Below are 42,140 nucleotides of genomic sequence, written 5' to 3'. Positions count from 1 at the left end.
AAAAAGCTGGTGCCGCACTGGGATCGGTTCTTCGATCCCAGGCCCGACGCGCTCGCTGCTGCCACTCGCCTGATCCTGGGTGCTGCGGCGGGTGGTTTGTTCCACGGCCAGGTCACCACCATGCTGGCGGCCGTCGCGGTCGGTGCGTCCGCCCCGGCGCTGCTCGGTCAGATGGGTGCTGTCCGATCGGTGGGAGAATTAGCGGAGTTGGCAGACCAGAAGAAGCCGGAGTGAGCAGCGTGAACCGGTATTGGGCCTCTCTCACTCGGCAGAGCTACCGCCCTGCCGGGACGCCGCGCGGACACGCGGGCTACACGTTCCTGCAACGTTATTGGGCCTCATTGACGCGCTATCGGCTCCCTGAGAGACCAGCGGGATTAGGAGGCCGCGATGACACCGCTACGCCGCCGGTGTACCCGATCCGGACTGCGGATTTCCGCACCCGAATCCCTCCGCGCCAGCGGCTGCGGTTACGGAACATCTTCGGCCGCCAGCTCCGCGATGCTCGGGAGAGGGCCAAACACATAAGCGACCAAACGGACCAACTCCACGCGTTCGCGACCTGGATTCCACCGCGTGAACTGTTCGGATCAACCGTAGTTCCGCAGGTCGCCGATACGGCGGCTGGTGTATTGCTCGCGATCGAGGAGTTGTTCGCGTCGGACTTCTTCGACCTGATGCCCTCAGATATTCAGATGGTGTTCGAAGATTCGGGACTCACCCAGGCCGACGGCCGCGACCGCATCGGCGGCTTCCTCGCCGCTGCCGACGTTCGGCACGGTGCCTGGCATGAAGACATGCTGCGGCGCGCAGTGGAGCTGGATGTATGGAGTATGGAGCTGTGGGATGCGCTGCAACAACTGGACCAGATCCTCAGCGACGTGCGGGGTGTGGACCTGCGTGAGGCGGAGCTGGAGGACACGGATCTCGACGGGGTGCGGTGGTCGACTGCCACTCGATGGCCGACAGGTTGGCATGAGCGGATCGTCGCCATATCGGTCCCGCTCGGGTCCGGAGAGTTCGAGATTGGCGGCACCGATGGGCACGACCGTGCGTCTGCGGGCGTGCCCATCCTACCGCGAGGCTGAGTCTGGTCGCCGCTCCTTGCTACTTGAGTCCGGCGGCGCGGAGGATCGTGTCGGCGGTACCGCAGGCTTTCGGGTCGTCGAGTCGTAGGCCCTGCGCGTGTAGTTGCTCACCGGCCCGCGCCGCCTGTTTCAGGGTCGCGTCGATGCGGTCGACGGCGAGGCCAGCGCGGTACTCGTCGATGACATACCTGGTGTAGTCCAGGCAGTAGACCTGGACGATCCCGGCTGACGGTCCTGTCCGGACCGGAGTGCGTTCGTCATACCACCGCACGACGCTGTGCAAGTAGTTCAGCGATAGCAGCGCCGCCGTCACGAGCGCCATCAACATGAGCACTGCCATCGCGGCTGTCACCATCTGAGCTGCCGAACTCCTCGGTCTGCCCATAACTTGGACAATGAGCGGAACGCCTGCACGAACTCCCATGACGGCACCATCCCCTGAACCGAATCCAATAGCGAGACAAAGCATCCCATCCACGGAGAACCGTCACGAGTTCACTCTGAACTGTCACGGATTGGGGGCCGTGTCGCGCACGGCGGAGTCGGATATGTGATTCATCCGCGTCGAGTCGGAGTTCGTCGCGCGCTGTCCGGTTCAGCGGATCGGGGGCAGGACCATTCTCGAGTTGTGATCTCAACGGCCACCTGGTTGGCCCGATCGAGGTCGTGCAGAAGTTCAGGTGAACAGGGCCTGTAGGGCTCACGGTTGTTGGTCCGGAGGACGGGCGAGGTTCAGTGGTCGGGGATGGCGTGCGCCGTAGGCCAAGCCGTTGGTGAGGGTTCGGTCGAGTTCGGTTCGGGTGAATCCGTGCCGGCCAATGTGGTGGGCGGCGGCGGTTGCTAGCGCGGTTCGCGCGCGGCTCTCTTGGAGTGCTCCCGCTGCGACCAGGCGGCCGAGGTTGAACGCAGCCCGAAACAGTGTCCCGTTTCGCGAATGATGTTGGGCGGCTGCTACTCGCGCCGCCTCGTCGGTGACGATGGCGGCGATGTAGGCCTCAGGGAGCGCCGGCGTTGTGGTCGGGAGGGGCGGCGGTGCAGGGGCGAAGGCATCGATGAGCCAGGTGGGAAGATCGGCGACGGGGAGGTCCTGGACGATTCGATACTCGCCGTGTGGCGTTGCCGAGCCCGCAGTAACGACATAGCCGCCGTCGCCTCGGGTGTCGACATCGTCGGCGAGTAGGCCGACAGTATTTCGCAGCCGGGGAGTGATCGGCGCCGCGTAGTAGAGGTGGCGGCCTCGTGGCGTGGTGATGGTGAACGTGGGTGGGTAAAGGTTCGTATCAACGTCGAGATCGTTTGTGTGGGAGTCGATATCGATGACGTGGAGGTTGCTGGGGCCGGTTGCGACAGCAATGTTGTAGCGGTGGTGTCGCGACCACCAGCGCCGGACCCGGTCGATGTCGGTTGTCGCGTACTGCGGCCAGGTGCGCACGGTTCCATCGTGTCCTCGGATTCTCAAGGTGGCGGGAACTTTGCGACCGGGTTCGAGTGGGAATACGAACCAGCCGCGCTGCGCGGCTGCGAGTGCCGCGTCACGGAATGGATTGGAGTTCATGAGGCTCCTCGGGAGTCAGGCGGTGGCCCGGACGGCGCTCGAGTTCATCGCCCGATCGCTGCGACCGTGCGGAAACCGGGACTTTCGATCGGGCGGGGTGACCGCTGGTACCTGAGTTGGCGGAATCCGCTCAGGTTTGTTTCCGATGGAGCGGCACCGGACCAGAAAGGCCCGGTGCCACCAAGGGGTGAATCAGTTGTCGATCGGGACGGTCGTCGGATCGAGGTCGCCTGCGGCGGCCTGTTCGACGGGCATCAGATGGTGGCCGAGCTCGGCCAGGTAGTGGAGGTATCGGGCGGTGCCGCTATCGCGGTGTCCCCAGGAGTCTGCGCCGATCCTGCTTTCGTAGTAGCCGAAGACCAGGCCGAGCAGGATGACCATGCAGCGAGCGGGTTTGCAGTTCAGGGCGGCCGCTTCGAGTTCGTTGCGCCATCCTTCGATGCCGAGCAGCTTCAAAGCGGTCCTGATGCCTTGGTAGTCGTCCAGCAGGATCGGTTTGCTCGCCGATATCGCTTCGAGAATGAACCTCGCGGCCGAGGGTGGCGCGGTGTTGCGGGTCAGATAGGTTTGAACGAATTCGCACCGTGCGTCGGTCGCGGCATCGGACTGCTTCCTCAGTCCCCGGCGGCGATGTTCGACCTGCTTTGCTTCGCGTTCCGCCTGTTCCCGTGTCGCCTTGGCCTGCTCGGCGGCTCGCCGCGCCTCCTCGGGATCGATTGCGGGAACCGGAGGGGTCGCCCCGGTTGTCTCGGAAGGCTCCGTTTCCGTGTCGATTTCGGTGGGTTCGGTGGGGATCTGATACCCGCCGGCGTCGAACTCGTGGACGGGGAGATAGAAGTATGGCGTCCATTCGTATCCTTGTTCGACCGAATCGGCGTGGTGCAATCCTTCGGCTGGTGCGGCATCGGGATGATGGCGGGTGCTCCAGTCGATCTTTTTGTGGTCGACGTGTTCACCGGTCTTCCGGTCGACCATGTGGGGGAGATCGTTGCGTTCGAGGTAGACCGCCCATCGGGTCGGATCCTGGTGTAGTGCTTCGGAATCGATCTCATGTCCAGCGGCGGTGCGCAGTCCTTCGGCGGGAATGAACTCGCATGGATCGGAGTCGTAGGGTTCGGTGGTGAGAAGCGCGAAACCGTGGGATGCGTAGGTGAGGGCGGTGGCGAACAGTTCGCGTGCGTGGGATCGTTCGTTTGCGATACGCGCGGCCTGATATTTGAAGGATGACCTCGGTGTCGCGAGTAGCCGCTCGATAGCTTCGGCGTCGCCTGCGTTGTCGTATTCGGCGATGACCGCGGCCATACCGAGGTCTAGTTGTTCGCCGTCGAGGAGTCGGCAGGCTGTGGCCGATTGTCCGGCTTTGCCGTAGAGGCGGATCTTGTCGAGGTCGCGTTCCTGTACGGCTTTGGATACGCGGGTCACCGACATGCCGAGGTCGAGCATTTCGGCGATGCCCGCTGCTCGATCGCCGATCGTCAGTGGGATGCAACGGTCGTTCACGTTGATCTGCTCGGTGATTCGCGCGATCCTGCGTTGTTTGGTCGGAGCGTCGGGTGCCGGTTCGATCCACACCGGAACCAGGTCGAGTCCGAGTTCGAGTGCGATCAGAGTACGTATCTGCCCGTTGGTGACGACAATCCGGCCGTCGGCTTCTCGGAACGCGGTGATCGGCGTCTTGACGCCGAGTTCGCGGATGGAATCGCGAACCTCCGGATGGGCGTCGAGGTCGAAGTTCTGGCGAACGTTGGCGTCGATCACGAGATCGGCCGGGTTCATCCGGACTGCCAGAGCTGCGGTGTCGGATGCCACCCGCGGATCGTCTGTGGACGGATTGGTGGTGTCAGTGGTCGGTGTCATCGAAGTGGTGTCCTATCGTGAGGAGGGCGGGCACCGGCCAGGTTCCGACTGGCCGGTGCCCGCCCTTTGGGGGAGTGACGGATTCAGGACGCGGGGACGGTTTGATAGCGGGGCAATCTGCGTCGGCCCGTCAGCAGTTCGTCCACGAGTTGGTCGTAGCCGGCCATCAGATCTGTGAGCGCGGTGTCGAGTTCGGCGGCGACGAACGTGGACGGGGCGATGACCGTGCGCGTGACAGCGAACAGTACGAGCCGGTCGATCACCGCCGCCAGCGACTCGGTGTGCACGACCGCTGCTCGGCGCGCACGATCGGCAACCCGCTCACGGGTGAACCGGTCGATGGACGCCAGCAACTGATGGTGGGTGACGGCCAGCTCCGCTGCCGAACGTGTCTCGTCTTCCCTGGCGTAGTGGTTGCGTTCGGCCAGAGCGGCGAGTTCACGTATAGCCGACAGGATTTCACCGTCCGCACCGGCGACGATGACCTGCGAGCACGCCGCCAGGATCGCCGTCGCGGACGGAAGCCCGACCGCACTGCGGCGCGGCTTCACCACAGCGGCGACCATATCGCGAACACAACCGAATCCGAAGACCCGCGACACCAGCTCCCATTCGTGCGCGGTGAGCTGCCGCGCCGGGCCGGTCACTCGGAATCCTTCGGTCGGGCAGTGACATTGATCGGCCGCAGCGCCAGGAAGACGTCATTGTCGGGATCTATCGGCACGAACGCCCAATAACGGCCACCCCAATCGGGGTACTCGGTGCGCCATCGCTGAACAACCTCGTCGTCGAGCGCGGAGATCGGACCGGCCGAACCCAGATACCGGCGATGGTCATAGTCCGCGCGGGTGAACTTCTCGACCATGAGGACTCCTTCTCTCGATTGGATACCTTGTGGTGCAACAGATTTGGCCGAACACTCATACGAGTGCCATCGCCCGCAGTGCGAGGTCGTCGAGTACTGCGGCTCGGTCCGGATCGGGAACTGTCTGGCTGTAGCTGGTGACAGCGTTGGCAACTCCGGCGGCGGTCAGTTGGCCACCGGCAATGAAGTGCGTGAGTATCCCCGCCCGCTCGGTATCGGTGAACCCGAGACGTGGGGCCAGCGCGGCGAGGGTCTGTTCGGGTTGTGTGACCGGTTGGCCGGCCTGGTGTTCCAGTTCGTCGACGCGTTCGGCGAGGAATTCCGGGGACAGCCATTCGCTGACCCTGTCGCGGGTTTCGGCGGTGATGACGGCCAGTCGCTTGCGGTAGGTGTCCTGTGACCAGCCGATCGCGCCGGCTTCGATGCGTTCGCCGATGTGCTTGCGGCTGTGGGTGAACATCGGCAGCGTCAGCCCGTTGCCACAGACTTGCACGACGAGTTCGGGGGTCAAACACAGTGCGTGGTGGCCGGTTTCGGAATTGCTGAACCGGAATCCGGCGAACACCACCGGTTCCGAACCGGGCGAGTAGCCTCGGCCCTCTCGGTGTGCGATCGGTCGCCAGGCGTCCAATTGGGCGGCGGCCCTGCGTCGTTCGGCCTCCAGTGCCGGGTTGGCGAAGGGATTGCGGTAGCCGGACAGGAAGTTCGGGGCCAGCGCACGAACGCGTGGGGAGTAGACCTTGCAGTGCATGGACGACTCGCTCAGATCACAGGCTCGGACCGTCGCGTCCGCATCGGCCGAGCGGATGCCATCGAGAACCGCGGTCAGTACGTCGAGATTGTCGATGATGCCGTAACGGTCGGAGAGGAACGCCCGCAGCACACCCGGCTGTCCGGGCCGAGTGAACAGTCGCAACAGGAATTGCCGAGTGTCCGGCTCCGAAGGTGCCTCGCGCGGCGCGTGCAGCAAGCCGTTGACATTCGCGTCGTAGAGATCGAGCCGATCGCTGTCGCGCAAGCGGCGAAGATACCGGCCCGGGATGTCGAGTTTCGCCGCGATCTGGCCATCTGCGGCGCAGGTCGGGCTGTAGCGGCCATCGACCGCAGTGACACCACGCTCATCGATGACCGGAGGAACGCCGAGCAGTTCGACATGCCCATCGCGGGAATGGATGGCCGAGGCCGGGGCGACGACATCGACCTTGGCGGCCTGCTGCTCGTTGAGCAGCGCCACGAGATCGCCGAGATCGGCGTGGCGCACGCACACAGGTGAACTCATAGCGGAATCTCCTTAGTTCGAGTTGCTGGGAACGGTTGGCGGACAGCAGAAAAGAGCGCGGCACAGATGGCTGTCCGCGCGGGAAACTGGGAGCGGCCTATCCAGTCAGGTCGCGGCCTGCGAGCCAGTTGAGCCACGCACCATCGATGGATGGGCGAGAACAGCGAGCCGCGACCACCACCGCGAAGGCTCGCCCGAAAACGATCGCATCGCCGGAACCACGCCCGGCGGCGTCGCTGAACCCACGCGCGTATCCGATGGCTTCCCAGCACAATCGGGCCGCCTCGGGACAGGTGGTGATTGCCTGATGCCACTGCTCGAAGGTGGGGACACGGTCGGTCATGTCAGGTGCCCTGTCAAGTCGGTGGCCGGGGCCTGCTCGGCCAGCCATGCCTTCCACGCTTGGGACACAGTGGGATGCGTTGTGCGTCCGCCGGTGAGGACTTCGGCCATGCCGAGGGCATATGCGCGCGCGAAGTCGGCGGCCTGGAAGTCGTCGAGTTGGGCGGGTCCGCCCGCGTCCTGCCAGCCCCACGCATAGCCCTCGGCTCTGGCGAACACTTCCGCCACGCACGAACTGATGTGCGCGGCCCGGTGGAACTGGTCCCACGGTTGTATCGCATCGCTGTTTGGTTCTGCGTTCATCGGACCCTCCTTCTGGATGTCGAACTCGACGGAAAGCTGTTGCAGTACAGTCAAATTGGGACGGGATCAGTTTCGTGCACTGTTGCCCAGCTGGGGGTGAGGTCCGCCGGACATCCAGGTGCCCCGTTGCCGACCGGCCGCAGTCAGGACATCGGCGAGGCAGGTGGCCATATGTGCTCGGCTGGTCCGGATCATCTCGTTGCAGCCCGCCGACGCGGCCGAGGTGACCGGACCGGGCACAGCACACGCCGGTAGCCCGAGCAGGTTCGCCCAGCCGACGGTGTTCCCCGTCCCGCTGCGCAACCCTGCCTCGACCGCGACCACGGTGCGCGACAGCGTGACCGTCAACCGGTTCCGTGCCAGCAGCCGTTGCCGATTCACCGTCGCGCCCGGCGGCAATTCGCTGATCAACAGACCGGTATCGGCGACATCGTCATGCAGTCTCGACAACTGGCTGGGATGACCGCGATCGACACCTCCGGCCAAAACCACGATGGTGGCGCCACCGGCAGCCAGCGCGGCACGGCTGGCGGCCGCATCGATCCCGAAAGCACCGCCGCTCACCACGGTCCAGCCGCCGTCGGCCAGATCCCCCGCGAGGTCCCCGGCGACTCGCTGACCGTATTCGGTCGCTGCGCGAGAACCGATCACGGCCACTGCCCGCTCGGAAGCTCTCCGTAGCGACAAGGACCCGCGAACCCACAATCCGAGAGGCGCCACGCAGGTAGGACTTCTCAAGCCTCGTGGGAGCCGATCGAATATCGAGAACAGCTCGAACGGCCATTCCGGGTCGTCGGGTGTGACGAACTTGCCGCCCGCCCGCGCGATGATCTCCAGATCACGACGGGCATCGGTGTATCGGATGACGCGGGGATCCGGCGCGATCGGGGTATCGCCTGTCAGCACGGATTCCGCGGCCGCCTCGACCCCGACCTTCGCGACCAGCTCGTGCAACTCTCGAGACGGACCACATGCGGCACGGGACAGCACTGCCCACGCGAGCCGCCGAGAATCAGTCGTCATCGCGGCACCACCACGCCACACGGGAGTAGCGTGCGCGAAACATATTCCGGTACAAAGGAATTCATGATGCAGGCTCCTGAAGTCGAAGGGAATATTCGCCCCGAGCCGGGCAGAGAACCGATTCGATCGCGTCGGTGCCGGAAATGCCTGCTTCGGAACAACTTTCGGCAAGCAACTCCGAGTGGAATATCGAATGGTTGTCGGTGGTGCGGCGGGCGGGCTCGAACGACACCGGCGGCCCGCAGGAGCGGGACGAGCCGTGGCTCGGCCCGCGTGCCGCCGGTGTAACGTGCGTCCGGCCGCCGCACCACCGATGCCGATGATGGTGGGTCACAACGTATTTGGATCTGTCCCCGTGGAGGCATCGGATCGCTCGGCGGGCCGCTATTGGTCGTTGGCGTGCATGGGATCGGTGACTTCGATGTGGACGCCGAAGGTTGCGGCGATCTCGGCACCATGGTGGGCGCAGGCAAGCAATTCGCTCGGGTGAACGGCACTGTCCAGGGCGCGAGCGATCTCGAGGGCGAATGGATCGTTCGGAACAGCGTCCAGCGCGATGTCGAGGCTGATGGCAGTGAGGACTCCGTATCCGCGCAGGTACGTGCTGAAGGCCAATAGAGATGCCGGAACCGCCCGGAACGGAGCCGGAAGTGCTCGCGCGAGCAACGCCCACAGTGATTCCGCGGCGCGGGCATTCCGGGTCGCCGCGACCGCCAGCATCGTGTTGAAGACCAAGTCGTCACAAAGGGCGGCGGTGACCATAGCGAGATCATGAAGCGGGATCTCCCCACCCCTGTCGGCGGTCTGGAAACACCCACTGATCCATTCGATGGTTTCCCGGTGGTGATCGTCGGCACGCCCGACAGCGGCGGTCTGGTAGGCCCGTCGGGCACTGGGCAGGAGTTGGGCCATCTGATCGTGGATTTCGGGATCGGGAGCCACCAGCGCGACAAGTTCGTCGCGAGACCGGTGAAGGGGTTGCCCATACAACACCCGTTCCATCGCGATGGCAGAGTCAGTGGGGTCGGGCATCGTGCCGTGCCGCTGTGGCCCCAGCAGGCTCCACCACGGCGCGCCCACGGTGATGGCCTGGCAGTCGAATGCCGCACGAACTGTGATCCGGTGGACTGCGAATTGTGCTTCGACGGCGGCGGCGGTCCGTCGGAACTGCTTATGTCGGTCGGTGAATCGTGGTCCGTCGCCGATGGCAAGACGATCGTCGACGACCACCAGGACGAGTACGCGGGAGCCCGTGGACTCGCAGAACCGGACACGCGATTGCGGCAGCGGATCGGTCGTCGCCGGACCGAGTTCGTCGAGGCCGACGCGCAGAGCCCAGTCCACCTTCAGCATGCCGGGCTGATCCGAGGCAGCCATTCCCGCGAAGATCAGAGACCGGACCGGAGTAAATCCGAAGATGGCAGGCAGTGCGGCGATGAGCGCGCCAGGATCGGTGAGCGTATGAGCCATGGTGTCGAACTCCTTCGATGAGAAGAGATTTCGGCCCACAGCGCAGATGTCCTCGAAATTCACGAAATCGGTCCACGGTTGAACGCTGAACGGACGGAACCGATCTCACTGGAATCCATCAACGAGTGACGTCCGGCCTGTGGGCGGGTGGGCGCGCTCGACCCACGCCGGTGGCGTGCGTGCGGTGTCGAGCCGCACGCTCTTCGCGGCCCGACACCGCAGCCGCCGGCGTAGAGTGCGCTCGCCCACCCGCCCACGGTCGTTGCTGACTCACCCTGGACGAGCCGAATCGGACCGTTCCGTATCGGTGGACGACGTCCTCTCGATTTCCCACATGGGATCTAATAGTTGGAGTCCCATCTGCTGTCGTCTGCCCGAAAATCGGCATATCCTGAAGTCAAGCTTCATCGCTCAAACTTCCCGATAGCCGCCGGATGTGGAATCGGAAGATTCATCCCGAAAAAATGTATGCGTACCCACTCTCAATTGATTAGTTCGGGAGGTGAGATGTATTCAAATTCCGGGCATGTGCCTGAACTCGACCTGGCTTCCCGCAATCCGATCGCGCTCATCGACGGTTTCTTCGGTCAAACCGTACTGGGTATGCAAAAGACATCTATGGAACATTCAGAGCCGGTGAGCGGTCGACTTCCGATTCCGGAATTGAATTTTGATTCTTCAGCGAGAGTGGAGAGATTCCGGTACAGCGTCACATCTATCTGCTGTCATGGCGAACTTTCTGAACGTGCTCCTATGCGACTGCTGGGATGGAATCCGGGACACCAGATCCGACTGGATATCAAACGTCGGGTCATAGCCGCATTCCCAGACGCGGACGGTGCCCACAAGATAGGCAAATCGGGCCGCTTGCGGCTACCAGCGGCTATACGTCATCAATGTGGAATCGAACCCGGTGACAAGCTATTTGTTGCTGTTTCTTCGAAATGCGATGCTGTGATTGTCTATCCTTTAGTCGTCATCGATTTGGCACTCGCCGATCTCCATCGAGCAGCGCGGAGTTGCGTCGAATGACAACTTCAGCCGAGGTCACCGCGGCGCTGCTACTGCTCGAGCGTCTGGGACTCACGCCCGAGCAGCTCATCGACAGCGCCGAGTCGAGACCAATCCCAACCTTCAGCACGTACATTCCAACGGTTATCGAATCGATGGCGCCGACGACGCTGCGGGTCTATGGCCCCTACCTCCGCCGTATTCAGCAGACGTGGCCGGATAACCGGCTGGACGAGCCAACAACATCGCAGTTGCGCTGCTTGGCCGACGAGACCGGAAAGAACGCCATGATCCGCCGGAACTCTCGCGGTGGACGCAGCGCCACCGAGAACCTGATTGCCGCAGCACGATTCATATACCGTCGCGCCGAGGACGACGGGCTAATCCGCCCCGAGAACAATCCGGCCCGACGAGTCGCCAAGCCTCGGCGAGTACCCAGCACTCGACGCGCGCTCGCCAACCACCAACTCGCCGAGATCATTCGTGTAGCGGCCACTACCGGCAATGATCCGCAGCTCGACGCCCTTTTGCTTCGCTTCCACATCGAAACCGCATGTCGCCGCTGCGGAGCGCTCTCCCTGCGTCCCTCCGACCTCGATGTGGAGCAATGCCTCGTCTTCCTGCGAGAAAAGGGCTCGGCTGTGCGCTGGCAACCAGTCTCACCCACACTCATGCGCGCACTTTTGGAGCACATCGCCGAGCGACATCGAAATGCCGCCATCGAATCCGAGCCCCTATTTCGTCGCCGCAGTGGCCGCCCGATCACCCGCCGCCGATACGACTCGCTGTGGAACCGAATCGGGCAACACCTGGAATGGGTCGAACGCCAGCAGATCACCGCGCACTGGCTCCGGCACACAACCCTCACCTGGGTCGAACGCAACTACGGCTACGCCATCGCGCGAGCCTATGCGGGCCACACCGAACCCGACGGCCGCAGCGGACAGACCGCCACATACATCCGCGCCAGCCTCCAGGAAGTCTGCTACGCCCTCGCGGCGATGACTGGTGAACCGCACCCGCTCGCAGCCTGATACCGGTGTTCTCGTATCAGGTGACGAGTGCCAGAGGATGTGGCTCTCCGGTGAGAGTGGCCAGAGCCAAAGCGACTTCGTCGATGTCGGCGCGAACGTAGGTGGGGGTGGCACCGTCGGACTTGCTCTCGGCGTGCCCGGCGTAGGCGCGGGCGACGGCGAATCCGAAGTTGCGTTCCACCCACTTCAGCGTCGTGTGGCGCAGCCAGTGGATGCTGATCTGCTGCTTCTCCACCCATGACAGCTCCAGCCCGATCCGGGTCCACAGACCGTCGTAGCGGCGGCGGGTGATCGGTTTGCCACTGTGGTACCGCAACAACTGGTCTCCCGGTCGTGCGCCGCGTTCGCGGGCGTGGTGGAGCAGGTTCGCCATGAGCGTCGGCGACACCGGTTGCCAGCGGGACTTCTTGCCTTTCTCTCGAAGGAAGATCAGGCAATTGCCTTCGTCCAGATCATCGGGTCGCAAACCCAGTGCCCCGCCGCGACGGCATGCGGTCTCGGCATGCAGCCGGAGCAGCAGGGTGTCCAGGTCCGGGTCGTTGCCGGTGGTCGCGGCCACGCGGGTGATCTCCGCGATCTGCTCGAGTGGTAGGCCTCGTCGGGTAGACGGGGCGCGACGTGGTTTGGCGACTCGTGTGGCCGGGTTGTCGCCGGGGCGGATCAGTCCGTCGTTTTCGGCGTGCCGGTACAGGAACCGCAGCGCGCTGATCATGGCTTCGGCCGCGCCGCGACCGTCGCGGGTGTTGCGGTCGCGTTTGGCGCTTTGGCGTGCCGTGTCGCGCATTGTGGTGATTTCACCCTGGGTAGGTTCGTGGATGCGGCGGGTGCCCCATTCGTGTTCGAGGCGTTTCCAGTGGGTGTTGTAGGTGCGCAGAGTCGCCTGCGAAGCGACTCGGGCCCGCACGACGGGGATGTACTCGGCGAATGTCGGTGCGGCGGGGCGGATGTCGAGCAGGTCGGCGGGTGTGATGCCCATCCGGGCCAACAGGGTTCGGGCGGCGTCGAGTTCGGCGCCGGTGACAGCCGGGTTGATCGTCACTGTTCATCCCCGTCGATGAACCCGCGTATGTCGGTGACGACCCCGTGCAGGACGGATTCGCAGACGACGATCAGCCGGTTCTGGTCGAGATGGGCGGCCAGCAGTACCCGGTGGCCGATCCGCAGGCGGACGCGGCGCCGGATCGCGGCGGGGATCTGGAGTTGGCCGTTGCGGGCAATCATGTGCTCGCCGTTCGGGTTCCCGACGACATCGAGCACGCCCTCGGTCACCGGCCTGATGTCGATCCGCACGCCAGGTGCCCATCCCAGCGAGCCGAGCACGGATCGTTCGGCGATGCGACCGTTGTGGTTGACCAGAACCGAGCCGAGAACCACGCGAACGCGATCGAGTGACGTGGACGGCATCGCCGCCAACCGGCCGCCACGAAGCCGCCGAGGCTCTGTCGACAACGATGTATCGGGATCGGTCGACTCGGGAGGCGCGAGCCGGGGAAACGGAAGATAGCCGCTATCCGGAGCGTGTTCCAGCGCACTAGAGCACGCTGGACGGGAATTCTGACTGTAAGCAGAAAAAGTGTGCGCCATCAGGGACTCGAACCCCGAACCCGCTGGTCTTGGATGAGGGCTCCGGCGGAGGTTTCAAGAATTCCCGAAAGTGCTCGTGAGCTGCACGGAAGTTGAGAATTGGATGCCTGACAATTCCCGGTAGATCGATGCGATTCTCGTTGAATCCGTGTCGTTTACGTGTCGTAGTTCGAGTGGGGCAGGCTGTTGATGCTGGCCCCACTCGAACTACAACGCGGATGGTGGCAACGGCACTGCATCGCCCATCCGGCTGACTAGGCTGTGAAAATCTGTTCCGGTGCTCTCCGCAGGCATAGGGCTGAGTACGTTCGCGCAGCTCTGCTTGGTTCCCTACGTCGACACCTATGGCCTGTGTGCTCGTTGCTGCGAGGCGGCCTGAACGGGGCGCCCGCCAACTCGGTGCTTCGTCGGGCGGCCCGTTGGGTTTGAAACCGCAGATGTTCAGAGGGAGTATCGGAGCGGCGACACGCCGGAACGCAAGCGATTTCAAGACCATGGCAATCGGATAGCAAACCAGTCGTGATGGGACTCGGACTATTTGCTGAGCGGGCCTCTCATTTGACAAAACACGTACGTCGACGGAACTCCCGATCGGCGGCGTCGAGCCCATACGGCTCCGTTACCACACTCGACCGGCCTTGGCCATCGTCAGCTCCCATTCACCGTTGGGATCCTCACCGAGCCTTCCGGCTCGGTGCCACCCGTCAAACCATCGTCAGCGTGGACTACAAGGCCCAAGTTGAGAACCTCACCGAGCCCTCCGGCTCGGTGCCACTGGACCGCGTCACCGTCGTTGGCGGTCACCGTGGTGTTGAGAACCTCACCAAGCGTTCCGGCTCGGTGCCACAGGCCACCAGCACCGATCCGCCGTCGACGAGGTAGTTGAGAACCTCACCGAGCGTTCCGGCTCGGTGCCACCTCACTGACCTGCGTCCTCTTCGAATGCCTCACCGGAGTTGAGAACCTCACCGAGCGTTCCGGCTCGGTGCCACCCGGGCAGCACAGCTTGGCTGACCGCGGTGATTGTGTTGAGAACCTCACCGAGCGTTCCGGCTCGGTGCCACATCGCCCTACGTACACCCTCGGCCACCGCCTCCGCGTTGAGAACCTCACCGAGCGTTCCGGCTCGGTGCCACTAGAGGACCGTTCCGACTGGCTGACCTGGACGCTGTTGAGAACCTCACCGAGCGTTCCGGCTCGGTGCCACCCGCGTCCCGGCACGCCGACCAGCGCCGCCGTCCGTTGAGAACCTCACCGAGCGTTCCGGCTCGGTGCCACACCACGCCCCCGCAGCGGCCCCGTGGTCACGCCCGGGTTGAGAACCTCACCGAGCGTTCCGGCTCGGTGCCACCCTGGATGACCTGCGACTTTTTGGCCAACACAAGACCTTTCGAGCAGGATTGCAGAAGCAATTCCCGGATTTGCCCTGATCGCTGGTTCGGTACCTTCCTGGGAGCGACGTCGCACTTGACGTTCCCAACTTATGCGGCAGTCATGTCGATCGTGGCTGCCCGACTGGTGGTGATGGCCATACTCCAGCTTGTACCAAAGGAATTCGATATCCACGTGAGTCGGGGACAGGCTGCATCACAGGACCAATGGTGTGTCATGTGGTGCTTCGATTGCTGCGCCGAGGTGGTGGGCGGCGCTGAAGGCACCTCGGTCGAGTTGGTAGACGCGGATGCTGTCGCGGGTGTGGTTGATGGTTCGGGTGAGGGCGGCTTCGAGTTGGAGGCGGGTTGTTGGGGTGCAGGTGATTTCGAAGACGGATTTCTGGACTCGGTGTCCGTAGCCTTCGCAGATTTTGGCTACGCGGCGGAGTCGTTGAGCGCCTTCGGGTGTCGTGGTTTCGACGTCGTAGGTGATGAGGAGTTCCATCAGGTCACGGTCCAGGGGATGTAGAGGTCGGTGTCGCCGCGGAGGTGGCGGGCGAGCATGCGGGCCTGTACAAGCGGCAGTAGTGCTGTGGGGATTTCGCGGTCGAGGTAGGCGTGTGGCCAAGGTCTTTCGCGTGCGTTCGACCATTGTTCGAGGAAGAATCTGCGGCCGTCGTCGGTGAGTTGCACTTGGCCGGAGGGCAGTTTCTCGGTGTGCCCCGGTTTGATTTGGTCGCGGTTGAACAGGGTCAGTACGAGCCGGTCGACGAGCAGCGGTCGGAATTCTTCCATGAGATCGAGTGCCAGGGCTGGTTTCGCCGGCCGAATTCCGTGCAGGAATCCGAGATACGGATCGAGCCCGACTTGTTCGATGGCACCGTGGACAGCGGCTCGGAGCATTCCATAGCCGAAAGAGAGTAAACAGTTGATCGGGTCGGTGGGCGGGCGTCTTGCTCTGCCACGGACTGCCGCAGGCGCGATATCCGGCAGTGCCTGGAAGTAGCCGCGCGCGGCACTGCCTTCTATCCCGCGAGCTTGATCCAAGTCCTGTGCATCCTGAAGTGCGGAGAGAGCGTCGGCGTGCTGGTCCGCGATTTCGCGGAGGCCGGCCTGCCGGGCACCGGAAGTATCGCGTGCGCCACGTAGTAGTAGCTGGCGGTAGTTGTGGAGTTTGCCCGCGATCATGGACTTGGCGATCGCCAGGGTTTGGTTTTCGCTGTCGTAGGCGCGCAGTTGAGCGATACGCAGGTGTGGATTGCCGGTGGTAGGTCCGTGGACGCGGGCGAGGAACTTTCCGTTGCGCGTCAGCCATGTGACCGGTCGGCTGTCCGCGGCGCAGCGGTGCAATAGATCATCGGTTACTGTGACGCCGTTGAATACCACAACCTCGTCGATGCGTATGAGCGGCAGTAGGTGACGTCCGGGTCGGTCGGCGTGGTAGACGCGCAGCGCGTCACCGTCGAGGTGCAGGCTTGTGCCCGCAGTTGTGACGTAGAGAGTTTTCAGTAGTTCAGTCATGGTCTCCGACAGGGCGAGGGGCGAACAGGTCGATTCGAGAGTGGCCTGCGATTTCAGGGATGCAACCCGGTTGTAGCGAGCAGCGTTTGCAGCGTGCGTCGTTGACCGGTGGTGGCAGTTGCGGGTCCGCGATCTGCTGTCGGAGCTGTTCCACGCTGTCCGCGACAACGGCTTCGAGTGCGGCGTCGACGGTGACCGTGTAGCGGCGGCGAGTCCGCCCGGCGAACACCTCACCGTGCGGGATCGGCCGACCGAACATCTCACGCAGACAGAGCACTTGGGCCGCCACCTGAAGATCGGCGGGACCGCCGGGCCGGTAGCCACCGGATTTGTGTTCGACCGGGACCGGGCCGTCCGCCGACAGGTGCACGGTATCGCAGATACCGTGCATTCCGAGTCGATCGTTGTGCACCGGCAGCGAACGCCACACCCGTGCGCCAGCCCGGCCGGTGAGCGTGCCACCACGGTCGACGGCCTGATGAGCGATGTCACCCCGGACGGTGTCGGGGTTGGACTGGAAGTAGGACTCCTGCCAGATCAGCATCGCCTGCCGAGGGCAGTAGGCGAAATGTTCGAGCGCCGAGATCGGCACACTCCACCGCTGATCGTCCGAGGACGGCTCGGTCACGAGTTCAGCCGAAAACCCGTGTGTAGGTGACGCCTGCGGGCAGGTCGGCGGTGTCGACCGGTGCGATGGTGTAGTCGGAGAAGCGGCGCGGGCTCCAGTCTCCGGACGCGAGCAGTTGGGGGTCGGTGTTCGCCTCGGCGCGGATCCGTTCGAGGAGGGTGTGGGCGGGTGCGTTGCCGAATGCGTTGTCGTGACTGAAGATATGCAGCCCCCGAGCGGTCATACGTCCGCGGGTGGCGGAGGAGTCGTGGTCGAACATCATGGCCATTACCTGGTAGAGCAGTTCGAGGTCCTTGCCGTCGACACCGGTTTGGATGGCGCGGTTCGCGGAGAAGGTGATCTCGGCGCGGTAGAGGCCATAGGGGACAGTCCATTTGGAGCCCATCTCGGTGGACTCGCCCTGATCGATGTCTTCCTGGCGGGTTTGCGTGACGCGGGTGATGGCGTGCTCGGCGGGGGTTATCGGGTGCACCGAGCGTGCCATGCCAAATTGCAGTGGGCCGCGAATGCTGCCGAGGGCGTTGGTTTCACCGGTGGACAGCACGGCACCGAACAGTCGGATGTCGGCGTAGCGGTCGCACAGCCACGCGCGGGCGGTGGCGGCCTGCTCGGGATCGAGTTTGATCTTCTCCTTGCCGGACTTCCCGCTCTTCGTCTTCGGTGCCTGAATACCGGTGGCGGCGAGGGATTCCTTGAGACGAGTGTTGAGGGCGTGACCGGCTTCCACGAAGATCCCGTAACGCGGGTTGCCCGGCGCGGCCAGGGCGAGGGTGTCGCGGATCTTGCGTTTGAGGCAGACATCGGTCACAAGACCGTGCCCGGAGTCGATGTCGACGCGCGGCTGGTTGCCCGCGTCGGGGTCACCGTTCGGGTTGCCGTCGGTGACGTCGAACAGGAACACTATGTCGTGACGGACGGTCGGATCGAGATGTGTTGTGGTCATCGGTGATTGCTGTCCTTCGACTGGAGGCTAGTTCTGGGCTGCGCTGGGCGCGGAGTTGCGATAGGAGCGCTGGTGGTGGTAGCCGAGGATGAATTGATCCTGTTGGCGCAAGGTATTGCGCGGCGGAATTCCACCGGAGGACTCGATCAGGTCGTACAGGGTGTCGAGCCGTCGTGTGTAGTACGCGCCGAGTCCGGAGCCGTCCCGGCGTCGGATCTTCGTGAGCCAGGATTCGGCTTCCTTGCGGCCTTGGGCCAGCACGGCACGTGGCGTGTCAACTGCTCGACGGAAGAAGCGGTCGCGGAATGTGCTGTTCACTTCGAAGCTCGCGGACTCGGAGGTATCGGCCGTGTCGGTCTCTGGCGTAGTTGTCGCGGGTTCGCTTCTACGGCGGGTTCGGCGATGGGCTACGCGCTGTGTTTCCTCCAACACGGCGAACACGCGTCCGGCGAGATACGCGGCGTCGGTGGAGGTCTCATTGAGCGACATCGGGATCGGGGCTCCGGTTCGTCGGTTCGGGTCGCGGGTGAGCGCGAGGCGGGCAAGGCTGGCGCGTAGGTCGTCGACGCGGCCGTCGTTGCGGATCCGGTGCATCAGATGGGCATTGATCGATGCCGGGAATCGTTCGTTGAGGACCGCGATCCGCAGCAGTTGATGCAACACCTGGTCCGGGCGATCGGCATTCTTGGCGCCGAAAGGCCGATAGCGGCGTGTGGTGTCGTCCCAGCGTCCGAGGCAAGCCGCCAACGCGATCGGGCTGTGAACCCATCGCCCGGCCGGAAGCGCGGTGCCGTCGCCCGATGCCACGAACTGGGGACGTCGCGGAGTGTTCTTGTGGTCCTCGAACCAGGCGAGGATGTTCGCGTCGTGGCTGACCGCGTCGGGATCCGCGCTGGCCAGCGCGATATCGACCCATTCGCGAACCATGATGCGCGCGACATTGCCTCCGACGGCCAACCAACAGAACCTGCCCTGCGCACGCTTGGTCCGCTCCCGACCCGAGAGCATGTCATTGAAGAACCCGTCGATCTCGGCGGGATCCGGATCGAGAACCAGATTCATGTAGTCGCGCTGGTTGGTATCGGTCACCCACCACGCCAGCCGAGTGTCCTGTCCCGCATAGCTTCTCGAGTGCTCGGACGACAACACCGCGACGAGCCCTACCGTGATGTCATCGGCGCACGCCAGACAGATCGGGCTGTGAGTCAACTGTTCGACAAGGTCGTACCCGAAAACACGCTCGTTGATGCTGACCAGAGCCGCGTCATTGCTCGCACCGGGAACCAGCGCGGCAGGAACTTTGCCGGGAATCGTATTGGCCAGTAGCCCATTTCGCTGGCACACCATGCAAATGCCGACCCGGCCACTGGATTTGCGTTGTTGCACCCGTGTCCGCCAGAACTCCGCTGCTGTCGGGCTGCGATAGGCGGGGACTCCGTCGACAGCGAGTAGGACACCGTCTTTCGCGCGAAAATCCGCGGGCTGCACGAGATGCCTGTGCCGCCCAGACATATAGAAGCGCGCCAGAATATGGGGGACCGGGTCCGTGTCCGTCGACACGGCATCCTTCCACTGTCCGATCAAGTCGACGAACTGGTCGTGGCAGTCGGCGGCCCTGGACGTAGCCGTGTTGTCGTCGCTCCAGCCGAGTACGTACTGGATGTCGTCGGCCGCCAGGTTCGGCGCGATCCCAACAGTGCGGGTGGCAGCCGGGACCGTGTGCACCACACCCCGCTGCGGTTTGTCGACGTCGGAAAGCCGCTCCAGGACCGGAACACCTTCGATCTTCCCGTCGCGAGTGAGGATGTCGATCTTCCAACGGAATTCGCGATCACGATGGAACGGCGGCGCACTTCCGCGATGTTCATTGGCGTAGGAAATCAAGCGCTGCAACAACATCTACGCCACCACAGCGGCTTCGCCGGTGATGCCGTAGCGAGGTACGTGTACCACCCCGTTCTCGATCCTGGCCAGGAACCAGCGCGACTGCCGCGGCGTCACGGTGTAATCGATGCTGTGCAGCATCATCCCCAGCTCAGCTGAAACATCGAAAGGATCAGCGTCGTCGGGCACCCCGAAACGGGCCGGAAACTCGCGGGTCCCCAGGAACGGCTGGCTGAAACAACGCCCGGATTCGATACGCCGCCCCACCTGATCGAGATACGCCGCCGCCGGTTTGGTGGCATGCCGCTCCAAATCGATATGAGCATGGATCCGGTACCCGACATCCTTGAGACACACCGCATTTCGCTGCACACGATTCGCTGCGGTATCGACGGTCCTGGTTCCCTTCGCAGCTTCGAGTAGGGGCGCGAGATCGGTGGTCTCATTGCGCCGCAAAGTGAACGTCCGGATCGGTTGAAGCACTTCGATCTTCTCGATTCGGTATCGAATCTCCGGTTTCCAGAAGATCGCCTCCAGCACCCCCACCGCAGCAGAAGGCGTCATCACCGAATACGACAATCGCTCGGCAGTCAGCCCGGGTTGCGTGAACAAGGCACCGTCACCGGCGACTTGAACTACGACAGGCACAACAACTCCTCTCGGAACCGTGATGTTCTTCTTGTCGAGACCCCCAGAGCAACCTCGACCTACCCCTGGCGATCACTGCCGAGGATCATGCACCATGCCACCGACAAGTAACGCCGATCACCATGTCTTCGCAGGTGAACGTGCCCGATGCGACTCTGCCGCACCACCATTCGTCAGAGCGTGTTGGTGTTCGTCGGACATCGTTGCGATCCTCGCCGAGCCACGAGGCTCGTCGTCACCACCACGTGTTCACCTTGAGTGCGCGATCGTTCCTCGTGGAGATCCTCGCCGAGCCTCGCGGCTCGACGCCACGGAGGCCGGAGCCGCCGTCGCTCAAGTATCGGACAGCGTTGAGATCCTCGCCGAGCTTCGCGGCTCGACGCCACGCCGGTTGTATCGCACGCAGGTGCGGATGAAAGCGTTGAGATCCTCGCCGAGCCTCGCGGCTCGACGCCACGGCGGCGAGCCGGTAGGTGTCGAACCACGCCTGCGAGTTGAGATCCTCGCCGAGCCTCGCGGCTCGACGCCACACATCGCCGCGCTGCTGTCGGGCTGCGCACTGCCCGTTGAGATCCTCGCCGAGCCTCGCGGCTCGACGCCACGCCCGCGCCGATTTGCCGTACGAGAACCGGGAACGCGTTGAGATCCTCGCCGAGCCTCGCGGCTCGACGCCACCCGCGCAAACCCGGCGAATCGGCCGACGACTACGCCGTTGAGATCCTCGCCGAGCCTCGCGGCTCGACGCCACTTCAGGAACCCGAGTTCGTAGGCGAATACGGCGGTGGTTGAGATCCTCGCCGAGCCTCGCGGCTCGACGCCACCCTGGTTGACCTGGGGTTTGTCGGATTCCGCTGCCAGTCGAATCGCTGAATTGTGGCACGGTTCCTCCATAATCACTGGTCGATGGTTTGGAACCCTCCTGCATTCGGCGTTGCACTACAGGTTCCGAACCCAGCTACCGATCGGACTCTATCGGCTGGGTCATGTTGGTGTCGGATCCGTTGCCGTTGAATGCAACAGGGACAACCGCTGGAAGACTGGCCGGTCCAAGTTGTCGGAACTGTTCACGCTGATGAGGCGGTGATGTTCCTCAACGCGGCCAAGGTGGGTGAGGACGGGGTTTCCGCCTGTCCGATTTCATTGCAGCTGATCAGCCGGACCGGCCTTGGGGTTCGATCTGCTGCGTTCGAATAGCACGTTAGGTCGACTTCAAGGGCAACAGCTTTCACGGTTCGAAGCTGCTCGGCGAGCATCGGCTATGGGTGCCGAAACCCGTATTCCGCTCCGATGTGGCGTGCAACATGATAACTGTTCTGGAGAGGGTGTGCTCTGCCCTCAGTGTTGCTGCCAAAAGGAAGTCTCGGTCAAATCCAGGGACTGTCGATGCACCTCGGGCGGATCCAGCCGGGCGCGGTTTGGTCCGCTCTGAACTGACCCCATCATTGTGATCCTTGTGGTTGTTGAGCCGCGAGGCCCGGCGTCGCATAGGGCAAGCCCTGCGCGACTACGGACGCTGGGAAGCTGAGACCCTCGCCGAGCCGTAAGGCTCGTCGTCACCCTGGATGGCCTGTCAATCGCCGGATGGAAGTGGCTCTGGCTCACTTTCGATGATCAGTCCGTGTCGATCACGTTGTGAGGCAATGGATTACGGTAGATACTCTGCTCGTGGTTGTTGGTGAGGGGTCGAGTCGGTCTTCCAGTTCTTGTTCCCCATTTGGCGAGTGTGCGGCTCGTCGGTGTGGAATCGAGGGGGCGAACGATCAGTTTCGCGGCGATGACGACGGCTCCGGTGGCGGCGTGCCCGGTGTGCGGAACGTCGTCTGATCGCGTGCACAGTAGATACGAGCGCCGACTGGCCGACCGCGCCGTGGGCGGCCGGGAGGTATCAATTCGCCTGCGGGTCAAGCGGTTTCGATGCATGAACCACGAGTGCGGGCGCAAGATCTTCGCCGAGCCCGCTGTGGGCGTCGCGGCGCGATATCAGCGGCGAAGTCGGGTTCTGACCCGATTGCTGATCTCGATCGGGTTGGCGCTGGGCGGGCGTGCCGGGCACCGGATGACCGGCCATATCGCCGCGCAGGTCTCGCGATCAACGTTGCTGCGACTGGTACGTGAACTACCAGTGCCAGAACCCAGTCGGGTGCCGGTGGTCGGAATCGACGACTTCGCGATCCGCAAAGGGAATGTTTACGGCACCGTCTTCGTCGACATGGCGACAAACAAGCCCGTTGACCTGCTCGAAGACCGGACCTCCGAGACCGTCGCGGAATGGATGCGCCATCACCCGGAGATCCGGGTGGTCTGCCGAGATCGCGGTGGCCCCTAAGCCGAAGGCTCACGCCGGGGCGCACCGGACGCCATCCAGGTCGCCGACCGCTGGCATCTGCTGCACAACCTGACCAAGGCCGTCGACCGAGTGGTCCGTGCACACCACAAGTGTCTGCCCGATCCGCCGCCTCAACCCGAACCAGCTACAGCGATCCCGGAATCGCCGGAGCCGCCCCTCGATGAGGACCTGCCTCGGCAGATCGCCCGGCAGCGCCACAGCGACATACACGCCTCGCGGGCCGCAGGGCTGACCGTCACCGCGATGTCGCGGCAACTGAACCTCGACCGCAAGGCGATCCGCCGCTACGCGCAGGCGACCACGCCCGAGGAACTGTTCCGCCCCGCGCCAAGCACGCCAGCGCACTCGACGAACACGTCCCCTACCTGCTGCGACGGTGGGAAGAAGGATGCGCGAACGCGAACCGGCTACACCAAGAACTTCGAGAACTCTACGGCTACAACGGCAGCCCGCGCACCGTGCGACGGCTTCTGAACACCTGGCGCACCACACCGCTGCCTGCCAGCCATGTGCTGACAATGAGGAAGCCTCCGAAATCGCGCGAGGTCGCCGCCTGGATGATGCGCCCCGCCGCCAAAGTCACCGCAGACGAAAGGGCCCAGCTGAACCAGATTTTGGAGCGATGCGACACCTTGCGCCAGGTCGACCGGCTCGTCAGCGATTTCGCGGGAATGGCCCGCGAACGAGAGGGCCGACACCTCGACACCTGGATCAGCAATGCAAAGGCAAGCGGCATAGCTCAACTCGCGAGCTTCGCCGATGGCCTGCTCAAGGACTACGACGCCGTCCGCAACGGTCTGACCATGGAATGGAGCAGCGGCGCAGTCGAAGGCAACGTCAATCGCATCATTCTGTGGAATCTGAAATGTCAAGTTCATCCTGATTTGCCCTGGTTCACTGAGATGATCGGCAGCAGGGTGGCGGTCGCTGGAGCGCCGATCTCGCGTGGTGTGGCCCCGGCTGGTGTGGGGACATCGGCCAGCCGTTGGAGGAGTTGGTCGAGTGCGGTCTGCCCGTCGTCGACGGCGGCGCGTTCGTCGTCGGTGAGCGGGACGCTGGCCAGCATCCGTTGCAGGTTGTCCTTGGCTTCCAGCAGCTGCCCTTTGCTGGAGTCCTTCGGTGTGTAGAAATCGCAACGGGCGCAAGCCATTCGGTGTGGGCACTGCTCGAAGAAGGTGTAGGTGCAGTATCCGTGTCCGAGGTCGTAGAACTGCCAAGGTTCACCCGCCGCGGTCTGACCGGAGGTCACGGCGTCGCGGTCGACGAGGACTTCGATCGTGCGGACATTGCGCGCGAAATAGCCGGCGTCGGTGTAGGCCCTGGCCAGGGTGTTCGGACTGATTTTGGCGTAGAACTGGGTCGATTGAGGTGAACGATGGCCGAGCCAGGCTTGCAACTCGAATAGCGTCATCGGTTCTTTCGCGTTGTAGAGCTGGCTGGCGATGGTCGATCGGGCGCGGTGGCTGGTGATGGCACCGCGGACATCGGCATCGGGGACACCGGCCTTGCGGCAGAGCATCGGAATGACGGTGTTGTTGATGTAGCCGGTGGAGATCCTGCGAGCGCGGACGGCGAAAAGGATGTCGACGTGCTCGCCGGTGCGGCGGTCGAGCAGCTGCGGCTGGTCGGGACGGACGGCCTGCCAGGCATCGATGACCTGACCCAGCAGCGGGTCGACCGGCTTGGCGAACGCGGTGCCGGTCTTGTTGGTCGCGACGTCGAGCAAGCAGACCGCGTCACGAGCCTGGGTCTGGTCGCAGTCGGCGGCGATGGGGATGTCGTTGTGCTGCCAGCGGATGCATCCTGTTCGCAGACGGGCGATTTCGTTGCTGCGCAGTCCGGCGAACAGCCAGGTCACTGTCACGGCGCGGACCAGTTCCAGCGGATAGAAATGGCCGCTGGTGGTCACCGGCAGGTCCTCGGCCCGCAGGTTCAGCCCGGCCCACAACAGTTTCGCCCAGATGTCGTCGGCGATCATGCGTGGGTCGGGGCCCAGCAGCGCTGCGATGCTGCGCGGGGTGGCCAGTGCGCGTTGCGGGTCGAATCGGCGTGGCAGCCATTCCCATTCGTGGCAGTCGTCGAAGAACCGGCGCAGCGCGGCGAGGTGGCCTTCCTTGCTGGATGCTTGCAGCGGTTTGCCGAGGCGGTCACCGAGCCCGGCGGTGCGCTGCACGTAGTCGCCGACATTCATCCGATCCAGCGCGGCGACCCAGGCCGCGCAGGTCTGCCGCGTCCAGTCGGCCGGGTCCGCTTCCTCGGGATGCTCGGCGGCCAGCCAGCGGCCCACCTTGAGTAGCGTGGACCGGACATGACCGCGCGGACGTGGGGTCAACGTCGAGGTCGCATGCCAGCGGTCGGCCCACTGCTGCCAGACCGGCGCCCCGCCGGTCGCGCGGACGCTGTGCTCGCCAGTGCGTGCGCGGGGCGGATCGCAGAACCCCAGCTCCGCGACCGCCCGCTGCACCGCATACAAGGTATTCATGCGGGCGCCTCTCAGCATCCTGTCGGTGCGGAACCGGTCGAACAGGTCGGTGCTCATCTCCGCCAGGTGCGGGCTGCGGTTGAACAGAAACAGCTGACCCAGCACGTTCGGCAGCAATGTGTCTTCGTCGCGTCCGAGCTGATACCCCCACTGCGCCAACACTTTCCGAACTCGCATGATTTCGTCGTCGACCTGTTCGCAGCCGAAGATCCGCCTCGAGAGGTTGAGGCGCTGGAAACTGCCGAGCCGGTGGAACTCGGTGAACGAGCCGAGCAGATACGCCTGCGCCGCCAGATAGGGCCGCACCTCGTCACCGGCCCATTCCGGTGCGTTGCGCCGGAACTCGACCTGGTCACCGCCCAGCAGGTGGGTCCATTCGTCGCTGCTCCAACCCCAGAACGTCCGTCCGGTCTCACCGCAGCGGATCAGCAGCACCGCCACCGCGTCGAGCATGGCCCGGCGGCGATGCGGTGTCGGCGGTGAATCCAGACCGGCATTCACCGTTTCCGGTGGCCGTGTCAGCCGCCGGATCGTCGACCATTCCGGCGCGGACGGGTCGTGATACTGCAACCGGCGCAGATTGCGCAGGCCGAGCTCGGCGACCGCTGCGGCCTCCTCGGGACGGATCTCGACCGTCGTGTCGAAATGGTGACCGGAAATCGGTGAGCGCCAACGAAGTTCGCCAGACAGACGGTCGGACGTGATCTGCGGCCGGTTCACCGCGCAGACTCCACCGCAGCGCTGGAGGTGCCGGTGAGTGCGGCGATGCGCCAGGCATGGATGTGTTGCATGCCCCGGCTGAGCTTGTCGGCCAGGTCCCGGCCGGAGAGATGGATGTAGGTCAGAGTCGAGTCGGTATGCCGGTGTCCGGCAAACGAGGCGATCGTGTGCAGTTCCCAGCCCATACGCGCCAGGTCGGTCAAGCACAAGTGTCTGGTCGTATGCGTGGAGAACCGCGGGACCCCGGCCGCGACGGCGATGCGGCGCACCACTTTCGACCACGTCCACAACGTCAACGGCTCAGCCCGGTTGCGCCGCGATTCCGACAGAAACAACGGACCCCGGGCTCGGCTGAGGGTGGCCCGATGCCGCAGATACGCCGACAACAACACCCCCGTCGGCGCCGAATACGGCACCACCCGGCCCCGCCGGGTCTTGGTCGTCTCCGCCCGCACCCGCACCGTCCGATGCGCCGGATCCAGATCGTCGGTCCGCAACGAGCACAATTCCTCCCGCCGCAACGCCGCATCGTAGGCCAGCGCCAGCATCAACCGGTTACGGATCGGCTCACCAGCCGCGACGGCAAGAAGATCACGCCACTGCTCCTCGTTCGGGATCCACGGCAGCTTCACCATCCGCGGCACCAGACCACGCGACGACCCGCCACCGCCCCGGCGGCCGGGCGTATAACGGCCCCGGCCGACCGGATTCGACTCCCGCACACCCTCTTCCATCAGAAAGTCATAGAACAGGCGAACCGGAACCAGCCGCTGCTGGATCGTGGCATTGGCCAGCCCGGCACCCGAATCGATCGACACCACATTCGCGCCACGGCGATGCGGGCGAGATGCCAACTCCCGCACGAACATTGCGACATGCGACCGGTTCGCGGTCACCGGATCCACCTGCTCCCGCTCGCACATCAACAGATACTCCGACAACCCGCGCGCATACGCATCCAGCGTGCGTGGCACCCGCCCCAGATCCGACCACACCCCCAACCACTCCGCCGCCCGCTCGTGCCGGCCCAGCACAGGCCACTTCACCGTGAACCCGATCGCCCCGCTCAATCCGCCTCCCAAGTCCGTGGTCATACCAGGGAGACATGATGATCACCCCGGCCAGATTCCACGTAACTTTTAAGATGATCAAGCGAACCATGTACGGCCGCGCCAATTTCGACCTCCTGCGGCACCGGGTCCTACTCGCTGACTGACGCCCCGATCATCGAAAGTGAGCCAGAGCCACTTTTTCATGGCCACGGACAATGGCCTGGGGTATTTATGGGTCCCGCCACCAGTTGAATCGCTGAATTGTGACACGCTCCCCCGTATCCCTGGTTAATGGTTGGGAACCCTTCTGCATTACACGTTCCGAACTGATGCGGACCGAAGTCTATTGTGTGCTTGCTTCTGTCGGATCCGGTGCCGTTGAACACAACAGGGAACCAGCCATTTGAAGACCGACCGGTCAGGTCTGGCGGAGCTGTTCGGACTCGATGAGGCACCGGTGTTCCCCTGTTTGACCAAGGTACGTGAAGACCGCATTCCTCCCTGTTCGAGTCGGCTCAGATGAAGCGGAGTCTGGATCCAGTTGATGGTAGCCAGATTTGACTCCTTCGATGGCCTCGCGTGCACGCCCAAACAACCGCTCAGTCTGTGAAACCTATTGTCGCACATAGGGGTTTTCGAGCCGGAACCGTTGTCTTCGCCTCGGTTCTGGCGTACCGTTGCGGAGGGTTACAGGGATCACGACTTAGCTGTCGGAATCTCATGAAGGTAGCCGCTTCGATCGGTTGTGTCGCCCGCATCGTCGGCGGGTGCTGATTGTGGTCTGGTGGGATCGAAAGGAGTGGTTGGTGGTGGCGCGGAAGTACGCCAATGAGTTTAAGGAGCAGGCGATCTGTGTATATCGGGAGTCGAATCCCCGGCCGACGATCGCGGATCTGGCTGGCAGGTTTGGGGTGCCCCGCGAGACATTGCGAGGCTGGATTCGTCATGCTGAGATCGGTGTTAGTGAGCGAACCGATCGGTCCGCTCGTATGCTTTCCGGGACCTACGTGATGAGGATGCGGGTAGCGGAGCTGAAGTGCTCGGACGAGAATTGCATTCTGCAAGTGTCTATTTCGCTGCGGCGCTGAATCCGCCTCGTATATGGGTGCTCGAAAGTGCGCTCCTGGTGTGTTGGATCGTCCAGCACACCAGGAGGTTTCAGGCATCCCGACTTAGATGGCGGTTGAGATCCTCGCAGAGACCATGCTCTGCGCCGCGCCCGAAGGCTCCGGTCGCCTCGGGCGCAGCGGAAATCGGCTCCGCTGCCCGTCGGACTGACCGGTTCGCTCAGAATACCGAGTCGAACGCGCCTTCATCGAGCCCGACCCCACGGCAGGTGGCCGGATCCCAGTCGTAGACGCCGTCCCAGCGGGCGAGGTCGCCCGCGACAGGGGTCAGCAGCGCTGCGACGTCCGGGCGATTCGCGGTGTTGGTGCGCAGTTGCACTATCCATGGTTGGAGACGGCGGAGAGCGGATCCGGCGCGGATCGTTCCTGCCGCGAGATCGGCGAGCAAGGGTTCGATGTTGTTGCTGGATTCGGTGATCACGACCGGCGCGGTGTCGTCTTCGATCATCCGGAATGCCTTGCGCGGGTCGCGTTTGGTGGTTCCGTTGGAATCGAGCAGCGGTCCGTCCGTGACGGAGTGGAAGTCCAGATTCGATCGGTTGTGCTGAACCCACTGTCCCGCTGACCATTTCGTCTGGTCGAGGGGGCGGTGGTCGAGTTGTAGGTCGCTGTAGAGTTCACGGTAGTAGCGGGCCAGGGCTTGTTGGTCGTCGAGTGGTGGGCCGTCGGGGCCGAAGTGTTTGACAGTCAGGTCGCACGGGCGTCGGTAGTCGGTGGGGGAGCAGCCGTCGACGGGATCGAACACCACGACCAATCCGGATTCGGCGCATTCACCGTGTCGGTTCGAGCGCCCACCGGCTTGTTGCAGCGAGTCCGCGGGCGCCAGTGCCCGCCACACCACAGGGAACGAGAGGTCCACTCCGGCCTCGACCAGTTGGGTCGACACAACCACGGTGGGCGCGCCATCGCGTAGCCGCGTCGTGACGGTGTCCAGTACGAGTCGGCGATGCTGTGGACAGAGTCGAGTCGACAGGTGCCACACATCCTCACGGCGATCAGCCAGCAACTGGTAGAGGTCGCGGGCGTCGGCCACCGAGTTCACAATCACCAAAGCCTGTGGCTGCGCGGCGATCTCGTCGGCGATCTCCTCCCACGTCGGCTGCGGATCGAGGCGCCACTCATACCGGACCCGCCGCGCTCGGACGAACAATGGTTGCGGGTCGGCGATGATCTCGGTGATCTGCACACCCTCGCGATCCTGCGAGGATCTCCATTCCGACAGCGCCTGGAACTCGGGCTGCGTCGCCGAGGTCAGCAGAACCGTCGTCCCGAAATCCTCGACCAGAGTGCGTAGTCCGCTCAAGATCGGAAGAAGCAACCGGGGCGGTAGCGCCTGCACCTCATCGAGTATCACCACCGCTCCGGCGAGCCGATGTACTTTGCGCACCTGAGAGGGCTTGCGGCCGAACAGCGATTCGAACAACTGCACTGTTGTCGTCACTACGAACGGCGCATCCCAATTCTCCGACGCCAGCCGTGCCCATCGACCGTCGGTCGAATCCTGCGCATCGTCGTCGGAATCGAACCGGACACTCGAATGATGCTCCAGCACCACGGGCTGCTCGGCATCGTCCAGCAATGTTCGATACACCGCCGCGTTCTGCTCGGTGATCGTTATGAAAGGGACCGCGACAATGACCCTGGCCTTGCCCCACCGCGCCGCGTGATGCAGCGCGAAAGCGCCCTGCGCGAACGTCTTCCCCAACCCGGTGGGTGCTGCCAGTCGAAACAAGCCAGGCCCGGTGGCCGCCGCAGCAACTGCCGCCTGGTACACCTGCTCGCGCAGCGCTGCGATCTCACCGGTGGCCGATTCGGCCAGCAGATCGGCTCGGCGCTGCTCGAACCGAGCGGCCAGCGCGCCCATGTCCACCGCGGCCGCGACTCGCGGCCCGACCGACCCGTGTCGATGCGCGGCGGTATCGAGATGATCGGCGTCAACTAACGCCGAGAACACCATCCGTAGCCGCATCTCCCACCCCTGCTTGTCCGCCACCCGCGGCCACCGCTGCGGAAACAACCCCCGCCGCAACCGCACACCCACCGCCTCCGGGACCTCCGCGTAGAACCGGGCCGCGATCTCGTCATCATCGACGGAATCAGCCTCGCTCAAAACCGCCAGCAGCCGTTGCGGACTCGTCAACCCACCGTGATGACCCAGCACAGCCAGCGCCGCCAGCCCCGCAGTCGGAAGGATCAGCCGCGCCCCCAACTCCTTGTGCGGCAACCCAACCCGGTTATCGGTCCCCTCGACCACCAGAAGGCGCTGCTGCCACGCCCGACCGGCTTTCCCCGCGTCATGGAACAACCCCAACGCATAAGCCAACTCGCCGGCACCGAATACCGCCGCGAACCGCGCAGCCCACTCCGCCGTCGACCGGCAATGTGTACCGAGCTTGTGGCGTGGTCCTGTCGTCAACCCGCCACTCGCCGTAGGTATTTGATGTGCGCTATGCGCCCCCAACACCATCAGTCGTCCAATCCCATCGTTGCTCTCGCTTCTTGTCCCGTTGACGAGACCCTTGCCGAGCCTTACGACCCGGCGCCACCATCGCGTTGAGGGTGGCCTCGTCGAACCAGGTGTTGTTGAGATCCTCGCGGAGTCTTACGGCCCTGCGCCACACGCCTGCGCACTGCGGGCTGGGCCGCAGCAGGTGCAGTTGAGATCCTCGCTGGGCCTTGCGGCCCAGCGCCACCGCCACCGGGGCATCGGCATTGCATATCGGCGATCCCACCGCGCTGCGGGCCAAGTTGAGATCCTCGCCGGGCCTTACGGCCCAGCGCCACTCAGACCGCCAGTGCCACCGGACCACGGGTTGAAGTTGAGACCCTTGCCGGGCCTTACGGCCCAGCGCCACGCGGGGGAACGGTCCCGGGGGCACCGATTCCGGCCCGTTGAGATCCTCGCCGGGCCTTACGGCCCAGCGCCACCACGCAGTGCCGCAAGATGATCCCACCGGGCTTCGGGTTGAGATCCTCGCCGAGCCTTACGGCTCAGCGCCACCACCTACCCGAGCGGCGAGCGCGGATGAGGCGTTGTTGAGATCCTCGCCGAGCCTTACGGCTCACGCCACGTGCGACGCGGACGGATACGTCGGTCTCGGCCTGTTGAGATCCTCGCCGAGCCTTACGGCTCAGCGCCACGCGCGCGGGGACGGGAGGTCCGGGCCGACGAGCGCGTTGAGATCCTCGCCGAGCCTACGGCTCAGCGCCACCTGGTGACCGACATCGACGCCTACACGCCGTGGGCCGAAGTTGAGATCCTCGCCGAGCCTTACGGCTCAGCGCCACCATGGACGCTCTGCGCCCGCTCACACTCGCCGTCCGCGTTGAGATCCTCGCCGAGCCTTACGGCTCAGCGCCACGTGACCAATTGCAGGACAAGGTCACCAATCTGGGGGAGTTGAGATCCTCGCCGAGCCTTACGGCTCAGCGCCACCTGCACCACGCGCTGACCCGCCTCACCGACCCCTGGGTTGAGATCCTCGCCGAGCCTTACGGCTCAGCGCCGCTGGCGGGGTGGACCGCCGACGACGTGTACCTGGCGTTGTTGAGATCCTCGCCGAGCCTTACGGCTCAGCGCCACCTCCCTGGCCTACTGGCGGTACCAGTCGTACCCCGAGTTGAGATCCTCGCCGAGCCTTACGGCTCAGCGCCACTGGAACGGCAGGACGGTAGATAGATGAGCATCCTCGTTGAGATCCTCGCCGAGCCTTACGGCTCAGCGCCACTACCAGGATCGCCCCGCAGGCAGCGGACCAGACCTCGTTGAGATCCTCGCCGAGCCTTACGGCTCAGCGCCACGCGGCACCACTGCCGGGGTCGACCCAGCCACCGCAGTTGAGATCCTCGCCGAGCCTTACGGCTCAGCGCCACCATCGCCGCCACCTCGGCGGGGCTCATGGTGTCGTTGAGATCCTCGCCGAGCCTTACGGCTCAGCGCCACTCGCGGCGCAAGTACTACAGCGAGCTCACCGACGAGGAGTTGAGATCCTCGCCGAGCCTTACGGCTCAGCGCCACCTGCTGATCGCTGTCGCCATCGCGGTCCGGATCGCGTTGAGATCCTCGCTGAGCCTTACGGCTCAGCGCCACAAGGACGATTCGACGCAGTGGGGAGACGAAATGCGTTGAGATCCTCGCTGAGCCTTACGGCTCAGCGCCACAGTGGCGGGCCGAGCGGGCGCGCCGAGCAGCCGGGGTTGAGATCCTCGCTGAGCCTTACGGCTCAGCGCCACCGGGAAGATGCAGACTCCGCACGGCTCGCCGACGCCGTTGAGATCCTCGCTGAGCCTTACGGCTCAGCGCCACATGCGGACCGGCCAGCCGATCCGCAACCACGAGGCGGTTGAGATCCTCGCTGAGCCTTACGGCTCAGCGCCACGACCCCCGATTCCGGCCGCAAGGCGCTCACCGTTTGTTGAGATCCTCGCTGAGCCTTACGGCTCAGCGCCACGGGCAGCGCCAAGAAGTCGACGGTGTTCGCGGAACTGTTGAGATCCTCGCTGAGCCTTACGGCTCAGCGCCACTTGCCTCCCGTCAACTCGTTCAAACACGATGCTGCCGTGTTGAGATCCTCGCTGAGCCTTACGGCTCAGCGCCACAACGAACACAGCGGTGGCCGCGTCATCGAGCTGAGGTTGAGATCCTCGCTGAGCCTTACGGCTCAGCGCCACACGCATGAACACCGCCAATCCCCGCTCTGCCGACCCCGTTGAGATCCTCGCTGAGCCTTACGGCTCAGCGCCACGGTTCTCCCGCCGGCCCGAATTCGTGCGGCATCCGTTGAGATCCTCGCTGAGCCTTACGGCTCAGCGCCACCGCGGGTCGCCGCCCCGGCGGGCCGGGTGGGCGAGGGTTGAGATCCTCGCTGAGCCTTACGGCTCAGCGCCACTACGGGGTCACCGTGCCGCAGATCGTCAAGCACATGTTGAGATCCTCGCTGAGCCTTACGGCTCAGCGCCACCCTGGCTGACCTGGGGTTTGTTGGATTCCGCTACCAGTTGAATCGCTGAATTGTGACACGGTTCCGCCGTAATCCCTGGTCGGTGGTTCGGAACCTTCCTGTATTCAAAGCTGCACTACGGGTTCCGAACCGGCTGCCGACCGGAGTCTATCGGGCTGGGTATGCCCCTGTCGGATCCGTTGCCGTTGAACGCAACAGGTGCCAAACGTTGAAGATCGATCGGTCCGAGCTGACGGAAACTGTTCATATCTTATTATCGTCGAACCAGGGAACTTCGAGTTCCGGTGCAGCTATCTTCGGGGTGTTCTCCGGTTTGCCATGGCTTCGCATTCCCGGCAGTTCGTCACGGCAGCCGGTATCGGAGTCGCTGGGGTGACGTCGATGAGTGCTTGGGGGCGTTCGCCGTTGCTGATTCGGGTCCATCGAGCGTGCAGCAGAAGCCACTCGTCGTTGGGGTGGAATCGGACTCGTGTCGTGGTGTCGGCGGTCCGGCGTACTCCTTTGGCGAGTTCGATGCATGTGGTGGCGACGCGCAGTGCGCTGTCGTGGTCGAATTCGGGTTGGTGGTGTCGCCAGCCGGCGAGTGGGCTGTGTTCGGCGGTGAGCCATTCGTGGACGATTCCGGTGTTGAGGTCGACGATGGCGAGGGCGTGGCCGGGTGGTACGGGCATGTGCCGGATGGCAATCGAGCACAGGTCGGAATGCGCGGTCGTCGGGCTGCCGGTGATGTCGCAGACGATGGCGCGGATGGTCCGGTTGGTGCCGGTACCGATGCCGCGTGCGGCGATGTGGATTCGGTGTTGGGTGCCGTCGGTGAATGTCTTTGTGGCGCTGCCGATCCAGTGGTCGGATGGTGTCGAGTGGTTGAACAGGGCGAGGAAGTTCGCTCGGTCGTTCCAGTGGTCGAAACTCGAGAACATTTCCGGCAGGGTGCATCCTTGGCGGCCGACGTGGTCGGATAGTCGCAGGAGTAGTTGCGCCTGGGGTGAGGCGGTCATGAGTCCGGTGGCGTTCCATTCGACCTGGCCGACGACCTGTGGTCGGGGGAGTGGATCATCGTAGCCGCCGGCCCAGATGGAAACCGCGTAGACGTGTTGGGAGATGCCGAGTACGGGGACGGCGAGCATGCGGATGACGCGGTTGTCGGGCATGGTGAAGCTTTTGCTCTGGGTTGCGCCGGAGGTCGCGCACTGCCGGATGAGTGGGCACAGTAGCCGGGCCGCGACGCCGTTGCGTGCGATGCTGGAGTGGTTGAGTCGAGAGAAGGGGCGCGGGTTCAGCCCGTCGAGGATCGTCGTGTACTGGTCTGTCCGGGTGAGTGTTTCGACTACGACCCAGTTCCAGCGACCTGTGTCCGAGGCGATTTGTTCGCAGGCGAGACGATGGTGCGGCGGAGTGGTTGAAGCGCAGGGGATCGGACGCTGACGATGTGTGGGAGTCGGCACGGGCCGGGGAGTGCCGGTTGGGTTGGGGTGCATGACGCCTCCTTCCGCGGCATACGACCACCGCACCGAATCGGACAATCTGGTCTATTCCGAATGGTGCGCTGAGAGGCGACGCGCGGGCGAGGGTTGTTCGATCGACGGAAGATCTCTTGCTGAAGACATAGCATTGTGCTATGGCGCGAGGAGGTGGGGATGCTGGAGCGGTTCCTGGCGTTGGCGCTGGGAATCGCCGCCCGGCGGTGCCATCGGCGTTGGTTCCGCCGCTGCCGCTGTCGGATATTGCCGCCGCTGATCTGCTGAGCATGGCCGATGTGGCGGTGCTGGCGCATGTTCCGGCCAGTACGTTGTCACGGTTGTGGCAGGACGCTTCATGGTTGGATCGTGTATCCGGTGCGACGCTTCAGCAGTTGATCGCCGCAGTGCCGAAGGTGGCCGGCTATGTGCGGATGCGCAGCCACGCGGCACATCTGGGCTCCGTTTTGCGTGTCTGCGACGAGTCCGGCCTGGAGCTGCGACACGATCGGCTCGGTGAGGTGGTGGGTGAAGGCGGGGCGGTTCACTGTCTGGCTACCGCGCTGGCGGCTGCGGCGGGCATCATGCGGATGGATCGGCATTGCGCCACTTCCCATCTGGCTCGATGCTGGGGTGTTCGGCAGAGTGAGGCGCTCGACATGGTCATGGCCGCGCCGCCGGACGGTGTGCTCGCGGAACCGATTCGGCTGATCGAGCAGGCGTCGCAGTTGATCGACATCATCGACACCGGCGCGAATTCGCTGCACACGACTGTCGGACACGGGATTCTGGTGCACAAGATGACGAAGCTGACCGGGACCGTGCCGAGGGAGGTGCTGCCCGCCGCCGCGGAGCGTGCTTCGGCTTTCGCCTATCGCAGCAGTGTGGTCGGCCTGTTGATGGCCACCAACGACTTCGATGTCGCGGTCGCATATCAGCGCCGGTTGATGGCGAATCCGCTGCTGCGGCGCAACGAGTTGTGGTCGCTGGCCACGTTCTGCGGCGACATTCCTCAATCGTCGGACTTCGCGCTCGCCGCGGGCCGGGGAATGCGCCGAACCGCCGCCGAGGTCACCACCGATGTGCTCGACTTGAACGAGGCGTATCTCCAGTATCTTGTTTCCGCCGCGATTCCGGTTGTGCTGGAATATGATTCATCGTTCGGATCGGCCAGGGACACCCTGGTGCACGCGCTCGGTGAGCGTCTCGAGCGAGGGATCGTCGATAAGCAGCTACGGGCTGCGTGTGCCTCGTTGTTGAAGTCTGTTCAGTAGAAGGGCAAGAGCGGGCCAGGAGGGATCGTGTTGGGCGACGAGCGGGTAACCCGTGCGTACACGGTGAACGCGGACTATTGGATCACCATCATCCGCGACAGGCTGGATCCCTATCAGACACAACTCACCGACCCGGCGCTACGGGAGCTGATCGGGGACTGTCGTGGGCTCGAAATCCTCGATGCCGGTTGCGGAGAGGGCTATCTCGCGCGTGAACTCGTCGCGCGCGGAGCGGCGCACGTCGACGGCGTCGATACCTCCGAAGAACTCATTCTCGCCGCCCGCACACATCCCGACTATCGGCCGGATTCGATGTCGTTTCACCACGCCGACGTCGCGGCACTGCCCCTCGCCGACAAGAGTGTGGACCTGGTGGTCGCGAACAGGCTCCCGAACGGGATCTCCCAGCCGGCACAGCGGTATATCGAGTTCGCGCGAGTCCTGAAGCCGTCCGGCCGCATGATCCTGCTCGGTATGCATCCCTGCTTCTATGCCGCCCGCGCCGAGCGGACCGCGACCAGCACCGCGGACTTCACCCTCGACGACTACTTCGGAGTCCGAACCGTCGAACAGCGATTCAACGTCGCTGGACTGGTCTCACCGGCGGCGTCCGTGCAACAGTTCTACTCCCTCGAACATCACATCGGCATGATCACGGCGGCAGGATTCGCTGTGACCGATCTACGGGAACCGCATCCGACCAAAGAGCAGCGGCAGCAGAACCCGTGGTGGAATGAGAACTTCGTCCGGCCATTGTTTCTGCTGCTCGAATGCGTGCCGCTCGAACGCCTGAGACGGTAGCGAGAAATCCTGCATGGCACGGGACTACCCGAGCCCGGTGCTGTCCGGCGACTCGGCTGTCCGATCCGTGACCGAACCCTGGACCTGTTCGCGAAGGTCGTATCCGGTCACCTGGTTGCCATGCTCGTCCACGGCAACTTGACGGGTCGGAATCTGTTGGCGGCGTTGTAGTTCGGCCTGCGCTGCGGTGAGAAGCCTGTGGTGGCGGGTCTTTTCGAGTGAAATACGTTGCTTGAGGAGCTCGTCGTCGAATGTTCCGGTGTTCGGACGTGCCCAACGGAAGAACACCGAATCGGTCGCTTCCGACAACGCGAGCTGGGTTCGGAGATCGTGGATGTGCTGTTGGAGCCGGACATCGGTCATCGCGGCAAGGTGAGAATTCGTCCCGGTCTCGTCCGGCACCGAAGCAGTGGTGAACGGTTGTTCGTTCTCGGTCGCCCAGATCTTGTCGGGTTCCTGCACCGCTGGTTGATTGGGCAGGGCGATACCGTTGCGCCAGAGCTGGCTCTCCTTCCAGTGGAGTCGGAATCGGGCTGCATTGAGTTCGGCGATGTCGATGCTGTCCGCCGATAGGCGGGCTAGCTCGACGTCCTCGCTCGCCACAACACCGGCGGTGCCTGCCGCCCCGAAGAGGGCTTGGCGGGCGTCTTCGGCTTCGGCTTTGGCGTGTTCGGCTGCGGTAGCGGCGGATTCGGCGCAGATCCGGGCGACATGCAACTCCAGTTGCTCCGCTGGGGTGCCCGAGTTGGTTCGCAGGTCAGCGAGTTGAGCAGCGAATCGTTCGTGTACGACGGGATCAGTGATGCAGGGGAGGAGGGCCGCAAGGTCGTCGATGTGGTGGTTCTTGCTGGGATCGCGGGCTGAGTGGCGGGCGAGTTCTTCGGCGCTGGCCTGGTGTTCTGCCGCGCGGCGGTCGGCTTCGATCCAGGCTTCGTGGGTGTTCCTTGCTGCCAGGAGAAGTGGGCGTTGGGAATCGCGCCGCGCTCGCAGCGCCTGTAGGTAGCCGTCGAGGGCTTGAGTGTGGCGTCCGCGGCCGGTCCAGTAGGCATTGCGAAGTTCGTTGTAGGTCTTGGCGTATTCGCTGTACTCGGCCCGCAGAACCACTGCCCGTTCCGCTGGTGGAAGGTCCAAATGCTCGGGGATCGTTCTCGGATCCACTGGCGGGCACCAGTCCCCGAGATCGGCCTCTTCCGCCAGGCCCCATCCCCGAGGTTCGTGATCGGATCCGCCTGCGGGGCCTGCCGGCGCAGTTCGAGATGCGTGGGATTCTGGATCGCGGTCGTCCGGCAACGATGCGACACGGGGATCGGGGTATCCGAACAACGAAACCAAGGTCGTGGTGTCGAGTTCGGGATCGGTATCGGGTGGTTTGCCCGCTCTGATCGCAAACTCTTCATCGTCGGTTGGCGTTGCTGGCTCTGCGGTTGCGGGGGCGAACGATTCGTGAGCGATTCGATGGTGTCGGGTGATGGCGGTGACCCGCCACGCGAGCGCGGTGGCCCACTGATCGGCACGCGGCAATCGGCCGGACTCGCTGCCGTCGGCAATCAGCTGGAATGCCGTGGCCAGGATGCTGTCCGGGGTCCAGCGGACGGGATCGGCCGCCTCGACAGCCGCGACCAGTCGTGGCCATGCCGGGTCGTTGATGACCAACGCCGCGATCGGCGCGGTCAAAATATCCTCGACTGCGGTGATCCAGTTCGGGCGAAGAGGATCACGCAGCGACACGTCATCGAACACCCCGAGGTCGAGGTGTTCGGCGAGGCGCCACCACAGCGCGGCGGCTGGTTGATCGTCGGGTAACGGCCTTCGTTCGGCAGCGGTTCGGAGTAGTTCCGGGACATCGATTCCGGCGCGGTGTGCGAGGTCGAGACGTTCGGTGAGCACCGGCCAGTACGCATCGTCGGTGACGCGCGGGTCGATCTGATCGACAGTTTCGGCCCACTTGGCCAGTGCGTCACCGATATTGCCGAGTTGGGTGGTGACACGCGCGACAAGGTTGTCCTGATGGGCGCGCGCCATCCCGAATTTCGGGAGCTCCGGGCCTGTTGGACGATGGTCGCTGTCGTCGATGCGTCGTACGATCCGCCACACCGCGAGGTCGGCGATCAGTCCCGGATCGCCTCGTGTGACGGTCGCGAGCGGGCGTGCCCAGATCGGTGCTGTCGCGGCTGTCCACGAGCGGGCTTGCTGTGCGATCTCGTTGGCGAGCGTGGTGACGAGACCGGCGCGCGCAGTGAGGTAGGCGCCGAAGATCGGGTGGTCTGCGAGCACCGGTGGGACACCGGTGAGCCACGGCAGGGGGCCTTCGCCGCTGGAGTGGCGGCCGGTGGGGTCGATTCGCCAGTCCAGAACCGCGGCTGGATCAATGACGTCGGCGAAGTCGCGTTCGGCAATCGCGTCGGCCAGCGCGTTGATCGCGGTTTGCGGGTCGCTACCAGGGCCGGGTGTGATCGCGATGATCGCCAAATGAGCGCGCAGCACGGGCCACGCCCCGGCCTGTGACAAGCCGGGCATCAGCTCGTCTGCGGCGGCTTCGATCGGGGCGAGTGTGTCGGGTCCGGCGAGGTGTTCGGCGGCGGTACCGATGGCGTGGGTGTAGGCGTCGGCGGCCTGGCCGAGTCGTTGTTCGGGGGCGAAGGTCTCGCGGTGCGCGGTGGTCGTGGAACTGCGTTCGCCGTCACGGCCGAGAACGCCGGTCAGCAGGTCGACGACCGTGAATGGATGCGCGGCCCGCTCGCTGAACTGGGCATGTTCGACATCGATGACAGTCTGGGCATAGACGCTGTTGCGCAGACGGCCGCGTGATACCGCGACGTAGAACTGCGCGCGGTTTTCGGCTCCGGTGAAGACGCTGTGGCTGGTGTCGACCGTGATGCCTTGCGCGGAGTCGAGTGTCGAGGCGTACCCCAGCGTCACATCGGTGGCCAGATATTCCGCAGGCAGTCGGACACGACGACCGGAGCCCACGTGGGCTGCGATGACACTGCCGTCGGGGTGGATCGAATCGACCAGCCATCGGTAGCCGTTGCGCACATAGTCCGTACCGCTGAAACGCAACCGGGAATTGTTGCGGCGGGTGCAGATCAGATCGCCGCAGGATGCTCGAAGCCCGTCCGACAGCGGGACTTCGGCATCGGGTAGGCCCGCTTCGGCGAGTCGATCCGCGCGGGCACGGCTGTTGAGGACGGACACGATCTGGCGGGTCATCGCGAGCATCACCGATTCCAATCCGACGGCGCGATCGGCTCGCCATGCGTTGTACGAGGCGTCGAGAACAGCCTCCAGCGCACCCGAATGGACACGCTCTCGGTCGGTGTAGAAGGCGATGGCAGCGGGATCTCCCGCCCGGATCGCCAAGGTAGCGGCGGCCTCGGCGGGATCGCCGAACCGCATCACCTGCGACAGCGTGGAAGCGCCCGCGGTCTCGACGATGTCGCGTAGAACTCCACCCGCCGCGATCGACGCCAGTTGCTTGTTATCGCCGATCGCCCGGACAACTCCACCGCGCCGTGTCACGAAATCGACGACCAGATCCAGTTGCCGGGTCGAGGCTTTCGCGGCCTCGTCGATGATCACCAAGGTGCCCGGCCCGATCCGGTGTACCCACCGCGGCACCGGGTAACGGGCCGCCGTAGCGGGTGTGAGATGGGTGAGCAGGTAGGTCAGCCTGTCAATGGTGTCGACCGGGATTTCGGCGTCGATTTCCTTCTGCAACTGGGCCGCTGACGCGGCGGTCGGTGCGAGCCCGACCACGTTTCCGCCCTCGCCCAGCCAGGCACGAACCAGCACCTGCATCGCCACGGTTTTACCCGTACCGGCCGGTGCGACCGCGACCTGCAAAGCCCGACCGGACGTGGCGAATTCCAGCACAAGAGCGGCTTGCCCGGCATTGAGTTCGCGCCCGCCATTGTTGGCCGCGTACTCCAGCAGCGCGAGATCGATCGCCGCGTCATCCACCGTGCGGTAACCCGTCCGACGTGCGGTTGCGATGAGGCGCTGCTCGGCGATGAGCACTGCCGACGAGGTGAATTGCTGCGATTCCGCTACCGTGAACACGCTCGTTCCATCGGCCCGCCGCAGGACGGATGGCTCGTCGAAGACATCCGGGCGGGTACGGCCGATCGAGCGAGGGACCTCGAGCGCTGCCGCAGTGATTGCTTCCGTGGCCTCGGTCCAATTGCTGGACCGCACGTGGCCGCGGAGCTGGCGTTGCACTTCGGCGTGGACGTGATGGGCTTGCCACACCGAGCGGGACAGCGAGACCGCATCGATCACTCGATCCGCCACCGCCGCAACCCATTCCGGCGTCACCTCCGGCACCGCCATGTCCGTTGGATGGCACATCGCCCACACCATCCCCGCGACCGCTGAATCTCCGCCCAAGAGCCCCGCCGCTTCGTCCCACCACGCGGTGCGCTGTTCGGCGCGCGAGCGCGGTTCGTGTTTCGCGGGCCGTGTCTCCCGGCTCGCGTACTGAGCCAACCGCAGCATCTCCACCGTGGTCGGCTCCCGGCCCCACCTGGCCTGGAATTCACGGGCCAGCACGCCGAGTCGGGCATCGATTTCGGTATCGCGCCGCGACCACAACCGGCATAATTCCGGATCCACACCGACGAGTTCACGTACCGGACGCCGGCCCGGGGCAGCGTCGCCGCGATCCGCGAATTCCCCGCCTACCAGGTCGTGCACAGACAACTCCAAGCCCGTGTTGTAGACCTCGGAGGCCGCGACCATCAGCCGATACACCATCCGCGCATCCAACGCCCGCCACAATCCAGCACGAGTGCGGACCTTCCCGGAAATAACAACGTGCGTATGCAGATCGGGATCACCCGCCCGCGAATCACGATGCTCGAACGCCGTCGCGCTCAGCCCGGTGGTATCGACCTGAGCGATACCGCTCGCACCCAACCGGGTATACGCCGCATGCGATTCCAGAAATGCCAAAGCATCAGCGACGGCCCTGCGATGCGCCTGCTCGATCCGCTCGGCCACCGGACGCGGAGCCAACGCCCACAGCACGGACACCGACTTCACGGGCGAGAAACACACATCGAATCCCGATACCGCTGTGGTCGCGTTCCGGGAGTTCCGGGCCACCCATCCCGATAGTTCGGTGGCATTCAACGGTTCATGACCCAATTCCGCGACGAACATGTCGCGCGCTACTCGCGTGCGTATCTCGGCCCGCACCTCGTCCGGGATCGGGGCGTTCCAGCGCAGCCTCTGATCCAGGTTGTAGCGGGTGAACCGTTCGGCACATCGCTTCCGGAACTCGCCGGCACCCTGGTGGATCCGAAACGGCTGCCCCAGTTGCGAAGCCGCCAACGCGGCTCGCCGCGCATCCTTCGGCTTGGCACCGGCGGCCAGTTGAGCGGCGAACACCTCGTCCTCGATCGCCTCAGCATTGGGATGCCTCCCCAGCCCGAACAACGCGCGCATCTGCGCCTCGGTCACCGTGTCCCCAGCGTTGATCGTGTCGAACTCCGACAGACCCGACCCCATCCA

At 64.3% G+C, this 42,140-nt stretch carries 32 protein-coding genes, 1 pseudogene and 3 CRISPR repeat arrays (1 of these 36 cut by a window edge); of the genes and pseudogenes, 10 read left to right on the top strand and 23 right to left on the bottom strand.

What is annotated here, in order from left to right; genetic code table 11:
- A partial coding sequence (locus tag D5S18_RS34810; protein ID WP_158607839.1) for a hypothetical protein occupies positions 1-234 on the top strand: 234 nt, incomplete at its 5' end.
- Between the two features lie 398 nt (positions 235-632).
- A complete protein-coding gene (locus D5S18_RS08225; protein ID WP_147403905.1) occupies positions 633-1,088 on the top strand; it encodes a hypothetical protein in 456 nt (151 codons plus the stop codon).
- 19 nt (positions 1,089-1,107) lie between these two features.
- Here the strand turns inward: D5S18_RS08225 and D5S18_RS08220 are convergent, their stop codons facing one another.
- The 10 genes from D5S18_RS08220 to D5S18_RS08175 all read right to left on the bottom strand — a co-directional run bounded on the left by D5S18_RS08220 (position 1,108) and on the right by D5S18_RS08175 (position 9,782).
- On the bottom strand, positions 1,108-1,443 hold the full coding sequence (locus D5S18_RS08220; protein ID WP_147403904.1) for a hypothetical protein: 336 nt from the start codon (positions 1,441-1,443) through the stop codon (positions 1,108-1,110).
- Positions 1,444-1,788: 345 nt separating this feature from the next.
- On the bottom strand, positions 1,789-2,643 hold the full coding sequence (locus D5S18_RS08215; protein ID WP_120039230.1) for a bifunctional DNA primase/polymerase: 855 nt from the start codon (positions 2,641-2,643) through the stop codon (positions 1,789-1,791).
- 192 nt (positions 2,644-2,835) lie between these two features.
- A complete protein-coding gene (locus D5S18_RS08210) occupies positions 2,836-4,500 on the bottom strand; it encodes a ParB/RepB/Spo0J family partition protein (RefSeq protein ID WP_120039229.1) in 1,665 nt (554 codons plus the stop codon).
- An 83-nt stretch (positions 4,501-4,583) separates the two neighbouring features.
- Positions 4,584-5,147, bottom strand: a complete 564-nt coding sequence (locus D5S18_RS08205) for a hypothetical protein (protein WP_120039228.1) — start codon at positions 5,145-5,147, stop codon at positions 4,584-4,586.
- A complete protein-coding gene (locus D5S18_RS08200; protein WP_120039227.1) occupies positions 5,144-5,365 on the bottom strand; it encodes a hypothetical protein in 222 nt (73 codons plus the stop codon). Before D5S18_RS08200 ends, D5S18_RS08205 begins: the two co-directional genes overlap by 4 nt.
- Before the next feature lie 55 nt (positions 5,366-5,420).
- On the bottom strand, positions 5,421-6,644 hold the full coding sequence (locus D5S18_RS08195) for a hypothetical protein (RefSeq protein ID WP_120039226.1): 1,224 nt from the start codon (positions 6,642-6,644) through the stop codon (positions 5,421-5,423).
- Between the two features lie 97 nt (positions 6,645-6,741).
- Positions 6,742-6,987: a hypothetical protein gene (locus D5S18_RS08190; RefSeq protein ID WP_120039225.1), complete on the bottom strand. Its 246-nt coding sequence runs from the start codon at positions 6,985-6,987 to the stop codon at positions 6,742-6,744.
- Positions 6,984-7,289 (bottom strand): hypothetical protein, encoded by a 306-nt coding sequence (locus D5S18_RS08185; protein ID WP_147403903.1) that lies wholly within the window; start codon positions 7,287-7,289, stop codon positions 6,984-6,986. The genes D5S18_RS08190 and D5S18_RS08185 overlap by 4 nt, the downstream gene beginning before the upstream one ends.
- A 66-nt stretch (positions 7,290-7,355) precedes the next feature.
- Positions 7,356-8,312 carry a DNA-processing protein DprA gene (locus D5S18_RS08180; protein WP_120039223.1) on the bottom strand — a complete coding sequence of 319 codons (957 nt, stop codon included), beginning with the start codon at positions 8,310-8,312 and terminating at the stop codon, positions 7,356-7,358.
- A 384-nt stretch (positions 8,313-8,696) separates the two neighbouring features.
- On the bottom strand, positions 8,697-9,782 hold the full coding sequence (locus D5S18_RS08175) for a DUF4192 domain-containing protein (protein ID WP_147403902.1): 1,086 nt from the start codon (positions 9,780-9,782) through the stop codon (positions 8,697-8,699).
- Between the two features lie 348 nt (positions 9,783-10,130).
- Here D5S18_RS08175 and D5S18_RS34405 point away from each other — a divergent pair, with 348 nt between their 5' ends.
- A complete protein-coding gene (locus D5S18_RS34405; protein ID WP_147403901.1) occupies positions 10,131-10,814 on the top strand; it encodes an AbrB/MazE/SpoVT family DNA-binding domain-containing protein in 684 nt (227 codons plus the stop codon).
- The gene (locus D5S18_RS08170) at positions 10,811-11,827 is read left to right on the top strand and encodes a tyrosine-type recombinase/integrase (protein WP_120039221.1); all 1,017 of its coding nucleotides are present in this window, start codon (positions 10,811-10,813) and stop codon (positions 11,825-11,827) included. Before D5S18_RS34405 ends, D5S18_RS08170 begins: the two co-directional genes overlap by 4 nt.
- 16 nt (positions 11,828-11,843) lie before the next feature.
- Here D5S18_RS08170 and D5S18_RS08165 read toward each other — a convergent pair whose 3' ends face one another.
- The 8 genes from D5S18_RS08165 to cas5c all read right to left on the bottom strand — a co-directional run bounded on the left by D5S18_RS08165 (position 11,844) and on the right by cas5c (position 20,408).
- Positions 11,844-12,866 (bottom strand): tyrosine-type recombinase/integrase, encoded by a 1,023-nt coding sequence (locus tag D5S18_RS08165; RefSeq protein ID WP_239003619.1) that lies wholly within the window; start codon positions 12,864-12,866, stop codon positions 11,844-11,846.
- The gene (locus D5S18_RS08160) at positions 12,863-13,240 is read right to left on the bottom strand and encodes a hypothetical protein (RefSeq protein WP_120039220.1); all 378 of its coding nucleotides are present in this window, start codon (positions 13,238-13,240) and stop codon (positions 12,863-12,865) included. Before D5S18_RS08160 ends, D5S18_RS08165 begins: the two co-directional genes overlap by 4 nt.
- A gap of 835 nt (positions 13,241-14,075) precedes the next feature.
- Positions 14,076-14,762: direct repeats of the CRISPR family, unit length 37 nt; unit sequence GTTGAGAACCTCACCGAGCGTTCCGGCTCGGTGCCAC.
- Positions 14,763-14,998: 236 nt separating this feature from the next.
- Entirely contained in the window at positions 14,999-15,289 is a 291-nt protein-coding gene (gene cas2 / locus D5S18_RS08155) for a CRISPR-associated endonuclease Cas2 (RefSeq protein WP_120039219.1), read from the bottom strand.
- A complete protein-coding gene (cas1c, locus tag D5S18_RS08150) occupies positions 15,289-16,305 on the bottom strand; it encodes a type I-C CRISPR-associated endonuclease Cas1c (protein WP_120039218.1) in 1,017 nt (338 codons plus the stop codon). The genes cas2 and cas1c overlap by 1 nt, the downstream gene beginning before the upstream one ends.
- Positions 16,298-16,933, bottom strand: a complete 636-nt coding sequence (cas4, locus tag D5S18_RS08145; protein WP_203236656.1) for a CRISPR-associated protein Cas4 — start codon at positions 16,931-16,933, stop codon at positions 16,298-16,300. Before cas4 ends, cas1c begins: the two co-directional genes overlap by 8 nt.
- A 4-nt stretch (positions 16,934-16,937) precedes the next feature.
- Entirely contained in the window at positions 16,938-17,876 is a 939-nt protein-coding gene (gene cas7c / locus D5S18_RS08140) for a type I-C CRISPR-associated protein Cas7/Csd2 (RefSeq protein ID WP_120039217.1), read from the bottom strand.
- A 27-nt stretch (positions 17,877-17,903) separates the two neighbouring features.
- Positions 17,904-19,775, bottom strand: a complete 1,872-nt coding sequence (locus tag D5S18_RS08135) for a type I-C CRISPR-associated protein Cas8c/Csd1 (protein ID WP_120039216.1) — start codon at positions 19,773-19,775, stop codon at positions 17,904-17,906.
- Entirely contained in the window at positions 19,776-20,408 is a 633-nt protein-coding gene (cas5c, locus tag D5S18_RS08130) for a type I-C CRISPR-associated protein Cas5c (RefSeq protein WP_203236655.1), read from the bottom strand.
- A gap of 202 nt (positions 20,409-20,610) precedes the next feature.
- Positions 20,611-21,229: direct repeats of the CRISPR family, unit length 37 nt; unit sequence GTTGAGATCCTCGCCGAGCCTCGCGGCTCGACGCCAC.
- 953 nt (positions 21,230-22,182) lie between these two features.
- On the opposite strand from cas5c, the gene D5S18_RS08120 reads away from it, so the two are divergent.
- The 3 genes and pseudogenes from D5S18_RS08120 to D5S18_RS36365 form a co-directional block, all read left to right on the top strand.
- Positions 22,183-22,734: an ISL3 family transposase gene (locus D5S18_RS08120; RefSeq protein ID WP_147403900.1), complete on the top strand. Its 552-nt coding sequence runs from the start codon at positions 22,183-22,185 to the stop codon at positions 22,732-22,734.
- A 264-nt stretch (positions 22,735-22,998) separates the two neighbouring features.
- The gene (locus tag D5S18_RS36370; protein WP_147403899.1) at positions 22,999-23,229 is read left to right on the top strand and encodes a hypothetical protein; all 231 of its coding nucleotides are present in this window, start codon (positions 22,999-23,001) and stop codon (positions 23,227-23,229) included.
- A gap of 44 nt (positions 23,230-23,273) precedes the next feature.
- Positions 23,274-23,543 (top strand): annotated as a pseudogene (locus tag D5S18_RS36365) (DesA/ISL3 alpha bundle tail domain-containing protein); the annotation flags it as partial.
- An 86-nt stretch (positions 23,544-23,629) separates the two neighbouring features.
- On the opposite strand, the gene D5S18_RS08105 reads toward D5S18_RS36365, so the two are convergent.
- Positions 23,630-25,957, bottom strand: coding sequence for a tyrosine-type recombinase/integrase (locus D5S18_RS08105; RefSeq protein WP_203236654.1), 2,328 nt, complete (start codon positions 25,955-25,957; stop codon positions 23,630-23,632).
- Positions 25,954-26,826 carry a tyrosine-type recombinase/integrase gene (locus tag D5S18_RS08100; RefSeq protein ID WP_345789704.1) on the bottom strand — a complete coding sequence of 291 codons (873 nt, stop codon included), beginning with the start codon at positions 26,824-26,826 and terminating at the stop codon, positions 25,954-25,956. Before D5S18_RS08100 ends, D5S18_RS08105 begins: the two co-directional genes overlap by 4 nt.
- Before the next feature lie 950 nt (positions 26,827-27,776).
- Here D5S18_RS08100 and D5S18_RS36360 point away from each other — a divergent pair.
- The gene (locus D5S18_RS36360; RefSeq protein ID WP_158607838.1) at positions 27,777-28,097 is read left to right on the top strand and encodes a transposase; all 321 of its coding nucleotides are present in this window, start codon (positions 27,777-27,779) and stop codon (positions 28,095-28,097) included.
- A 199-nt stretch (positions 28,098-28,296) separates the two neighbouring features.
- Here the strand turns inward: D5S18_RS36360 and cas3 are convergent, their stop codons facing one another.
- A complete protein-coding gene (gene cas3, locus D5S18_RS08090) occupies positions 28,297-30,603 on the bottom strand; it encodes a CRISPR-associated helicase Cas3' (protein WP_120039208.1) in 2,307 nt (768 codons plus the stop codon).
- 783 nt (positions 30,604-31,386) lie between these two features.
- Positions 31,387-33,097: a CRISPR direct-repeat array (repeat unit 37 nt; unit sequence GTTGAGATCCTCGCTGAGCCTTACGGCTCAGCGCCAC).
- 290 nt (positions 33,098-33,387) lie between these two features.
- Entirely contained in the window at positions 33,388-34,575 is a 1,188-nt protein-coding gene (locus D5S18_RS08075; RefSeq protein WP_158607837.1) for a GAF domain-containing protein, read from the bottom strand.
- A gap of 206 nt (positions 34,576-34,781) precedes the next feature.
- Between D5S18_RS08075 and D5S18_RS08070 the strand changes: the two genes are divergently transcribed.
- Positions 34,782-35,828, top strand: a complete 1,047-nt coding sequence (locus tag D5S18_RS08070) for a hypothetical protein (RefSeq protein ID WP_147403898.1) — start codon at positions 34,782-34,784, stop codon at positions 35,826-35,828.
- Between the two features lie 27 nt (positions 35,829-35,855).
- Positions 35,856-36,629, top strand: a complete 774-nt coding sequence (locus D5S18_RS08065; RefSeq protein WP_158607836.1) for a class I SAM-dependent methyltransferase — start codon at positions 35,856-35,858, stop codon at positions 36,627-36,629.
- A gap of 24 nt (positions 36,630-36,653) precedes the next feature.
- On the opposite strand, the gene mobF is transcribed toward D5S18_RS08065, so the two are convergent.
- On the bottom strand, positions 36,654-42,140 hold the 3' portion of the coding sequence (mobF, locus tag D5S18_RS08060) for a MobF family relaxase (protein ID WP_120039202.1). The gene runs 141 nt beyond the window's last position; only the last 5,487 of its 5,628 coding nucleotides appear in the window; its start codon lies off the right edge, out of view; its stop codon occupies positions 36,654-36,656.

It is taken from the genome of Nocardia panacis, from assembly GCF_003598715.1.
In the GTDB taxonomy this organism is placed as follows: Bacteria; Actinomycetota; Actinomycetes; order Mycobacteriales; family Mycobacteriaceae; genus Nocardia; species Nocardia panacis.
This window is presented reverse-complemented; position numbering and strand designations above follow the sequence as displayed.

Coding starts and splice junctions, on each gene's coding strand:
- D5S18_RS08220 (WP_147403904.1), bottom strand. CDS start 1,443: ATGGTGACAGCCGCGATGGCAGTGCTCATGTTGATGGCGCTCGTGACG.
- D5S18_RS08215 (WP_120039230.1), bottom strand. CDS start 2,643: ATGAACTCCAATCCATTCCGTGACGCGGCACTCGCAGCCGCGCAGCGC.
- D5S18_RS08210 (WP_120039229.1), bottom strand. CDS start 4,500: ATGACACCGACCACTGACACCACCAATCCGTCCACAGACGATCCGCGG.
- D5S18_RS08200 (WP_120039227.1), bottom strand. CDS start 5,365: ATGGTCGAGAAGTTCACCCGCGCGGACTATGACCATCGCCGGTATCTG.
- D5S18_RS08195 (WP_120039226.1), bottom strand. CDS start 6,644: ATGAGTTCACCTGTGTGCGTGCGCCACGCCGATCTCGGCGATCTCGTG.
- D5S18_RS08190 (WP_120039225.1), bottom strand. CDS start 6,987: ATGACCGACCGTGTCCCCACCTTCGAGCAGTGGCATCAGGCAATCACC.
- D5S18_RS08185 (WP_147403903.1), bottom strand. CDS start 7,289: ATGAACGCAGAACCAAACAGCGATGCGATACAACCGTGGGACCAGTTC.
- D5S18_RS08180 (WP_120039223.1), bottom strand. CDS start 8,312: ATGACGACTGATTCTCGGCGGCTCGCGTGGGCAGTGCTGTCCCGTGCC.
- D5S18_RS08175 (WP_147403902.1), bottom strand. CDS start 9,782: ATGGCTCATACGCTCACCGATCCTGGCGCGCTCATCGCCGCACTGCCT.
- D5S18_RS08170 (WP_120039221.1), top strand. CDS start 10,811: ATGACAACTTCAGCCGAGGTCACCGCGGCGCTGCTACTGCTCGAGCGT.
- cas2 (WP_120039219.1), bottom strand. CDS start 15,289: ATGGAACTCCTCATCACCTACGACGTCGAAACCACGACACCCGAAGGC.
- cas1c (WP_120039218.1), bottom strand. CDS start 16,305: ATGACTGAACTACTGAAAACTCTCTACGTCACAACTGCGGGCACAAGC.
- cas7c (WP_120039217.1), bottom strand. CDS start 17,876: ATGACCACAACACATCTCGATCCGACCGTCCGTCACGACATAGTGTTC.
- D5S18_RS08135 (WP_120039216.1), bottom strand. CDS start 19,775: ATGTTGTTGCAGCGCTTGATTTCCTACGCCAATGAACATCGCGGAAGT.
- D5S18_RS08120 (WP_147403900.1), top strand. CDS start 22,183: ATGACGACGGCTCCGGTGGCGGCGTGCCCGGTGTGCGGAACGTCGTCT.
- D5S18_RS36370 (WP_147403899.1), top strand. CDS start 22,999: ATGTCGCGGCAACTGAACCTCGACCGCAAGGCGATCCGCCGCTACGCG.
- D5S18_RS08100 (WP_345789704.1), bottom strand. CDS start 26,826: ATGTTCGTGCGGGAGTTGGCATCTCGCCCGCATCGCCGTGGCGCGAAT.
- cas3 (WP_120039208.1), bottom strand. CDS start 30,603: ATGGTGTTGGGGGCGCATAGCGCACATCAAATACCTACGGCGAGTGGC.
- D5S18_RS08075 (WP_158607837.1), bottom strand. CDS start 34,575: ATGCACCCCAACCCAACCGGCACTCCCCGGCCCGTGCCGACTCCCACA.